The sequence below is a fragment of the Undibacterium sp. TJN25 genome (assembly GCF_049339885.1).
GTDB lineage: Bacteria > Pseudomonadota > Gammaproteobacteria > Burkholderiales > Burkholderiaceae_D > Undibacterium.
In genome coordinates, this window is sequence record NZ_JBMPPM010000004.1 from 402,641 (window position 1) to 460,311 (window position 57,671).

At 56.8% G+C, this 57,671-nt stretch carries 51 protein-coding genes (2 of these 51 running past the window's edge); 14 read left to right on the plus strand and 37 right to left on the minus strand.

What is annotated here, in order from left to right:
• The 4 genes from ACO0LO_RS11985 to ACO0LO_RS12000 form a co-directional block, all read right to left on the minus strand.
• Positions 1 to 1,056: the 5' portion of a sensor histidine kinase gene (locus tag ACO0LO_RS11985; RefSeq protein ID WP_422964457.1), read on the minus strand. 771 nt of this gene lie to the left of the window's left edge; the window shows 1,056 of its 1,827 coding nt (coding positions 1–1,056); its start codon is at positions 1,054 to 1,056; the stop codon falls past the left edge of the window.
• 160 nt (positions 1,057 to 1,216) lie between these two features.
• A complete protein-coding gene (locus tag ACO0LO_RS11990) occupies positions 1,217 to 2,014 on the minus strand; it encodes an ABC transporter ATP-binding protein (RefSeq protein WP_422964458.1) in 798 nt (265 codons plus the stop codon).
• A gap of 1 nt (position 2,015) precedes the next feature.
• Positions 2,016 to 2,837, minus strand: coding sequence for an ABC transporter permease (locus tag ACO0LO_RS11995; protein WP_422964459.1), 822 nt, complete (start codon positions 2,835 to 2,837; stop codon positions 2,016 to 2,018).
• Positions 2,838 to 2,847: 10 nt separating this feature from the next.
• The gene (locus tag ACO0LO_RS12000) at positions 2,848 to 3,828 is read right to left on the minus strand and encodes an ABC transporter substrate-binding protein (RefSeq protein WP_422964460.1); all 981 of its coding nucleotides are present in this window, start codon (positions 3,826 to 3,828) and stop codon (positions 2,848 to 2,850) included.
• A 346-nt stretch (positions 3,829 to 4,174) separates the two neighbouring features.
• On the opposite strand from ACO0LO_RS12000, the gene ffh reads away from it, so the two are divergent.
• Both ffh and ACO0LO_RS12010 read left to right on the plus strand, forming a co-directional pair.
• Positions 4,175 to 5,560, plus strand: a complete 1,386-nt coding sequence (gene ffh / locus ACO0LO_RS12005; protein WP_422964461.1) for a signal recognition particle protein — start codon at positions 4,175 to 4,177, stop codon at positions 5,558 to 5,560.
• A 256-nt stretch (positions 5,561 to 5,816) separates the two neighbouring features.
• Positions 5,817 to 6,212 (plus strand): SWIB/MDM2 domain-containing protein, encoded by a 396-nt coding sequence (locus ACO0LO_RS12010; RefSeq protein WP_188567068.1) that lies wholly within the window; start codon positions 5,817 to 5,819, stop codon positions 6,210 to 6,212.
• Positions 6,213 to 6,363: 151 nt separating this feature from the next.
• On the opposite strand, the gene ACO0LO_RS12015 is transcribed toward ACO0LO_RS12010, so the two are convergent.
• Both ACO0LO_RS12015 and ACO0LO_RS12020 read right to left on the minus strand, forming a co-directional pair.
• A complete protein-coding gene (locus ACO0LO_RS12015; RefSeq protein ID WP_422964462.1) occupies positions 6,364 to 6,978 on the minus strand; it encodes a lytic transglycosylase domain-containing protein in 615 nt (204 codons plus the stop codon).
• A gap of 29 nt (positions 6,979 to 7,007) precedes the next feature.
• Entirely contained in the window at positions 7,008 to 8,744 is a 1,737-nt protein-coding gene (locus tag ACO0LO_RS12020; protein WP_422964463.1) for a proline--tRNA ligase, read from the minus strand.
• A 218-nt stretch (positions 8,745 to 8,962) separates the two neighbouring features.
• Between ACO0LO_RS12020 and ACO0LO_RS12025 the strand changes: the two genes are divergently transcribed.
• Both ACO0LO_RS12025 and ACO0LO_RS12030 read left to right on the plus strand, forming a co-directional pair.
• The gene (locus tag ACO0LO_RS12025; protein ID WP_422964464.1) at positions 8,963 to 9,586 is read left to right on the plus strand and encodes an RNA pyrophosphohydrolase; all 624 of its coding nucleotides are present in this window, start codon (positions 8,963 to 8,965) and stop codon (positions 9,584 to 9,586) included.
• 3 nt (positions 9,587 to 9,589) lie between these two features.
• Entirely contained in the window at positions 9,590 to 10,117 is a 528-nt protein-coding gene (locus ACO0LO_RS12030; RefSeq protein WP_422964465.1) for a CNP1-like family protein, read from the plus strand.
• Positions 10,118 to 10,274: 157 nt separating this feature from the next.
• On the opposite strand, the gene proB is transcribed toward ACO0LO_RS12030, so the two are convergent.
• The 4 genes from proB to rplU form a co-directional block, all read right to left on the minus strand.
• A complete protein-coding gene (proB, locus tag ACO0LO_RS12035) occupies positions 10,275 to 11,393 on the minus strand; it encodes a glutamate 5-kinase (RefSeq protein ID WP_422964466.1) in 1,119 nt (372 codons plus the stop codon).
• A 291-nt stretch (positions 11,394 to 11,684) separates the two neighbouring features.
• A complete protein-coding gene (gene cgtA / locus ACO0LO_RS12040; RefSeq protein ID WP_422964467.1) occupies positions 11,685 to 12,794 on the minus strand; it encodes an Obg family GTPase CgtA in 1,110 nt (369 codons plus the stop codon).
• Between the two features lie 222 nt (positions 12,795 to 13,016).
• Positions 13,017 to 13,274, minus strand: coding sequence for a 50S ribosomal protein L27 (rpmA, locus tag ACO0LO_RS12045; protein ID WP_422964468.1), 258 nt, complete (start codon positions 13,272 to 13,274; stop codon positions 13,017 to 13,019).
• A 48-nt stretch (positions 13,275 to 13,322) separates the two neighbouring features.
• The gene (gene rplU / locus ACO0LO_RS12050) at positions 13,323 to 13,634 is read right to left on the minus strand and encodes a 50S ribosomal protein L21 (RefSeq protein ID WP_188567062.1); all 312 of its coding nucleotides are present in this window, start codon (positions 13,632 to 13,634) and stop codon (positions 13,323 to 13,325) included.
• A 281-nt stretch (positions 13,635 to 13,915) separates the two neighbouring features.
• Between rplU and ispB the strand changes: the two genes are divergently transcribed.
• The 8 genes from ispB to yacG all read left to right on the plus strand — a co-directional run bounded on the left by ispB (position 13,916) and on the right by yacG (position 22,272).
• Positions 13,916 to 14,899, plus strand: a complete 984-nt coding sequence (ispB, locus tag ACO0LO_RS12055) for an octaprenyl diphosphate synthase (RefSeq protein WP_422964469.1) — start codon at positions 13,916 to 13,918, stop codon at positions 14,897 to 14,899.
• Positions 14,900 to 15,005: 106 nt separating this feature from the next.
• Positions 15,006 to 16,292: an HlyC/CorC family transporter gene (locus ACO0LO_RS12060; RefSeq protein WP_422964470.1), complete on the plus strand. Its 1,287-nt coding sequence runs from the start codon at positions 15,006 to 15,008 to the stop codon at positions 16,290 to 16,292.
• A gap of 272 nt (positions 16,293 to 16,564) precedes the next feature.
• Positions 16,565 to 18,295 (plus strand): type IV-A pilus assembly ATPase PilB, encoded by a 1,731-nt coding sequence (gene pilB / locus ACO0LO_RS12065; RefSeq protein WP_422964471.1) that lies wholly within the window; start codon positions 16,565 to 16,567, stop codon positions 18,293 to 18,295.
• Positions 18,296 to 18,313: 18 nt separating this feature from the next.
• Entirely contained in the window at positions 18,314 to 19,546 is a 1,233-nt protein-coding gene (locus ACO0LO_RS12070) for a type II secretion system F family protein (RefSeq protein ID WP_422964472.1), read from the plus strand.
• Positions 19,546 to 20,412 (plus strand): prepilin peptidase, encoded by an 867-nt coding sequence (locus ACO0LO_RS12075; protein WP_422964473.1) that lies wholly within the window; start codon positions 19,546 to 19,548, stop codon positions 20,410 to 20,412. The genes ACO0LO_RS12070 and ACO0LO_RS12075 overlap by 1 nt, the downstream gene beginning before the upstream one ends.
• Positions 20,413 to 20,416: 4 nt before the next feature.
• Entirely contained in the window at positions 20,417 to 21,058 is a 642-nt protein-coding gene (coaE, locus tag ACO0LO_RS12080; RefSeq protein WP_422964474.1) for a dephospho-CoA kinase, read from the plus strand.
• 238 nt (positions 21,059 to 21,296) lie between these two features.
• A complete protein-coding gene (gene zapD / locus ACO0LO_RS12085) occupies positions 21,297 to 22,070 on the plus strand; it encodes a cell division protein ZapD (protein WP_422964475.1) in 774 nt (257 codons plus the stop codon).
• A 25-nt stretch (positions 22,071 to 22,095) separates the two neighbouring features.
• Positions 22,096 to 22,272, plus strand: a complete 177-nt coding sequence (gene yacG, locus ACO0LO_RS12090; RefSeq protein WP_422964476.1) for a DNA gyrase inhibitor YacG — start codon at positions 22,096 to 22,098, stop codon at positions 22,270 to 22,272.
• Positions 22,273 to 22,318: 46 nt separating this feature from the next.
• Here yacG and ACO0LO_RS12095 read toward each other — a convergent pair whose 3' ends face one another.
• The 9 genes from ACO0LO_RS12095 to ACO0LO_RS12135 all read right to left on the minus strand — a co-directional run bounded on the left by ACO0LO_RS12095 (position 22,319) and on the right by ACO0LO_RS12135 (position 32,562).
• Positions 22,319 to 23,881 carry a sigma 54-interacting transcriptional regulator gene (locus tag ACO0LO_RS12095; protein WP_422964477.1) on the minus strand — a complete coding sequence of 521 codons (1,563 nt, stop codon included), beginning with the start codon at positions 23,879 to 23,881 and terminating at the stop codon, positions 22,319 to 22,321.
• A 64-nt stretch (positions 23,882 to 23,945) separates the two neighbouring features.
• Positions 23,946 to 24,536, minus strand: coding sequence for a hypothetical protein (locus ACO0LO_RS12100; protein ID WP_422964478.1), 591 nt, complete (start codon positions 24,534 to 24,536; stop codon positions 23,946 to 23,948).
• Complete coding sequence (locus ACO0LO_RS12105) at positions 24,533 to 25,828, minus strand: D-amino acid dehydrogenase (protein ID WP_422964479.1); 1,296 nt, start codon at positions 25,826 to 25,828, stop codon at positions 24,533 to 24,535. The genes ACO0LO_RS12100 and ACO0LO_RS12105 overlap by 4 nt, the downstream gene beginning before the upstream one ends.
• A 32-nt stretch (positions 25,829 to 25,860) precedes the next feature.
• On the minus strand, positions 25,861 to 27,003 hold the full coding sequence (alr, locus tag ACO0LO_RS12110) for an alanine racemase (protein ID WP_422964480.1): 1,143 nt from the start codon (positions 27,001 to 27,003) through the stop codon (positions 25,861 to 25,863).
• A gap of 408 nt (positions 27,004 to 27,411) precedes the next feature.
• A complete protein-coding gene (locus ACO0LO_RS12115) occupies positions 27,412 to 27,822 on the minus strand; it encodes an NUDIX domain-containing protein (RefSeq protein WP_422964481.1) in 411 nt (136 codons plus the stop codon).
• Positions 27,823 to 27,876: 54 nt separating this feature from the next.
• Positions 27,877 to 28,746: an ATP-binding protein gene (locus ACO0LO_RS12120; RefSeq protein WP_422964482.1), complete on the minus strand. Its 870-nt coding sequence runs from the start codon at positions 28,744 to 28,746 to the stop codon at positions 27,877 to 27,879.
• A gap of 37 nt (positions 28,747 to 28,783) precedes the next feature.
• Positions 28,784 to 30,022: a bifunctional glutamate N-acetyltransferase/amino-acid acetyltransferase ArgJ gene (gene argJ, locus ACO0LO_RS12125; RefSeq protein WP_422964483.1), complete on the minus strand. Its 1,239-nt coding sequence runs from the start codon at positions 30,020 to 30,022 to the stop codon at positions 28,784 to 28,786.
• Positions 30,023 to 30,156: 134 nt separating this feature from the next.
• Positions 30,157 to 31,308 (minus strand): acyl-CoA dehydrogenase family protein, encoded by a 1,152-nt coding sequence (locus tag ACO0LO_RS12130; RefSeq protein ID WP_422964484.1) that lies wholly within the window; start codon positions 31,306 to 31,308, stop codon positions 30,157 to 30,159.
• A gap of 57 nt (positions 31,309 to 31,365) precedes the next feature.
• Positions 31,366 to 32,562, minus strand: a complete 1,197-nt coding sequence (locus tag ACO0LO_RS12135; protein ID WP_422964485.1) for an acyl-CoA dehydrogenase family protein — start codon at positions 32,560 to 32,562, stop codon at positions 31,366 to 31,368.
• Between the two features lie 213 nt (positions 32,563 to 32,775).
• Between ACO0LO_RS12135 and ACO0LO_RS12140 the strand changes: the two genes are divergently transcribed.
• Entirely contained in the window at positions 32,776 to 33,591 is an 816-nt protein-coding gene (locus ACO0LO_RS12140; protein ID WP_422964486.1) for an IclR family transcriptional regulator, read from the plus strand.
• Positions 33,592 to 33,618: 27 nt separating this feature from the next.
• On the opposite strand, the gene ACO0LO_RS12145 is transcribed toward ACO0LO_RS12140, so the two are convergent.
• The 5 genes from ACO0LO_RS12145 to ACO0LO_RS12165 all read right to left on the minus strand — a co-directional run bounded on the left by ACO0LO_RS12145 (position 33,619) and on the right by ACO0LO_RS12165 (position 42,244).
• Complete coding sequence (locus ACO0LO_RS12145; protein WP_422964487.1) at positions 33,619 to 35,217, minus strand: CHASE domain-containing protein; 1,599 nt, start codon at positions 35,215 to 35,217, stop codon at positions 33,619 to 33,621.
• Complete coding sequence (locus tag ACO0LO_RS12150; RefSeq protein WP_422964705.1) at positions 35,214 to 36,002, minus strand: substrate-binding periplasmic protein; 789 nt, start codon at positions 36,000 to 36,002, stop codon at positions 35,214 to 35,216. The genes ACO0LO_RS12145 and ACO0LO_RS12150 overlap by 4 nt, the downstream gene beginning before the upstream one ends.
• A gap of 243 nt (positions 36,003 to 36,245) precedes the next feature.
• Positions 36,246 to 37,961, minus strand: coding sequence for a YbaL family putative K(+) efflux transporter (ybaL, locus tag ACO0LO_RS12155; protein WP_422964488.1), 1,716 nt, complete (start codon positions 37,959 to 37,961; stop codon positions 36,246 to 36,248).
• Positions 37,962 to 38,275: 314 nt separating this feature from the next.
• Positions 38,276 to 41,041, minus strand: coding sequence for a preprotein translocase subunit SecA (secA, locus tag ACO0LO_RS12160; RefSeq protein ID WP_422964489.1), 2,766 nt, complete (start codon positions 41,039 to 41,041; stop codon positions 38,276 to 38,278).
• Between the two features lie 249 nt (positions 41,042 to 41,290).
• Positions 41,291 to 42,244 (minus strand): M23 family metallopeptidase, encoded by a 954-nt coding sequence (locus tag ACO0LO_RS12165; RefSeq protein WP_422964490.1) that lies wholly within the window; start codon positions 42,242 to 42,244, stop codon positions 41,291 to 41,293.
• Between the two features lie 64 nt (positions 42,245 to 42,308).
• Here ACO0LO_RS12165 and ACO0LO_RS12170 point away from each other — a divergent pair, with 64 nt between their 5' ends.
• Positions 42,309 to 42,809: a DciA family protein gene (locus ACO0LO_RS12170; RefSeq protein ID WP_422964491.1), complete on the plus strand. Its 501-nt coding sequence runs from the start codon at positions 42,309 to 42,311 to the stop codon at positions 42,807 to 42,809.
• Between the two features lie 22 nt (positions 42,810 to 42,831).
• Here ACO0LO_RS12170 and lpxC read toward each other — a convergent pair whose 3' ends face one another.
• The 13 genes from lpxC to ACO0LO_RS12235 form a co-directional block, all read right to left on the minus strand.
• Positions 42,832 to 43,767, minus strand: coding sequence for a UDP-3-O-acyl-N-acetylglucosamine deacetylase (lpxC, locus tag ACO0LO_RS12175; protein ID WP_422964492.1), 936 nt, complete (start codon positions 43,765 to 43,767; stop codon positions 42,832 to 42,834).
• 131 nt (positions 43,768 to 43,898) lie between these two features.
• The gene (locus ACO0LO_RS12180; protein ID WP_422964493.1) at positions 43,899 to 44,405 is read right to left on the minus strand and encodes a peroxiredoxin; all 507 of its coding nucleotides are present in this window, start codon (positions 44,403 to 44,405) and stop codon (positions 43,899 to 43,901) included.
• Between the two features lie 287 nt (positions 44,406 to 44,692).
• A complete protein-coding gene (gene ftsZ / locus ACO0LO_RS12185) occupies positions 44,693 to 45,886 on the minus strand; it encodes a cell division protein FtsZ (protein ID WP_422964706.1) in 1,194 nt (397 codons plus the stop codon).
• A gap of 122 nt (positions 45,887 to 46,008) precedes the next feature.
• Positions 46,009 to 47,241 (minus strand): cell division protein FtsA, encoded by a 1,233-nt coding sequence (gene ftsA, locus ACO0LO_RS12190; RefSeq protein WP_188567039.1) that lies wholly within the window; start codon positions 47,239 to 47,241, stop codon positions 46,009 to 46,011.
• A 42-nt stretch (positions 47,242 to 47,283) separates the two neighbouring features.
• Positions 47,284 to 48,081 (minus strand): cell division protein FtsQ/DivIB, encoded by a 798-nt coding sequence (locus ACO0LO_RS12195; protein ID WP_422964494.1) that lies wholly within the window; start codon positions 48,079 to 48,081, stop codon positions 47,284 to 47,286.
• A gap of 1 nt (position 48,082) precedes the next feature.
• Positions 48,083 to 49,057, minus strand: coding sequence for a D-alanine--D-alanine ligase (locus ACO0LO_RS12200; protein WP_422964495.1), 975 nt, complete (start codon positions 49,055 to 49,057; stop codon positions 48,083 to 48,085).
• A 3-nt stretch (positions 49,058 to 49,060) separates the two neighbouring features.
• Entirely contained in the window at positions 49,061 to 50,467 is a 1,407-nt protein-coding gene (gene murC, locus ACO0LO_RS12205; RefSeq protein ID WP_422964496.1) for a UDP-N-acetylmuramate--L-alanine ligase, read from the minus strand.
• Complete coding sequence (gene murG, locus ACO0LO_RS12210; RefSeq protein ID WP_422964497.1) at positions 50,464 to 51,567, minus strand: undecaprenyldiphospho-muramoylpentapeptide beta-N-acetylglucosaminyltransferase; 1,104 nt, start codon at positions 51,565 to 51,567, stop codon at positions 50,464 to 50,466. The genes murC and murG overlap by 4 nt, the downstream gene beginning before the upstream one ends.
• Entirely contained in the window at positions 51,564 to 52,784 is a 1,221-nt protein-coding gene (ftsW, locus tag ACO0LO_RS12215) for a putative lipid II flippase FtsW (RefSeq protein ID WP_422964498.1), read from the minus strand. Before ftsW ends, murG begins: the two co-directional genes overlap by 4 nt.
• A complete protein-coding gene (murD, locus tag ACO0LO_RS12220; RefSeq protein WP_422964499.1) occupies positions 52,784 to 54,649 on the minus strand; it encodes a UDP-N-acetylmuramoyl-L-alanine--D-glutamate ligase in 1,866 nt (621 codons plus the stop codon). The genes ftsW and murD overlap by 1 nt, the downstream gene beginning before the upstream one ends.
• A gap of 81 nt (positions 54,650 to 54,730) precedes the next feature.
• Entirely contained in the window at positions 54,731 to 55,900 is a 1,170-nt protein-coding gene (gene mraY / locus ACO0LO_RS12225) for a phospho-N-acetylmuramoyl-pentapeptide-transferase (protein WP_422964500.1), read from the minus strand.
• Position 55,901: 1 nt separating this feature from the next.
• The gene (locus ACO0LO_RS12230; RefSeq protein ID WP_422964501.1) at positions 55,902 to 57,296 is read right to left on the minus strand and encodes a UDP-N-acetylmuramoyl-tripeptide--D-alanyl-D-alanine ligase; all 1,395 of its coding nucleotides are present in this window, start codon (positions 57,294 to 57,296) and stop codon (positions 55,902 to 55,904) included.
• On the minus strand, positions 57,296 to 57,671 hold the 3' portion of the coding sequence (locus tag ACO0LO_RS12235) for a UDP-N-acetylmuramoyl-L-alanyl-D-glutamate--2,6-diaminopimelate ligase (RefSeq protein WP_422964502.1). It continues 1,151 nt past the right edge of the window; the window shows 376 of its 1,527 coding nt (coding positions 1,152–1,527); its start codon lies beyond the right edge, outside the window; it ends in the stop codon at positions 57,296 to 57,298. The genes ACO0LO_RS12230 and ACO0LO_RS12235 overlap by 1 nt, the downstream gene beginning before the upstream one ends.

Sequence of the window (57,671 nt, forward strand, 5' to 3'; positions counted from 1 at the left end):
TTTATGCTCCAGTTGCTGATTGGCGGACGTCAGCTGGTCGGTGCGCTCCGCTATCTTGTAATCCAGGTCCTGCGCCGCCTGCTTCAATGCCCTCTGCGCCGCGATGCCCTCTTCCAAGCGCCGCCGGCGCTGGTCGTAAGCCCCGAGGAAAGCGGCCAGCACGATCAGCACCAGGATACAAAGCACGGAGGCCTGCATACCGGCGCGAATTGCCTTGGCTTCCACCGGAAACAGCATCAGTTGCCAGCCCAGCCTCCCGATCGGACGTGCGACGTATTCGCCGAAACCCTCGCGCTGCGGCTTGGGCAGGTCCAGGATGGGCATGATGCGGCTACCGGCATATTGCAGCGTATCGGCAATATCCTGCTGCACCGCTGCATCCAGCGCGTGCAGGCTGTGGTATTGCCAGGCTTCGCGGTTGCTGAGAAAAACAACGCCCTGGCTATCCGTCAGTGCAATGGCCTCCTCACTGCTGCGCCATGCCTGCTCGAATTCATTCAGGCTGATCTTGACGGCAATCACGCCTATCGGCGCCGTGGAACCGCGCTCAGCGCCAGGGGGATAAACCGGTTGCGCAATAAAATATCCGGGAATGCTGGTGGTATTGCCTACCGCATAGAATCGCCCCGCATTGCCCTTGATGGCATCGTAGAAATACGGCCGAAACTTGAAATTCTGTCCCATGAAAGTTTGCGGCGCATCCCAGTTGCTGGCGGCAATGGTGAGGCCGTTGCGGTCCATCAGGTAGATGGCGGCAACCTTGGCATGCTGCTGTATGTCTTTCAGCGTGGTGTTCAGCGTACGGGCCAGGCCGGCATCGGCAGGAGAAGCGAGCAATTGCGAGGTCAGCGGCAGGTAGGCGACCGAATAAGGCAGCGTCTCGTATTTTTCCAGCGTGGAGCCGAGATCGAGGGCGATGATCTGCAATTGCCGCTCGGCAGCGTAGCGATAGTCGTCGCGCGCTTTCCTGGACGCGACCAGATAGGCGGCGAATACCAGCGCCACCGCCATTGCGGCCATCCCTGCCAGCAGGGCTATGCGCCTGGATGAGGCCATAGACTGATTTTCCTTGCTGCGCCAGCCCCACGCGCAACAATAGGATATTGACGTGGGGACTACGCTAAATAATTCACTACCTGTTGCAACAGCATGTCAAAAACAGCCGGCGGCCGGATGGCGGACTACCTCTCTCTATTAGAGGGATAGTCCACCATGATCAGTCTACCGCTGCCAGCTTCAATTCATCATGATGGTGGCGCTGCTGCTCCTCCATCACCAGCTGGCCCAGTTCCCGTTTCAGCGCATTGAACTCGGCAGCAGAAGGGTCGCGCAGGCGAGGCAAGTCAACCGTAATATCGCGCTTGACGGTACCAGGGCGGTAAGTCATCACGATGATGCGGTCCGCCAGGTAGATCGCCTCCTCTATGCTGTGGGTCACGAAGATGATGGTCTTTTTCAGTTCGGCCCAGATGCGCAGCAGCTCATCCTGGAGGTTACGGCGGGTCAGCGCATCCAGCGCACCGAAAGGCTCGTCCATCAGCATGATAGGAGAATCCAGCGCCAGCACGCGTGCAATGGCAACCCGCTGGCGCATGCCGCCGGACAGGTCTTTGGGGAAACGCGCCCGGAAATCGCTGAGGCCCAGCATACCCAATAGCGATGAGACCTTCTGTTGTATCTCGGCCTTGCCGCTACCCTTGATTTCCAGGCCGAAGGCAACGTTCTGCTCTACCGTCATCCACGGGAACAGTGCATATTCCTGAAACACCATGCCGCGGTCCGGCCCCGGAGCCGTGACCTCTTTGCCATCGGTCACAATGGAACCGGACGAAGGTAGCGAGAACCCCGCCACTGCATTCAGCAGCGTGGATTTACCGCAGCCGGAAGGCCCGAGCAGGCAGACAAACTGCCCCTGCGGGATTTCCAGGTTGATATCTTTCAGTGCGACCACTTCCTTGTCGGCAGTCTGGAATACCTTGTTGACAGCGTTCACGCTGATCTGCGTACTGTTCATATTAACTCTCCAGGCCGCGATGCCAGCGCAGCAGGTAGTTGTTGAGCTTGTTCATGCCGACATCCAGCGCCAGGCCGATAAAACCGATCGTAAACATGCCGGCCATGACCTTGTCGGTCCATGAATACTCGCGGGCTTCATTAATGCGGAAGCCAAGGCCGTTCGGCACGGCAATCAGTTCCGACACGATAACGATCATGAAGGCAGAGCCTATCGCAATCCTGATCCCTGCCAATATATACGGCGTTGCCGCCGGCAGCATCACCCGCAGCAACAGCGTCCCACGGCTGGCGCCCAGGTTTTGCGCGGCGCGCAGGTAAATACTGTCAACTTGACGCACACCGGTAATGGTATTGATCAGGATAGGGAAAAAAGCGGCAATTGAAATCATGAAGGTGGCTGGCGGATTGCCCAGGCCGAACCACAGCATTGCCAGCGGCGTGTAAGCGCTGGGCGGAATAGGCCGTAGTACCTGTATCAGCAGATACATGTGAGAATACACGCGCTTGCTGGCGCCCATGACCACACCCAGCGGCAACGCCAGGCCACCGCCGATCAGGAAGCCTGTCACTACCCGGTACATGCTGCCGGCAGCGTCGTGCAGCAGTTCGCCGGACAACGCCCACACCAGCCATGAACCGGCTTCGGCGGTATACGGTTCCGGCGGCAACAGGTATTCCACCCAGCGGTGCGCTACTGCAAACGGCGAAGGCAGCTTTAGCGGGCTGACGAAACCGGCAGAACATACGGCCTGCCATATCGCAATAACGACTACCGGCACGATCAGGCCGGCGATGATGCCGCGCCAATTGAATTTTGCCATTAACAGCCCCTTACCTGACGCCGGCGCTCTTCTTGGCGGCATCCAGCAGATCGGTTTTTACCCAATCCTTGGCGACCGGCGGTTTGGCCATCTTGCCGATGCCGTATTTGGCCATCACGTCGGTTGTGATCTGGATATGCTCGGGAGTGATATCGTAGGAATAAGGGGAGTTGGCGATGGCATCATTGAAGTCTTCCTTGGATATCTGGCCCTTGAAGACAGTCTCACGTACGTATTTTTCCGCCAGGCCTTTGTTGTCGATGAACAGCTTGGTCGAATCGACGAAGCAGCGCATGAATTTTTCCGCCAGAGGACGGCGCTCCGCATAGAATTTTTCCGTCATTACCAGCGTACGCACAGGCTCGCCGATAGGTGTATCGTAAGGCTTGATAACTTCGACGCCGAAGCCCTTGTTGATGGCCTGCGAAGATTGCGGCTCGGACTGCATGATTGCATCCAGGTCCTTGCCCAGCAGGGCCTGATTCAGGTCGGCAAAAGCCAGGTACACGATCAGCACATCCTTGCCCGGCTTGTCCGATGCAGTCAGGCCATTCTGCGCCAGTTCTGACGTCAGCAGCACGTCCTGGATCACGCCGCGGGTTACACCCACCTTCTTGCCTTTCAGGTCCTTGACGCTTTTGATGCCCGCGTCGGCACGCGCTACCAGGCGCACGCCGCCTTTGGCAAAGCCACCGACCACGTAAATAGGTGCGCCATTGGCGCGTGCTGTGATGGCGCCTTCGGAAGACGCCGCACCGACGTCGAGTTCACCGGCCAGGATAGCCTGCATGATGTCCGGGCCTTTGGCAAAAACGTGCTCTTCTATCTTGATGCCGCATTTGGGAGCGATTTCCTTGATATAGGATACCGCGCCATAGTGCGCAAATTTGAGGTTGCCGAGGCGGACGGTTTCCTGCGCCAGCGCGGAACCGGTACTGAGTGCAGCAACGGCGGACAGCAAAAAGCTCACTGCAAATGTCTTTTTCAACATGAAGGTCTCCATTATGTAATTGTTTGTGCAAGCGATATAGCATGCTTTATGCCAACATCAATTATCCCGAATCTTTTGCCAAGTGCTTGATTTTGATCGATTATTCTGATCACGAGAATTTCGGCAATTCTGAAAAACCAGAATGACAAAAAAATATTCCGGTTTTCCGCATCATAGCGTATTTACATTGAAATTTGCCTTCGATAAAGCAGCCGGGAAATACCGGCGGGGATTTCTATTTTTCAGACGTGCGGCGTCATCGGGTAAAATGGAGGGCTGATTTCTGTGCGTTGTCTGATATATGCGCGCACCTACGCTACATTGACTTATTTTCAAGAAATACACCATGCTCGATAATCTGACCCAACGCCTTGCCAAAGTCGTTAAAACCATGCGCGGAGAGGCTCGCCTGACCGAGTCCAACACCGCGGAGATGCTGCGCGAAGTACGCATGGCCTTGCTGGAAGCCGACGTGGCGCTGCCTGCCGTCAGGGAACTGATTGCCCGCGTCAAGGAAAAGGCCATGGGCGAAGAAGTCATTTCTTCACTGACCCCCGGCCAGGCGCTGGTGGGTGTGGTGCAAAGAGAGCTGGCCAGTATCATGGGCGCCGATCTCGGCGAAGAAGCCTATCAACTGAGCTTTGCGACCCAGCCACCGGCAATTATCCTGATGGCTGGCCTGCAGGGTGCGGGTAAAACCACGACCGTCGGCAAACTGGCTAAATACCTGCGAGAACAGAAAAAGAAAAAAGTGCTGACCGTTTCTGCCGACGTCTACCGTCCGGCGGCGATCGGCCAGTTGCAGACCGTCACGGAACAGGTCGGCGCCGATTTCTTCCCTTCGCTGCCGACCGACAAACCTGTGGATATCGCGCTGGCCGCTCTGGATTACGCGAAGAAGCATTATCATGACGTGCTGATCATCGATACCGCCGGCCGCCTGGGCATCGACGAGGCGATGATGCAGGAGATTGCCGCGCTGCACGCCGCCGTCAAGCCTATCGAGACCCTGTTTGTAGTCGATGCGATGCTGGGGCAGGATGCGGTCAATACTGCCAAAGCCTTTAACGACGCACTGCCGCTGACCGGCATCGTGCTGACCAAGCTGGACGGCGATTCGCGTGGCGGTGCCGCATTGTCGGTGCGCCATATCACCGGCAAGCCGATCAAATTCGCCGGTGTTGCAGAAAAACTGGATGGACTGGAAGCGTTCGATCCTACCCGCATGGCCAACCGTATCCTGGGCATGGGCGATATCCTGGCACTGGTGGAATCGGCGCAAAAAGGCATGGATGTGGCCGCGGCACAGGATCTGGCACAAAAGCTGAAGGTCGGCGGAAAATTCGATATGAACGATTTCAAGCTGCAGCTGACGCAGATGAAAAAGATGGGTGGCCTGTCTAACCTGATGGACAAACTGCCGGCACAATTGCAGCAGGCAGCCAATGGCGCCAATATGGACCAGGCCGAAAAACAGGTGCGCCGCATGGAAGGCATGATCAACTCGATGACGCCGCTGGAAAGGGCCAAGCCGGAACTGATCAAGGCATCCCGCAAGCGCCGCATTGCCACCGGCGCCGGCGTGCAGATTCAGGAAGTGAACCGGATGCTGGCGCAATTCGAGCAGATGCAGTCGATGATGAAGAAGCTCAAAGGCGGCGGCATGATGAAGATGTTGCGCGGCATGAAAGGCATGATGCCAGGCGCGGAATCCGGCCCCGGCAGGCGCTAGGCCCGCAGGTAAACTGCATTGTTGAGATGCGGCACCTGATGAGGTGCCGTTTTCTTTTTTAGATCTTTCCCTCTGAAATCGCCTGAAAACAGCTTTCCCGGCTGTTTTTGGGCTCGCCGCCCTTGCTGGCTGCTGTATAGGATACATTTTCCGTAAAAAGCCGCAAAAAACACTTGCGTCACCAGAAAAACCCCACCACTATTAGCGATGCGTGAAATGACGCATTTTCCACGATATTTGTGAAGGAGGCTTAAAGATGGCAACAGCACCAAAACCACCAGAGGCAAAAAAGCCCGCTGCTAAGAAACCGGCAGCCAAAGCAGCCCCGGCCAAAGCAGCAGCTCCTAAAAAAGCCGCAGCAAAACCAGCAGCTAAAGCAGCCGCAAAACCGGCAGCAGCCCGCAAGCCAAACGCAGCGTTCATGAAGCCGATGACGATTTCCCCTACCCTGGCAGCTGTGATCGGTGCAACACCTATTCCGCGTACAGAAGTCACTAAAAAAGTATGGGAATACATCAAGAAGCACAAGCTGCAAGATGAAGCGAACAAACGCAACATCAACGCTGACGACAAGTTGAAAGCTGTTTTCGACGGCAAAAAACAAGTCTCGATGTTTGAAATGACCAAGCTGATTTCCGGCCACCTGTCCTAAGCAGCAGCCGCAGTTTCGTTGGGAGACTTATTGGGACTTTCAATCCCAATCCCAAACAAAAAAGCCCGCATCGCGCGGGCTTTTTTGTCGTCGTTTTTTAAGTCCGGCATCAATCCTTACGGCCAGGTACTCCCCCTCCACGCCATATTGACTATGCCTTGTACTCCCAGCGCTTCCACGCCGCGAGCACCGCATTCGGATAGTCCGGTTGGCCCCGGCTGCCGTTATACCTGCCCAGCGCCAGATACAGGCTGCCGCCTTCCATATCGATATACATCCGCAGGATGGCGCAGCCGTAGCGTAGATTGGTCTGCATCTGGAACAGCTTCTTGGCATCGTTGTCGCCGATCACGCGCGACCAGAACGGCATCACCTGCATATAGCCGCGAGCCCCCACCACCGATGTTGCATACTTGCGGAATGCAGATTCGACCTGTATCAGCCCCAGCACCAATGCCGGCTCCAGCCCTGCCCTTGTAGACTCATACCAGACAGTCTCCAGGAACTCCAGGCGCGTCTGGTTATCCGGCAGGCGCTTTTTCAGGCGGCCGGACATCTCCCCCAGCCAGCGCAGGTACTTGATTCTTTCGTCGATATTGGGGAAGCTGGCGCGCGGCGGACGTGCATCGCTGATGGCCTTGGCCAGTGCAATGCGCACGGCATCCGCCATCGCCTCTTCCTTCTGGTTGCCGGCGATGGCAGGACTACCGGCAGCTCCCGCCAACATGACGAGACCTGCCAGCAGCCAAACCTGGCTGCGACGCATCAAGGGCTTGCTAAAAAAGAGCAACAATACTACTTCCCTTGCAATTTCTGCAGGATGAAGGCCTGCATCTCCTGCAGCGGCACATTGCTGGCGGCAGCATCGCGGCGGCCCAGGTATTCCAGCTGGCCTTCCTTCAGCCCGCGGTCGCCGATGACAATGCGGTGCGGCACGCCAATCAACTCCCAATCGGCAAACATTGCACCTGGGCGTTCGCCACGATCGTCCAGGATCACGTCGACACCAGCCGCCAGCAACGATGCGTACAGCTTTTCGGTTTCAGCCTTGACCGCTTCGCTGCGGTCCATGCCCATAGGACAAATCACCACTTCGAAAGGTGCGATCGCTGCAGGCCAGATAATGCCCTTGTCGTCGTAATTCTGTTCGATCGCCGCACCCAGGATGCGCGTCACGCCTATGCCGTAGCAGCCCATCTGCAACAGTTGCGGTTTGCCGTTTTCATCCAGAAAGCTCGCTTTCATATCTTCCGAGTAGCGTGTGCCGAGCTGGAATACATGACCCACTTCGATGCCGCGCTGTATCGCCAGCACGCCTTTGCCATCCGGCGAAGGATCGCCGTTGACGACATTACGCAGGTCGGCAACGAGCGGTTCTGGAATATCGCGGCCCCAGTTAGCGCCGGTGAAATGGAAATCCGCTTCGTTGGCGCCGCAGACGAAATCGCTCATCAACGCCACCGTGCGATCGGCCACGACCTTCACCGGCAGCTTGGTATTGATGGGGCCGAGGTAACCGGGAGGTGTACCAAAGCTTTCGATAATTTCTTCTTCGGTGGAGAAACGGTAGTTGGCCAGGCCAGGCACTTTGGCTGCCTTGATTTCGTTGAGCTCGTGATCTCCGCGCAGCAGCAGCAGCCAGACCTGTTTGCTGATTTTTTCTTTCTCTTCAGTTTCCACCGTCAGCACGATCGACTTGACGGTCTGCTGCAGAGGCAGGCCCAGCAATTCGGCCACGTCTTCACATTTAGCCTTGCCGGGGGTCGCTGTTTTTTGCAGCGCAGCCTGCGCCGGTGCCCGCGCATCGGCGAGCGGCATCGCTTCGGCCGCTTCCATATTGGCTGCGTAGTCCGAAGTGGGGCAATAGACCAACGCATCTTCGCCGGTATCTGCAATGACGTGGAATTCGTGCGAGCCGGAACCGCCGATGGCGCCATTGTCGGCTGCCACGGCACGGAACTCCAGACCGAAGCGGCTGAAAATGCGGAAATAGGCGTCATACATGACCTGGTAGGAATTCTTCAGGCCTGCTACATCGCGGTCGAATGAATACGCATCCTTCATCGTGAATTCGCGGCCGCGCATCAGTCCGAAACGCGGACGGCGCTCATCCCGGAACTTGGTCTGGATGTGATAAAAATTGATAGGCAGCTGGCGGTAGGACTTGATCTCATGCCGCGCCACGTCGGTGATCGCTTCTTCCGACGTAGGCTGGATGATGAAGTCGCGGCCATGCCTGTCCTTGACGCGCATCAGTTCTGCGCCATACTTTTGCCAGCGGCCGGTTTCCTGCCATAGCTCTGCGGGCTGTACTACCGGCATCAGCATTTCTATCGCGCCGGCACGATTCATTTCTTCACGGACAATGTTTTCCACCTTGCGGATGACGCGCAAACCCATGGGCATATAGTTGTAGATGCCGGAGCCGAGGCGCTTGATCATGCCGGCGCGCATCATCAGCTTGTGGCTGACGATTTCTGCATCGGCAGGTGCTTCTTTTAAAGTAGAAATAAAAAATCGTGTAGCGCGCATGACAATGATTCTTTTCAAAAATTGAGGGTTATAATCAATCCAATTTTAAAGGATTAGCTGGCTAATGCGCCCACTCTTTGCATATTTGATGACGGAAACTGCGTTTTATCTATGGAATAACGTGCCGAGCAAACGAAAAGCACCGGATTTCCAAACGTAGCGTCACCCTCACATCCTCAGGGAAGGCCGTTTAGCCACAGAAAGTTTTGAGGTTGAACATGCTAGATCGTGAAGGCTTTCGGCCTAACGTAGGCATTATATTGCTTAACGCCAACAATGAGGTCTGGTGGGGTAAGCGCGTGCGCGAGCACTCCTGGCAATTCCCCCAGGGTGGCATCAAATACGGCGAATCGCCCGAGCAGGCCATGTACCGCGAACTGGAAGAAGAAACCGGTTTGCGGCCTGAGCACGTCAAGGTCATCGGTCGCACCCGCGACTGGCTGCGCTATGAGGTGCCGGACCATTTTATCAAGCGCGAAATCCGCGGCCACTACCGTGGTCAGAAGCAGATCTGGTTCCTGCTGCGCATGGTGGGCCGCGATTGCGATGTCAACCTGCGCGCCAGCAACCATCCGGAGTTCGATGCATGGCGCTGGCATGAGTACTGGGTGCCGCTGGACGTTGTCATCGAATTCAAACGCGGCGTCTACCAATTGGCCTTGCAGGAATTGTCACGTTTCCTGAACCGTTCGGATCACGGCAGCGCTTCGCGCCAGACCAGCCGCTACCTGCGGCAACAACATCAGGCAAACCCCTGCGACGACAGCAAGCCGTCGCAGCAATTGCCCACCGTGCCGGCTGCGCAAGCGGCGGGTGCTATTGATACAGAAAAAACCAAGTAACCTATGCTGAGAAAATCCCTATATCTGTCCGCCCTGGTGGCGGCTGCCTGCCTGAGCTTTCAGTTGCCCGCATCCGCCCAGCAATCGCCGGAAGACGACGAAGAGATGGAAAAAGACTGGAAAGAAGTCGCCGCACAATTGCCGGAAGCACCGAAAGCGGAGAACCTGATCAGCTTTTACGACAGTGGCACGCAAGCCTTTTCGATTGATGCAAAATCGCTGACCATCGTGAGCGACGGCACCATACGCTATACGCTGGTTGCCGTCAGCCGCGGCGGAGCTAAAAACATCAGCTACGAAGCGATACGCTGCGAATCGTTTGAAAAAAAACTGTATGCATTTGGACGCCCGGATGGCAGCTGGTCACGCTCCAGGCGCAATGAATGGACACAGATTTCCAATCTGGGCGCCAACAAGCAGCACTCTTTCCTGGCGGTCGATTATTTCTGCGAAGGTCCTACTGTAGCGGGAAAAGCCAGGGATATTCTGGACAGGATCAAGAAAAACCAGACGGTAATCAAGCAGTATTAATAGACAGCTTTTCCATCTAAAAAAACACAAGCCTCCCTAGTGGAGGCTTGTGTTTTTAAAAGCTGTTGCAAAATTTGGGCTGGCTAGGCACAACGGTGACAATGCGCGTAGCACGGTCAGGATAAGCAACAACGCCAGCGTCGTTTTTAGCGGCTTCTTACAGCAGCACCAGGTTATCCCGGTGTATGAGTTCCGGCTCTTCGACAAAACCCAGGATCGCCTCGATTTCAGAAGAAGGATGGCGCTTGATGCGGCGTGCTTCCACACCCGCATAATTACTCAGGCCGCGAGCAATGGCTAGCCCTGCCTCGTTATAGCAGGTCACCATTTCGCCGCGCCCGAACTCGCCGCGCACCTCCAGCACGCCGATGGGCAGTAACGATTTTCCCTCCGCTGTCAGCTTCTGCACTGCCCCCGCATCCAGCACCAGCTGCCCCGCCGTTTGCAGATGATCGACCATCCATTGCTTGCGCGCCGCTAATGGCGCCATTTGCGAAATCAGCTGCGTGCCTATCGCCTCTCCATGCGCCAGCCTTACCAATACGTCTTCCTCACGCCCCCAGGCAATCACGGTATGCGTACCGGACTTGGCGGCGCGCTTGGCCGCCAATATTTTAGTGAGCATGCCGCCGCTGCCGAGACTGGAACCGGCGCCGCCGGCCATCGCCTCCAGCGCGGGATCGCCCGCGTTGGCTTCATGCACAAATTCCGCATCCGGCTGCTTGCGCGGATCGGCGGTATACAGGCCTTTCTGGTCCGTCAGGATGATCAGCGCATCGCCTTCGATCAGGTTCGCAACCAGCGCTCCCAGCGTATCGTTGTCGCCGAATTTGATTTCGTCGGTCACAACGGTATCGTTCTCGTTAATGATGGGGACGATGCCGAAGCGCAGCAAAGTGAACAGGGTGGAGCGCGCGTTCAGGTAGCGTTCACGATGCGCCAGATCGGCATGGGTCAGCAAAATCTGCGCTGTTCCCAGTCCATGTGCACGGAAGCTTGTTTCGTAAATTTGCGCCAGTCCCATCTGGCCGACTGCGGCGCACGCCTGCAGTTCATGGATGCCGGTGGGCCGCTTGTCGAAACCCAGTCTCTGCCGCCCTTCGGCAATCGCGCCCGAGCTGACCAGCACCACTTCCTTGCCGAGCGCGCGCAACTGGGCTATCTGCGCAGCCCATTTTTGTATTGCGGCCTGGTCCAGACCCTTGCCGTCGTTGGTGACCAGCGAAGAACCTACCTTGATAATCAGCCTTTTGGCCTGTTGAATTACAGAATGCATAGGAGAAAAAATACCTGCTGACAAGACTGCATGTTGAAGATGCCGGAAGATAACCCGGCTGCCTGTAACTTGTATGTACTTCTGCCCATACTATCTGCGCTGACGCCAAATTAAACACGGTTAGGCAAATACAGGAAAGGGCTGCTTGCAATGCTGGCATACGGATAGCATGCGGGCTAGTGCCGGGTCGCCAGGGTAAGGCGGCCGCGATGGGGTAGAACCCTGCGGCAGGCAATATTTTATCGAGCGGGTTCGTCAATAGGACATTGCAGCCGCAGTTGGCTAACTAAATCAGTCTACAATTTTAAAGCGGGGGTCATCCGGATCAATGGACAATATACCTTGCGCTTCCTGCACCATCTGGGTTTCTTCCGAACGCTGCTCCTGCTGGCGTTTGTCGGCAAGATAGGAATAGATTTCAGTCACAAGATCGTCACAGCCTTCACGGTTTAGCGCGGAGATTTCAAATACCGGGCCTTTCCAGCCGAAACGTTTGACAAAGTCTTTTACCTTCTTCTTACGGTCATCTTCCGTCAGTACGTCAAGCTTGTTCAGCACCAGCCAGCGCGGCTTTTCATACAGGGATTCATCGTATTTACGCAGTTCCTTGATCAGTGCCTTGGCTTCCTTGACTGGATCAACGGCATCGTCGAACGGCGCCATATCCACAATATGCAGCAGCAAACCGGTACGCTGCAGGTGGCGCAGGAACTGTATGCCCAGGCCGGCGCCTTCAGCTGCGCCTTCGATCAGGCCGGGGATATCGGCGATGACGAAGCTTTTCTCGTGGCTGACGCGTACCATCCCGAGGTTGGGATGCAGCGTCGTGAACGGATAGTCCGCAATTTTAGGGCGGGCATTCGATACCGCTGTAATAAATGTCGATTTCCCGGCATTCGGCAAACCGAGCAGGCCTACATCCGCCAATACCTTCAATTCCAGCTTCAGCTCGCGTCGCTCGCCTTCCTTGCCGTCGCTGCGCTGGCGCGGCGCACGGTTGGTGGAGGATTTGAAATGGATATTGCCCCAGCCGCCTTCGCCACCCTTGACCAGCACCACTTCCTGGCCGTGCTCGGTCAGGTCGGCAATGACTTCCTCGGTATTGCGGTCGGCGATCAGCGTGCCTACCGGCATACGCAGGAAAATGTCGTCTGCACCTTTGCCGTAGCAGTCGGAACCACGGCCGTTTTCGCCGTTTTTTGCTTTATGCAGCTTGGAAAAACGGTAATCCACCAGTGTATTGATGTTACGGTCGGCCACGGCAATAATGCTGCCACCCTTGCCGCCGTCGCCGCCGTCGGGTCCGCCAAACGGCCTGAATTTTTCACGGCAGAAGGAGGCGATACCATTACCGCCATCGCCTGCAATCACTTCTATCCGTGCTTCGTCGATAAATTTCATTTCTGTCACCTAAAAAGAGCTTAGAACTCGTTTCATGAATGACACCAGCGAAAATGCTGCCATTTATGAAATAAGTTCCACTAAATCCCGTAACAGCTACTACAGCCGGCACGACGGATTTATAAAGATTCTCTTGAAACTAAAAAGGCTCCACCAATGGCAGAGCCTCTATTGAACAAGGCTTACGCCTTATCTTGTAAAGCTTTCTGTATCAGCGCTTGATTAAGCCGCTTCTACAATCGCGTACTGGTGCTGGGAAGCGCCTTTGATTGCGAATTTGACTTTACCGTCGATCAGTGCGAACAAAGTGTGGTCTTTGCCCATGCCGACATTTTCACCAGCGTGTACACGTGTGCCGCGTTGACGAATGATGATGCCGCCTGCATTGATTGTCTGGCCGCCGTAAACTTTAACGCCGAGTCGTTTTGACTCTGAGTCACGGCCGTTGCGCGTGGTGCCGCCGCCTTTTTTGTGTGCCATTTAAGAACTCCTTGGTATCTACTATTCAGACTTTAACAATCACCCGGCTTAGCCGTTGATCGAAACGATTTGTATTTCAGTGTAATTTTGGCGATGGCCTTGGCGCTTCTGGTAATGCTTACGACGACGCATCTTGAAAATTCTAACTTTGTCGTGACGACCTTGTGACAATACCGTAGCCTGCACCGTAGCACCGGAGACCAAAGGAGCACCAAACTTAATGGTGTCACCAGCGCCCAAAGCGAGCACTTGATCAATGGTGATTTCGGAGCCAATGTCTGCAGGTATCTGTTCTATTTTAAGTTTTTCACCAGCGACAACTTTATATTGTTTGCCACCGGTTTTTATGACCGCGTACATGTGAAACCTCATCAAATTATAAAAAAAGGATTTTTTCCTGACGTGAAAAGCCTTATTAAATCGGGAAAACCTCCAATTATACATAGACTTAGCCCAGAGGTCAAAAACTATCTGTAAATTTGGATTTGCTTTCTGTAATTTAGTCAAGATTTGTTTTTTGCCATGCACTTCGCTGCACCGGGCTCCCCCGGGAGCGCACGCCATCGTCACGGGCATCGTATAATCTCGCTATTCTTCTCGATTCGTCTATCGATATTAGGCATTTTTTAGCAGGTACCACTTTGTCTGCCACAACAACAACCCAGAACCTTATTTCCGACACGATCGCCACCGATATGGCTGCGGTCAACCAGGTTATCAGAACGAAACTGCACTCTGAAGTACCGCTGGTCAACCAGATCGCTGAATATATCATCAGTGCGGGCGGCAAGCGCATCCGGCCGGTACTGGTCCTGCTGGTGGCCAATGCGTATCAATACCAGGGCACGCATCACCATGAGCTGGCGGCCATCGTTGAGTTCATCCATACCGCAACACTGCTGCATGATGATGTTGTTGATGAATCATCCATGCGCCGCGGCCGCAAGACCGCCAATGCAATGTTCGGCAATGCCGCGTCAGTGCTGGTGGGAGACTTCCTGTACTCGCGCGCGTTCCAGATGATGGTTTCCATCAATAATATGCAAGTCATGCAGATATTGGCCGACGCAACCAATGTGATCGCCGAGGGCGAGGTGCTGCAATTGCTGAATATGCACAACCCGGATGTGACCGAAGAACGATACCTGCAAGTAATACGCTCCAAGACAGCCAAGCTGTTTGAAGCCGCGGCACAGGTCGGGGCACTGATTGCCGGCGCTACTCCGGCCCAGATAGAAGACGCTGCCGAATATGGCCGCTCTCTGGGCACCGCTTTCCAGCTGATTGACGATGTACTGGACTATTCGGGCAACGCGATCGATATCGGCAAAAATGTCGGGGACGACTTGCGGGAAGGCAAACCGACGCTGCCGCTGATCTACCTGATGAAGAATGGAACTCCCGCGCAGCGGGAATTGGTTCGCACCTGCATAGAACAGGGAGATGAAAGCCAGTTCAATGCCATTCTGGCCGCCATTACCCAATCCGGCGCACTGGATTACACGAAAGAGGAAGCCCACAAGGCAGCCGCTCGAGCGGCTGCGGCGGCGTCTTCGCTAAAGGACAGCCCCTATAAAGAAGCCCTGCTGGCACTGAGCAATTTTGCAGTGGACCGCAACCATTGAACTGCATCTTTTCTGCGTGAAAACACGTTCAAGTCTTGTTTCATCCGCAACCGGCCTGCTGGTCCGGTTGCGCCTATTCCCTTAACATCATTGCATCAAACTTAACGTGAACAGTGTTCCTTTATGGGTGCAACTCCTTAGCCTTGCCGGGCTCATCTTGTTATCCGCCTTCTTTTCGATGACGGAAACCGCGCTGATGGCGGCCAACCGGCACCGGTTGCGCCACCTCGCCAAGCGCGGCAACAAACTGGCAGCAACCACATTGTGGCTGCTGGAGAGGGTTAACAAGCTGCTGTCGGTGGTGCTGATTGCGAACACGGTCATCAACGCACTGGTCACGGCGCTGGTTACTTCCATTGCGATCTCTGCTTTCGGCAATAACGACAGGGTGGTGACCATCGCAACCGCCATCGTCGCTTTCCTGCTGATCGTTTTTGCGGAAATCGCTCCCAAGGTGATTGGCGCCACCTATCCCGAGCGGATCTCGCTGCCCGCCAGCCTGGTGCTGAAACCGCTGATGGCGATAGGGCAGCCGGTCATCTGGTTCGTCAACCTGTTTGTCAATCTGCTGCTGGGTTTGTTGCGCATCAACACTGGTGCTGCAGCGCGCGAGCACCGCTTGTCACCGGAAGAACTACGCTCCATCGTGCTGGAAGGCGGCAATTTCATTCCGCAGAAGCATAAAAGTATCTTGTTGAACCTGTTTGACCTGGAAAGTATTTCTGTCAATGACGTGATGACGCCACGCTCCCAGGTGGAAGCACTCAACCTCGCCACGCCGGTGGAAGATATCCGGCAGCAACTGGCCACCTGTTATCACAACAAATTGCCCGTTTACGAAGGTGAAATCAACAAGATCATCGGCATATTGCATGTGCGTAAAGCCATTGCACTGCTGAACAGGGGCGACGATCTTGCGACCGGCCATTTCCGCGAGATCCTCAGCGATCCTTATTTCATTCCCGAGGATACCGACGTATTTACCCAGTTGCAGTATTTCCAGGAAAATCGTGAAAAGCTCGGCATCATTGTCGACGAATACGGCGAGGTGCAAGGTCTGGTGACCTTGGAAGACATCATAGAAGAAATGATAGGCGAGTTCACTACGTCCATGCCAGGCAATGCCGGCATTGATCACTTCAAATGGAACGAACAGGGAGAGTGCATGCTGGAAGGCGCGACGACCTTGCGGGACATCAACAAACGCCTGAAACTGGATTTTCCGCTGGACGGGCCGAAAACCCTGAACGGCTTGCTGCTGGAAATTTTGCAGGATATACCGGAAGCCAATATCAGCCTCAAGATTCATGATTGCATCGTCGAGGTAGTACAAGTGCAACATCAGGCAATCAAGATGGTAAAACTGATAAAAGTCACACTCAAATCCGGCTAATCCGCAACATCACAACCGCTTGGCATGGCGGAATATCGCTATGGCGGCACGGCAATTACCCTAAACACAAGAACAGTCTTATACTAGGCGGCGATACTTCCCATAGGGGAGAATCCATCGTCAATATACGGCTACATCAATAATGCGCGCTTTTTGCCCATTTTGGTTTCTATGTTGCAACATCTTGTATCAAACATCTTGTATCACGTAAATGTTTTTTGCATTATCCTAGAGCAACTCTTTGTTTAGTCAAACTTTACACCAAAGATCCTATGGCTGCAGTTTCCCCTACCCTGACATTACAAACCGGCAGCTCAGGACTTGCCCGCGCGCTGGCGCAGGCAAATCTCCTCGGCATGCCGCAGATTGACAACGTCAGCAAGAAAGCCCAAGCCGACAAACTGCCTTTCATTGATGTGCTGCTGCAAAGCGGTCTGATCAATGCACGCGACCTGGCCGCATTCTGCTCTGAAGCCTTCGGCTATCCGCTGGTGGACTTGTCCGTCATCAATGAAAGCCTGTTGCCGGAAAAAATCGTCGACAGCAAACTGATGCAAACCCAGCGCATCGTTGCGCTGGCCAAACGCGGCAACAAGATTTCCGTCGCAGTATCGGACCCTACCAATACCGCAGCAATCGACCAAATCAAGTTCCAGACCGGCCTAAGCATAGAATTGGTCGTCGTACAGCACGACGTACTGGTCAAGACGCTGGAGAGGCTGCTCAAAACATCCGAGCAAAGCCTGAATGAACTGGCCGGCGACGATATGGAAATCGACTTCAATGAAGAAGAAGTCGTGTCCTCTGCCGCAGCCGACGCGGCCGCCATGGAGGTGGACGATGCGCCTATCGTCAAGTTCCTGCAAAAAATGCTGCTGGATGCGATCAATATGGGCGCATCCGATTTGCATTTCGAGCCTTTTGAAAAATTTTACCGGATACGCTTCCGTGTGGATGGCGAACTGAAGGAAATCGCCCAGCCGCCAATGGCCATCAAAGAAAAGCTGGCATCGCGGATCAAGGTCATTTCCAAGCTGGACATCTCCGAAAAACGCGTCCCCCAGGATGGCCGCATGAAGCTGGTGCTGTCGGCATCGCGCTCCATCGATTTCCGGGTCAGCACCTTGCCTACGCTGTTCGGCGAGAAGATCGTAATGCGTATTCTGGATGGTTCGCAGGCGCAGATGGGTATCGATGCGCTGGGTTATGACCCGGACCAGAAAGAAATCCTGATGAATGCGATCACCCGGCCATACGGCATGGTGCTGGTCACCGGGCCTACCGGCTCGGGTAAAACCGTATCGCTGTACACCTGCCTGAACGTCATCAACAAGCCGGGCATCAATATTTCCACCGCCGAAGACCCGGCCGAGATCAATTTGCCTGGCGTCAACCAGGTTAACGTCAATGACCGGGCCGGGCTGACTTTTGCCGTGGCGCTGAAATCCTTCCTGCGCCAGGATCCCGACGTCATCATGGTCGGTGAGATCCGTGACCTGGAAACCGCCGACATTGCGATCAAGGCGGCGCAAACCGGGCATATGGTGTTCTCGACGCTGCATACCAACGACGCGCCGTCGACACTGACCCGGTTAATGAACATGGGGGTGGCTCCGTTTAATATTGCCTCGTCGGTCATCCTGATCACGGCACAAAGGCTGACGCGCCGCCTGTGTACCTGCAAAAAACCGGCGGACATACTGGACGAAGTTCTGTTGGCGGCAGGATTCAAGGAAGAAGAGCTGGACGGCACTTGGAAACCCTATCAGCCTGTGGGCTGCGATCGGTGCGGCGGCGGCGGGTACAAAGGCAGGGTGGGCATTTACCAGATCATGCCGATTACAGAATCGATAGAAAGAATCATCCTGGCGCATGGCAGCGCGCTGGAAATCGAGAAACAGGCTCAAAGCGAGGGCGTCAGAACACTGCGCGAATCCGGTCTGCAAAAAGTGAAGCAAGGCCTGACCAGCCTGGAAGAAGTTCTCGGATGTACCAACGAATGATAAGACTGGAGCAGGTGCATGGCAACGCAAGCAAATAGGCCGGCGAAAACAAGCCAGATAAAAGAATTCCTGTATGCCTGGGAAGGCAAGGACAAGTATGGCAAGACCGTGCGCGGAGAAATCCGTGCCGGCGGCGAGGCCATCGTCAATGCCACGCTCCGACGCCAGGGCGTGCTGGTCACCAAACTGAAAAAGAAATCCTACAGTTCAGGCAAAAAAGTAACTGAAAAAGACATCACGCTGTTCACCCGGCAACTGGCAACGATGATGAAAGCCGGCGTGCCCTTGCTGCAATCCTTTGACATCGTTGCCAAAGGCAATGCCAATCCTTCCGTGTCCAAACTGTTGCAGGACATTCGCGGGGATGTGGAAACCGGTACCAGCCTGAATCAAGCATTCCGCAAATTCCCTTTGTATTTCGATCCTCTATTCTGCAATCTCGTCGGTGCAGGCGAACAGGCAGGTATTCTGGAAGACTTGCTGACGCGGCTGGCGATTTACAAGGAAAAGACGCTGGCAATCAAGAAAAAGATCAAATCCGCGCTGACCTATCCGATCGCGATTCTGAGCGTTGCCTTCATCGTGACGGCCGTTATCATGATCTGGGTGGTACCGGCTTTCAAGGAGGTATTCAAAAGCTTCGGCGCCGATCTGCCGGCGCCTACCCTGTTTGTGATGGCGATCTCCGACTTTTTTGTGAAATACTGGTATCTGATTTTCGGTGGAATTTTTGGTGGGGTATATTTCTTCATGCAGTCTTGGAGGCGCTCCCTGAAAATGCAGCAGACGATGGACAGGCTGTTGCTGCAGATACCTATATTTGGCGAGGTCATACGTAAAGCAACCATAGCACGCTGGACGCGGACGCTCGCAACGATGTTCGCAGCAGGCGTACCTTTGGTAGAATCGCTGGATTCCGTAGGCGGTGCAGCGGGCAATGCAGTCTATCTGGATGCCACCGTCAAGATACAGACCGAGGTCAGCACCGGCACCAGTCTGACGGTATCAATGCAAAACGCGAATGTATTCCCCAATATGGTCACGCAGATGGTTGCCATCGGCGAGGAATCAGGTTCTCTGGATGCAATGCTGGGCAAGGTAGCTGATTTCTACGAAGAAGAAGTGGACGAAGCGGTCGCCAATCTGTCCAGCCTCATGGAGCCGCTCATCATGGTGATTCTGGGTGTGATCATCGGTGGCCTGGTAGTCGCGATGTACCTGCCTATCTTCAAGCTGGGATCCGTGGTCTGATGATGGAATTGATTTTGTTCACTGCGCCAGGGACTACCCTGAGCGCAGCGATCGCAGGCTTGTTCGGCCTGCTGATAGGCAGCTTCCTCAATGTCGTGATTCATCGTGTGCCGAAAATGATGCAGCGTGAATCGGACAATTATGTCGCGATGGAAAACGGGCTGGAGCCTCCGCATGCCGACCGCTACAATCTGGTTGTCCCGCGCTCCGCCTGCCCGCATTGCGGGCACCAGATCACCGCGCTGGAAAATATCCCGGTATTAAGCTACCTGGCAATACGCGGCAAGTGCATCGGCTGCAAGGCGCCTATTTCCGCGCGCTACCCGCTGGTGGAATTGCTGACGGGCTGCCTGTCCGCCGGGCTGGTCTGGCACTTCGGCAGCGGCTGGATGGGTCTGGCCAGCTTGGTCTTTGTCTATCTATTGATCGCGATGACCTTCATCGACGCCGACACCCAGTTGCTGCCGGACGATCTCACCTATCCCCTGCTATGGTGCGGACTGCTGGCCAACGTCGCCGGCGTCTTCGTGCCGCTACAGGACGCCGTTATCGGCGCGGCTACGGGCTATCTGGTATTGTGGTCGATATACTGGCTGTTCAAGCTGACAACCGGTAAGGAAGGCATGGGCTACGGCGACTTCAAGCTGTTGGCAGCGCTGGGCGCATGGATGGGCTGGAATATGTTGCCGATTATTATCCTGCTGTCTTCCATTGTCGGCGCCATCGTCGGACTGGGCTTGATCATGCTGACGAAAAGGGGACGGGACAACCCCATCCCTTTCGGGCCTTATCTGGCAGCAGCGGGCCTGATTGCACTGGTATGGGGAAAAACCCTGACGCAGAATTACATCGGCATATCTTTTTAAGAGTATGGGTAAGGCAACCGCATTTTCGCTGGGCTTGACGGGCGGCATAGGCAGCGGCAAAACCACGGTTGCCAATATGTTCGCCGACCTGGGTGCCAGCCTTGTCGACACTGACCTGATCGCCCACCAGCTCAGTAGCCCGGGCGGTATCGCCGTTCCTGAGATCAGCCGCCAGTTCGGCCCGGAATTCATCCTGCCTGATGGCGCAATGGACCGTAGTAAAATGCGTGAACGCGTATTTAATCATCCCGTGGAAAAAGCAAAGCTGGAAGCCATCCTGCACCCGCTGATACGCAGCGAAACCGAAAAAGCCGGTGCCGAGGCTACCGGCCCCTATACCATTTTTGTCGTCCCCTTACTGGTGGAGTCAGGCTCCTGGAAAACCCGCGTCAGCCGGGTACTGGTAGTCGATTGCTCGGAGCAGACTCAGATACGGCGCGTCATGGCCAGGAGCGGCCTGACTGAGCCGCAAGTGCAGGCCATTATGAATGCGCAGGCCAATCGCGAAAAACGGCTGCAGGCAGCCGATGACGTTGTCAGCAACGAGGGTGATATCATGCAAATCACCACCCAGGTCCGCCTGCTGCACGCCAAATATATCGATTTGGCAGAATCAGCTAAAACAAATCTCATACAACGTTTGTAATTTTTGTCAGCTTGGTTCAGAATCACGTGAAACGTGGTTGGCACATATTTACAGAGATCAGGGTTAGTCGGCATATAAATTGGGAGATACGCTCAAACCGGAATCCGGTTTGACGGGCTGATGAAAACAACGCTGCAACAAGTTGTGACTATTCGTTTGCCTGTACCAGCAAACCATTCCGCCTCTGTAAACCCGGTGACTGGCCCTGCAATGTCGTAGCCACTGCGCACCCAATTATATGCATATAAACCCTACATCGATTGTCTATGAATATCCGTTCAATGAACGCATACGCACCCTGCTGCGGCTAGAGGATCTGTACGAGAAATTCAGTTTTTTTCTGCACCAGCCCGACCCTTTGCAACATCACGTCGCACTGTCCACCATCTTTGAAATGCTGGAAGTCGCCGGACGCGCCGACCTGAAATCCGATTTGCTGCAAGAACTTGAACGCCAGAAACATACGTTGATCAGCTTCCGCTCCAATCCCAATGTGCAGGCAGACATGCTGGACCGCATCCTGGAAGATGTAGACAGGGCCAGCAGCGCATTGATGGCGTCGCAAGGCAAAACCGGCCAGAACGTACGCGACAACGAGTGGCTGATGAGCATACGCGGCCGCACCATTATCCCTGGTGGCGCCTGCGAGTTTGACTTGCCCAGCTACTACGCGTGGCAAAAAAATACTCCCGAAAAACGTTTCGCCGATATCTCGGCCTGGTTTGCGCCGATTGCACCATTATTTGATGCAATCAATATCGTGCTTCGGCTATTGCGGGAGTCGGGCGTGACGACCAAGGTCATTGCGCAAGCCGGCAGCTATCAACAAATGCTGCAAGGCAAGATTTATCAGTTGCTGCGCGTGAATGTCGTGCAGGAAATGGGCGCAATCCCTGAGATTTCCGCCAACAAATATATGTTGTGGATACGTTTTATGTCCCAAGATGGGGACATGAAACCCAAGGCATTTGAAAGCGATATACCGTTTGACCTGACCTTGTGCAATTTTTAAAGATCAGCTTGTTTAGGAATTTGTAATGGCTACTGTAGTTGACTGCCCCACTTGCGGCGGCAAAGTGATCTGGAACGAGACGAGCAAATACCGTCCCTTCTGTTCCGAGCGCTGCAAACAAATCGACCTTGGCGCATGGGCAGAAGAAAAATACACAATCCCTGCCGTCAACCTGCCCGAAGATCCAGATCTCAAGGAATAAGTCGCGCCTCTGGTAAAAACGCCAAGCGGCTCAACTATCCCTGTTGCTAGCGCTTGGTTTGCGGGATACCGTGCTTGCGTAATTTGGCTGCGATCATCGAGTGTGAGGTATCCAGCCTCGCCGCCAGCTTGCGGCTGGAGGGGTATTGCGGATACAGCTTCTCCAGCAATGAGCGCTCAAACGCATCTACCGAAATTTCCCAGCTTTCTGCCGCGTGGATATTCACTTCGTCAGCACTGATGCTGTCTTCTGCCCAGTCCAGGTCTGCAGCATCCAGCACCTTCTCATCCGACATCGTGATCGCGCGGAACACCACGTTCTGCAGCTGGCGCACATTGCCCGGCCAACGGTTCGACACCAGCGCGGCGCATGCGGACGAATTCAGCCTGCAGATAGGCTTCTGCGCCTGCGTGCAGGCGCGCTCTATGAAATGCCGTGCCAATAGCAGAACATCGTCGGGACGCTCCCTGAGCGCCGGCATTTCCAGGTGCAGCACATTCAGCCGGTAAAACAGATCTTCGCGGAACTGCCCTTCCTGTACCATTTTTCGCAGATTGCGATGGGTAGCGCTGATGATGCGCACATTGACCTTAACTTCCTTATCGCCCCCTATGCGGCGGAATTTTCCATCATTCAGGAAGCGCAGCAGCTTGGCCTGCAGATACAGCGACATCTCGCCTATTTCATCGAGAAACACCGTGCCGCCATCGGCCATTTCTATCAGGCCGGGCTTGCCGCCGCGCTGGGCGCCGGTAAACGCGCCGGCCATATAGCCGAACAATTCGCTCTCCGCCAGGCTCTCCGGCAACGCTGCACAGTTCAGTTCCAGGAAAGGCGCATTGCTGCGCGTGCTGACGCCATGGCAAGCCTGCGCCAGCAATTCCTTGCCGGTGCCGGTTTCGCCGGTGATCAACAGGGGTGCATCCACGGCCGCTACGCGGGCCGCTCGGATTTTCAGCGAATGTATCTGTTCCGATTCGCCGATGATGAAATGAAAACCGCTGCCTTCTGAATGCTGCAGTGCATGCAGGCGCCCGCCTATGCGGCGCGGCGCGTGCAGGGTCAGCACCGCACCCACGGCCTGCCCCGGTTTGGGCAAACCTGCACTAAAAGGTTCAGACACTGGGGTAACGTCCATCAGGAAAGGCTCGCCGCTCAGCAGCACTTCGCGCGAAGGCACCTTGAATGCACTGGAAATCAATTCTTCCAACACGGCAGAGTCATCCACGAGGTCGCTTAGATTTTTCTGGCATAGCACAGCTTCACTCATGCCAGTCGCAGTTGCCGCAGCCGCATTGGCAATGACGATCTTGCCGATTGCATCAATCGCGAGCACGGGATCTTCCATCACCGCCATCATCGTATCCAGGTTCAGGCGGCGGCGTATGCCGGGCAGGATGTCGACCACCTCAATATTGCCTATGCCGCGCACGCTGGCGCAGTCCTGCTGCAGTGAAGGCAGCATGAACTCCAGCAGTTCAGGGCTATCGATATAAATATTCGGTGGGTCAACCTCGACGGCAACGACATTCAGCCCACGGCGCGCCAGTACCGCCAGGATTTCATGGGCAATGCCGACACGGTCTTTGAACTGGATATTGATGCGCATGGATTTCTACACTGTGGGATGGAGGCTCCGCCGTGGAAAAGCGGGTGGGCAAGCCTCCATCATATCAGTATGGCTCGGGAATATAGCCGCGCGGACGTGCGTTGTAGGAACGGAAGCTGGTCGTGGACGCCAGGCCACGCAAGCGCCCCAAGTCGAATTGCTCCAGCTGTTGCAGCACCGCGCGGTTCACCGTCATCTTGACCTGCATCATCAGCAGATCCACGCTTTGCTGGCTGGAGCTGCGCGACTTGGGCTTGACCGCATCATCAATGTCTCCCTCAGCCTCCGCCTTGGCGTCTGCTTTTTCAACTGCTTTTTGCGCTGCCTTGGCAATGGCCTTTTCCTCTGCCAGAGAAAAACAGCGATAGACATCGGCCAGCGTTATCACGCCGTTGCAGCCGCGGCAATGCCAGGCATCCTTTTCCTTGGCGTCGCGCGAGACCAGGCCTTCCTTGCTCAGCGTGGACAGGATGGACCGCACAAGGCGCGGCGTGCGGCCGGTGGTCTGCGCCAGCGCCGCCGCAGTTGCCGTACGCGGCATCACCATGACGATCTGCGCCAGCAATTCTATCGCCGTATAAAACCGCATGTTCAAGCTGGGGTCGGCAAAGATTTCGGTACAGGAAATCAGCTGTTCGCGTTCTAACTGGTTCATGACTGCAGCTCCCCGGACACGATGATAGGACGATTGGCGCTGCCATAACGATCCATGAATAAACCTTGCGTCGCGATTTCCGGGCGTTTACCCGAAACCACGTCGGCGATCATGCGGCCGGAGCCGGCAGCCATCGTCCAGCCCAGGGTGCCATGGCCGGTATTCAGGAACAGGTTGCGGTAAGGCGTAGGGCCCACTACCGGTGTGCCGTCCGGCGTCATCGGCCGCAGGCCGCACCAGAATTCCGCTTTTGCCACGTCGCCACCGCCCGGGAACAGGTCGGTTACAGAATGCTCAAGCGTATCGCGTCTGTCCTTGCGCAATTCCAGGTTGTAACCGGCGATTTCCGCTGTGCCACCAACGCGGATGCGGTCGCCCAGGCGAGTAATGGCGACCTTGAAGGTTTCGTCCATCACCGTCGATTCGGGAGCACGCTGCGCGTCGGTAATCGGCACCGTGATCGAGTATCCCTTGATAGGATAGACCGGGATTTTGATGCCCAGTTCGCGCAGCAGAATAGGCGAGTAACTGCCCAGCGCCAGCACATAACGGTCGGCCGTCATGTCGCCAGCGGAAGTCTGCACGCCGGTAATACGGTCGCCTTCTTTCAAAATGCGCTTGATACTGACACCGTACTGGAATTTAACGCCCAGCTCTTCTGCCAGCCTGGAAAGGTTTTGGGTAAACTTGAAGCAGTCGCCCGTCTCATCACCGGGCAGGCGCAACGCGCCTACAAATTTCTGCTGCACGTTCGCCAGCGCAGGCTCTATCGCCAGGCAGCCTGCCTTGTCCAGCACTTCATACGGCACGTCGTAGCGCTTCAGGATGTCAATATCAGTTGCCGAACCATCCAGTTGCTGCTGGTTGCGGAACAGCTGCATGGTGCCCTGCGTACGCTCGTCGTAATGGATGCCGGTGTCAGCGCGCAGTTGCTGCAGGCAATCGCGGCTGTATTCGGCCAGCCTCAGCATGCGGCCCTTGTTGATTTCATAGCGCGCGGTCGTGCAGTTCATCAGCATCTGCGTGACCCAGCGCCACATATGCGGATCCAGGCTGGGGCGTATCGCCAGAGGGCTGTGCTTCATCAGCAGCCACTTGACGGCCTTCAGCGGCACGCCGGGGCCGGCCCAAGGCGCCGAGTATCCCGGCGATACTTCGCCTGCATTGCCATAGCTGGTTTCCAGACCGGCTGCGGCCTGCCGCTCTACCACGGTCACCTCGTGTCCCGCCTTGGCCAGATAATAAGCCGACGCGGTACCGATGACGCCCGCTCCTAAAATCAATACCTTCATTCGTACTCCCCCGAAAGCCTGGTCTCGCTGAATTAACTTGTATGACTGATGGTCTGTTGTTGATCAGCGGATGTATCCATGTAATGGCGCTGATAACGCAATCCCAGGCTGGTTAAAATTTCGTAGCCTATGGTGCCTGCACGTTCCGCTACCTGGTCGGCTGTATTTTTTGTAGAAATCAGATCGACCAGTGCTCCCGGATAAAGGAGTTCCAGTGCAACATCGCTTACGTCTAGTGTAATGGTGTCCATGGAGACATTGCCCACCATGGGTGCAGGCTTGTCTCCTATATAGACGATGCCTCGGTTGCTGAGGCTGCGCAGCCAGCCATCTGCATAGCCGACTGCGACAGTCGCGATACGGCGAACCTGCGAGCTGCGATAGGTAAGGCTATAGCCTACTCCCGTGCCGGAGGCAATTTCGCGTGTCTGTATGATCTTTCCCTGCAGGTGGACTACCGGCTGCAAGGGATTAGCCTGCCCGGCAACCGGCGTCAGCCCATACAGCGCCGCACCGGGCCGCGCCAGGTCGAAATGGAAATCGGGGCCGAGGAAGATACCGGAAGAATTTGCCAGCGTCGCGCGGCAATTGGGCAACTGCGCTCTGAGTGCCTGGAAAGCCTGCAGTTGCTGGCGGTTCATCGGGCTTTGCTGATCTTCGGCACAGGCCAGGTGACTCATCAGGTATTGCAGGTCGATGCCGTCAATGAATTCAGGGTCTGCCAGCCAGGCTTGCACCTCCTGCGCCGACATGCCCATACGCGACATGCCGGTGTCCAATTGAATAATCGCCGGCAAGGCGGTTTGCCTTTGCTGGGCCAGTTCGCGCCAGGCCGCTATCTGCTGGCAGCTGTTCAACACGGGAATGCAGCGGTGCTCGATAAATTCGGCTTCATAGCCGACCGGCGAACCATGCATGACATAAATACTGGCCTGCTCAGGCAGATACGGGCGCAGTGTGATTGCCTCATCAAGATGGGCAACGAAGAAATGGCGGCAGCCTTCGGTGAACAGTGCTTCAGAGATGCGGATCGCGCCCAGCCCATAAGCGTCTGCCTTGACCGCCGCGCCGCACTGCGCTGAACCGAGCCGGCTGCGCAGCAAGCGATAGTTACTGCGCACCGCACCCAAATCTATCGTCAGTATGGCTCCCGCCCGTCCTGCTGCTTGCTGCATCAAACTCTCTCCGTTTTGAAACATGCTGCTTTTAAGCTTTTTATAAGTTATGCCGACGCATCTTTTTGGCCGCGTATTCCCGTCAACATGGGTTTTGTTATAGCAAAGCCCGTGCCACAAAATTTTATTGATAAAATTCAAGTGCTTAAGAAATTTTCATCGGAATAATGGAAATTTAACTGTACACATTTCAATACAGTGATTTTTTGCTTTGCAGTAAAGTGACAGTATAGCTTCTATGGTGTAGTCAAATTCAAACACTGTATCAATTTAAATACAGTGTAATGAAAACGATACATTGCCAAAAATTGATTTACCACTTGCACTTGCTCAAGCGAAAATAGCCCGGCAGTGAGGATACCAATTGAAAAGAATATGCACCACCGCGGGCTAGCGCATGTATAAAACTCAGGAAGAAAAATTCTTCTGAGCGCGGAAATCGTCCAGCCATTCCAGCAAAGGAATAGTGGCAGGCAATAATGGGGTCAGAGCCACATTACCCTGCCAGGCAAACGCCTGCCCTTCCAGGCTTTGAGGTTCGCCCTGCCATTCGCGGCTGATATAAAAATGCAGGTGGACGTGGGCGTGTGGATAAACGTGTTCTATGCAGCACCAGGGCTCCGCCGACAATACGGTGATGCCAAGCTCCTCCAGGAATTCCCGCTTCAGCGCATCGAGGACGCTTTCATTCAGCTCAACTTTCCCACCGGGAAATTCCCAATAGCCTTCATACGGTTTGCCGGCAGGGCGCTGGCCTAACAATACGTCGCCATCCGGCTTCAGCAAGATGCCTACCGCAACATCAACAGGTTTGGACATGGAAATCTATTAAGAGAGTGATACCAGCCGCAGGCGTGCGGCCGGCGGATACATTCAGGCTTCGGCCAGCTTGCCGGCGTGATCCTTGGCAAATTGCCAGGCAACCCGCCCTGAGCGTGAACCTCGCTGCAATGCCCAGCGTAACGCGTCACCGCGCGCAGCCTCGATCTGGGCAGCATCGCACCCCATCGTCTGCAGCCAGTGCGCGACGATATCGAGGTAGTCGTCTTGCTTGAACGGATAAAACGACACCCACAGGCCGAAGCGTTCGGACAACGAAATTTTTTCTTCCACCGTCTCGCCCGGATGCAGGTCACCATCGTCGCCGTGCTTATAGCTGGCATTGTCGGACATTTTTTCCGGCAACAGATGGCGCCTGTTGGACGTCGCATAGATCAGCACGTTGTCGGATTGCGCGGCGACACTGCCGTCCAGCGCCACTTTCAACGCCTTGTAGCCAGCCTCGCCTTCCTCAAAAGACAGGTCGTCGCAAAAGATGATGAAACGTTCGGGCCGGTCTGCGACCAGATCGACGATATCCGGCAAATCGGCCAGATCACCCTTGTCGACTTCAATGAGCCTCAGTCCCTGGTCCGCAAAGCGATTCAGGCAGGCTTTGATCAGAGACGATTTTCCCGTGCCGCGCGCGCCGGTCAGCAAGACGTTGTTGGCCGGCTTGCCATGAACAAACTGTAAGGTGTTCTGTTCTATCTGCTTTTTTTGCGTCGATATATTATGCAGGTCGTCCAGCGCAATGCCGGACGCATGCCTGACTGCCTGCAAATAACCCTGTCCACCGCGTTTGCGCCAGCGGAAGGCGCTGGCCGCCTGCCAATCAGGGGTGCGGTGCGCGGCAGGCAATATGGCTTCAAGGCGCGTCAGCAGCGATTCCGCGCGGGATAAAAACTGGTCTAGTTGCGTCATAGTGCCAACACCGGCTTGAACAACAAAGTCGCCGCCATCAGGAACGATAGTCAGCGTTGATGGATACATACTCATGCGACAGATCGCAGGTCCAGACGGTGGCTTCTGCGTTGCCGCGTGCCAGTTTCACGCGTATCGTGATCTCGCTCTGCTTCATCACGCGTTGGCCGTCTTCCTCGCGGTAGTCGGGATTGCGGCCGCCGTTTTTCGCCACCCACACGTCGTCCAGATACAGATTGAGCCGGCTGACATCCAGGTCGTTCACGCCGGCATAGCCTATTGCAGCCAGGATGCGGCCCAGATTGGGATCGGAGGCGAAGAAGGCAGTTTTTACCAGTGGGGAATGCGCGATCGAGTAAGCAATTTTACGGCACTCTTCCGCATCCAGCCCTTCTTCCACCGTAATGGTCATGAATTTGGTGGCACCCTCGCCGTCACGAATGATCATTTGCGCCAGCTTTTGCGACAGTGCAATCACGGCGTCCGCCAATGCCCTGTATTCCGGACTGTCCACTTCATTGACTTCCAGGCCGGACGCGCCGGTGGCGATCAGCATGAACGAATCATTGGTGGACGTATCGCCGTCTATCGTGATGCAATTGAAGGATTTATCGGCCGCCTGCTTGACCAGGTGATCCAGCACCGGCTGAGCAACCTTCGCATCCATGGCCAGATAGCCCAACATGGTTGCCATGTTCGGCTTGATCATGCCGGCACCCTTGCTGATGCCCGTCATCGTCACTGTGACGCCGTTGATGACCACCGTAGCCGAAGCCGCCTTGGGCTGGGTGTCGGTCGTCATGATAGTTTCTGCCGCCAGATACCAGTTATCTTCCTTGAGGTTGGCAATCGCCTTGGGCAGACCGGCGGCAAGTCGGTCGACCGGCAAGGGTTCCAGGATCACACCGGTGGAAAACGGCAATATCTGCGACGCGTCGCAACCCAGCAGATCGGCCAGGGCGACACAGGTTTCGTTGGCGGCAACCAGTCCGGCATCGCCGGTTCCGGCGTTAGCATTCCCCGTATTCACTACCAGCGCCCGTATCGGCGAACTGGAAATACGCAGGGCTTCCAGATGAGCCTTGCACACCTGCACCGGCGCAGCACAAAAGCGGTTAGTCGTAAACACGCCTGACACGGTTGCGGTGGGCGCCAGCGCCATGACCAGCACGTCCTTGCGGTTAGGCTTCTTGATGCCGGCCTCGGCAAAGCCGAGCTGTATGCCGGCAACAGGTTTCAAATCGGAAGCGACGGGAAGTGGGGAATTGACGGCCATGATAATCCTAGCAATGAAATCAAGCCGTTATTGTAGGGCATTTTGCTGCTTTTCGAGAGGTGTGCTAAGCAGCCCTCCCACAAAAAGAATCCGCCGCCGGTAAAGCCGTAAATCCAGCTTTGCCGGCGGAAAGACTAGGCAAGCTGGGCGGCGTATTTCTCCAGATGATGGTCGGCGCTACCGAACTGCAGCTCTATCGCCATCAGCCGCTTGAAGAAATGGCTGACATCCAGTTCATCGGTCACACCCATGCCTCCATGCAGCTGCACGGCCTGCTGGCCGACAAAACGGCAGGCCTGGCCTATCACCACTTTGGCGGCGGACATCGCCGCGCTTCGCAATGCCGCATCTTCATCCTCGCAGCGTACCGCCGCCAGGTAGGCCATGGAGCGGGCCTGTTCGATATGCAGCACCATGTCCGCCATCCTGTGTTGCAAGGCCTGGAACTTGGCAATAGGAGAACCGAACTGTTTGCGGTCCTTGGCATATTGTATGGTTGCCGCCAGCAGCTTATCCAAAGCACCCACGGCCTCGGCGCAGATTGCCGCCAGGCCGGCATCCAGCACCAGGCCCAGCGCCTTTTCCGCACCGTCGGCTACATCAACTGCACTGCGCTCGCCCAGCATTGCCGCCGCAGGAACAAACACCTGGTCCAGCCATAGCTCGCAGGCAGGGATGCCGTCCACCGTTGTGTAAGGCAACCGGCGCAGGCCAGGTGTATCGCGCGGCACGGCAAATACGGCCAGCGGCCCCTGCTGTCCTGCAGCGGCCAGCCTTGTCGTCACCAGCAGCAGGTCAGCGGAGGTGCCGTGCGGCAGCACGCTTTTATGGCCGGTGAGCACATAGCCTTCCCCCAACGGCCAGGCCCGGGTTTCGATCGCGCTCCAGTCGTAGCGGGTCGCCGGCTCGTCATGTGCGAGTACCGCGATCTGTTCGCCGGCGGCCAGTGCAGGCAACAAGGCGGCGCATTGCTGCGCAGTGCCTAGCGCGCTCACCGCGCGGCTAGCCAGCACCGCGCTGGACAGATAGGGCTCCAGCACCAGTCCGGCTCCCAGCGCGGACATCACGAGCATGGTTTCCAGCGGGCCTCCGCCCAGGCCGCCATGCTCCTCGGGCACATTGATCGCCAAAAGGCCGAGGTCGGCGAAACCTTGCCAGATTTCACGGCTGAAACCATCAGGCTGGCGCCGGACACCCTGGCGCTTCTCAAAACCATATTCCTTCGCAATAAACCGCTGCGTTGTATCCAGCAGCATCTGCTGCTCTTCACTAAAACTGAAATCCATATCTTCTCCTGAACGGCTTCGCGCCTGGGTTCGCCTGCTGACCGCTTAAAGCTCAGCTTAAAGGCCAAGTATCATCTGCGCGATGATGTTCTTTTGTATTTCGTTGGAACCGCCGTAAATCGACAATTTGCGCATGTTCAGATAATTCGCCGCCAGCGGCGTCGCATAGAAAGGTCCCGCCGCATCGCCCTGATAGCCGGCAGCCATCGCATCGCGCCGCAGCGGCAGCGCATAGCTGCCAACAGCCTGAGTCAGCAGCTCGGTGATTGCCTGCTGTATTTCCGTGCCCTTGATTTTCAGGATCGATGCTTCCGGCCCCGGTGTGCGGCGCTGCTCTTCCGCAGACAGCACGCGCAGATTGGTGATTTCCAACGCCACGAGATCGATTTCCACCTGCGCGATCCGTGCAGAAAACAAGGGGTCCTTGATCAGCGGTTTGCCGTTCTTGATTTCCAGCGACGCAATGCGCTTGAGACGCGCCAGTTCGCGCTTGGCGATGCCTATGCCGGCAATGTTCGTGCGCTCATGGCCCAGCAGAAATTTGGCGTAGGTCCAGCCCTGGTTTTCCTGCCCCACCAGGTTTTCTGCGGGCACGCGCACATTCTCCAGCCAAACCTCGTTGACTTCGTGCGCGCCGTCCATCGTGATGATGGGCCGTACCGTGACTCCCGGCGATTTCATGTCGATGAGCAAAAAGGAAATGCCGCGCTGCGGCTTCACCTCGGTGTCGGTGCGCACCAGGCAAAAAATCCAGTCGGCATACTGCGCTTGCGTCGTCCAGGTTTTCTGCCCGTTGACGACATAACTGCCTCCATCGCGGACCGCACTGGTTTTCACCGATGCCAGATCCGAGCCGGAGCCCGGCTCGGAATAACCCTGGCACCACCATTCCTGGCCGGACAGGATGTTCGGCAAGAAGCGCTGCTGCTGCGCCGGAGAGCCGAACGCCATGATCACCGGGGCGACCATCTTCACGCCGAACGGGATGATGCGCGGCGCACCGGCTGCAGCACATTCTTCTTCGAATATATATTTTTTCACCGCCGACCAGCCGGTACCGCCGAATTCCGCCGCCCACGAAGATCCGCCCCAGCCTTGCGCATGCAAGGCCGCCTGCCAGCGCACATAATCATCGCGCTCCAGGATCAGGCCGTTGACGACCTTGTACTGAATATCGGCGGGCAATGCGCGCGCCACGAAGTCCCGCACCTGCTGCCGGAACGCATTGTCTTCTGCTGTGAAATTAAGATTCATACACCCTCGTCTCTGGCGCCGCACATCCGCTCCCGAATGCACAACCGTCTTGTTTTTCTTCGAATTTTTGAAAATTCTGCAATGCAGAATTTGATTCCAAAAATATAGATAAACTTTATGTGCTCTGCTAAGCTATGTCAAGCTTGGGAGAGCAGCCTTTCATTCATTGCTGAAAGCCTCCACCCCTGATCCACCATCAACCAAACAGACATTATGGACGACAACACACAAGCTCTCCCTGCGCCGCGCAACCCCAATGCCAAGGAAGACCGGCATTTCGTCACCGCGCTGGCGCGCGGCCTGGATATCCTGGCCTGTTTCCGCTCCGGCGACCGGCTGCTGGGCAATCAGGAACTGGCTGAACGCAGCAAACTCCCTAAATCCACAGTATCAAGGCTGACGTATACGTTGACCAAGCTGGGCTATCTGGACTATGTAGACCACCGTGCCAAGTACCGGCTGGGATCGGCGTCGCTCGCGCTCGGCAGTGCGATGCTGGCGCGGATGGACGTACGCCAGCTCGCGCGCCCGCTGATGCAGGAGCTGGCCGATTTTTCGCAGGGCATGGTATCGCTGGGCATGCATGACAGGCTGAGCATGATCTATGTGGAAAACTGTCGCAGCCAGACGGCGCTGACGCTGAGCCTGGACGTAGGCTCGCGTATTCCGGTCGCCACTACGGCGATGGGGCGCGCCTACCTGGCGGAGCTGGACGCGCCGGAACGCGAGCAATTGCTGGACAAGATACGGCTGGCCGATGAGGCAGCATGGGAGCAGGCGCAGCAGGGAATCCAGCAGTCGCTGCAGGAATACCAGGATCTGGCATGCTGCACTTCATTCGGCAGCTGGCAGAAAGACGTCAACGCCATCGCCGTCGCCTTCAAACCGGGCAAGGGCATGGCGCCGGTGTCCATCAACTGCGGCGGCCCCGCCTTCAAGCTGGCGCCGGAATTCCTACTCAATGAAGTCAGGCCGCGCCTGCTGGAACTGGTGCAAAGGATGCGGCATTCTCTGGGCACGCACAGCTGAAGGCGCTATAGATCACAGCGAGCGCCGTCAAGGATGGCGATATAGCTGGACCATATTACGACCCAACTCCTTGGCGCGGTACATCGCGTTATCGGCGTTCCTGGACAGCTCCACCTCATCGGCGCCATGTTCGGGATACAGCACCACACCGGTGCTGGACGACACTTCCAGCACATGTCCACCGGCAATCTCGAACGGCTGGTTCAGCGAGTGACGGATTTTTTCCGCCACTCGCAAAGCATCCTCTTCATGTTCAATCACAGGCAGCAAGACAACGAATTCATCGCCGCCTATGCGGGCAACGGTGTCTGACTCGCGCACGCAATCCTGCATCCTGCCGGCCACAGCACGCAGCAGCATATCGCCGACATGATGCCCAAGGCTGTCATTGACCGGTTTGAAATTATCCAGGTCCAGATACATCAATGCCAGCCGGCCCTTGTCGCGACGGGCCTGCAATATCGCATGATGCAGGCGGTCCTTGAACATCGCGCGGTTGGGCAGGCCAGTCAGGTCATCGTATTGCGCCAGGTAGCGAAAACGCGCTTCACTGGCGCGCAGCTCCTTCGTCATGTCGCGCGCCAGCGCCAGTGCACGCTCACGACCGGTCGCCAATTGCCATGTCAGCAGCCCCAGCAACAGGCTCAATACGAGCCCGGTCACCGCGATCAGTCCCGATTTGTCTTTGCCGACATGCTCTTCGTAGCCCGGTAATGTACTGATGATGATAGTCCACGTATGGCCGCCGTTGGAAACGTATTCAGTCGCCGTGATCTTTTCGGCATCCTTGCTTTGCCCCGGCTGTGTGCGTGTGCGTGCGACAGAATCGTACATCAGCGTATCTGCCGTCGTTTCCACGCCGTCGTAAATCCGGATATCGGTTGCGGGCTGGTTCTCGCCATACAGGCCGGCCATCAGGTCGCCCATGCGGAAAGGCGCAAATATCCAGCCGCGGATGTTGGTCAGCCTGGCCACGGGCGTGTCGTTGACCGCGCCGCTTTTGTAGATGGGGAGATACATCAGGAATTCCGCCTCGCCGGCGCTGCCGGTGCCGCCTGCGACCGGCGCCAGCATCAGCTTCGAAGAAACGGCGACATTGCCCGAATCGCGCGCGCGATCCATTGCCACGCGCTGGCTGGGGTCCGAGTACAGGTCCAGCCCGAGCGCTGCCAGGTTCCGTCCAGTAAAAGGCTCCAGCTGCAAGACCGGCACGTACATCGCATGCAGGCCTTGCGCGCGGATGTCATAACCGGCAAACCCGGCCTCCCGCATCTTCAGCACATGGTCTTCTCTTTGCGATGCCGGCACGGTCGCCGCCATGCCGATACCTTCCATGCCGGCATAGTCGGCGCCCAATTGCAGCGCGCTCACATAAGCGGCAAAGCTTTCGCGCCTTACTTCGCCGGACACCGAATACAGCCCTTGCGCGCCGTGCAATACCTGCTCATAGGCGGCCATCCTTTGCTCAATGCGGCTGCTGACGTCGCGGATATTGAAGTCGAGCGACACATGCAGGTCTAGCGCGGCATTATTTTTTTCATGCCGCCACGCCAGGAAGCTGACGCCCAGCGATATGCACAGGACCAGCAGCACCAACCGGTGCCTGCGTAAACGAGTAAACATCATGCCTGGAAATTTACCATGGAACGGGCCAGTGCGGGATCGAAGTATTTTTCAAAAATCCGCAATACCGTGCCGTCTGCCTGCATCTGCCGCACCAGCGCCTTCCATTTTTTGCGCTCTTGCGGCGGCAGCGATTTGTTGGACATGATCAGCCCATGCGGTATCGCCGGATCCCGGGTCTCGATAATGGCAGTGACATCGCGAATCGATTTATTCGACACCTGCGAATAGTCGAACGGCTCGATGATCATGCCCTGGATGCGGTTTGCAGCCAAGATTTTATACAGCGGATCCAGGCTCGCCGCATACGTGACACGCTGCTGCCTGTTCAGTGCATCCACCAGGCGGTTAGCATTTTTACTATAGCGAAAAGCACGGATCACGCCCAGCCGCAGCGTGCCGTCGGATTCGAAATCCGGCAATTGCAGGATCCCGGCATCCTTGCGCACCAGCAGATAATATTTATTGGAAAAGTACCACGCAAAGCTGGCAAATTTGTCACGCTCTTCGTTGGTGATGCCTGACAGGCTGAAGTCCAGCGCGCCGGATTCTATCAGCTGCCAGATTCGCGCGCGCGGCAGCAAGCTGGTATTGATACGGCATCCGCTGCGGCGGGCCAGCTCATCCGCAAAATCCTTGTCTATGCCGGCGCCGGTTGCTGCCGAATACAGCAAGCCGTGGTCGTGCAAACCCAGCGTCAGCGTGCGCGAGCAGTCCGGGCCGCCGGCCTTCGCTGCCGGGATTGCCGCTGCCGTTGCAGCCTGCGCCCCGGCAAGCTGGCCAGCCATCGACAGTGAAACCATGAGGATGGCGAAGAGGCGGATCGGCTTAAGCATGCTTCTTGAAATCAGTCGGTACAGTACAATAAAACAAAGAGAATCGGGTAAGTCTTAGTCCTACATTCTGCCACAGCCGCACGGCAGGACACGGACATATTTACTACGTCGATACGAAAAAAAAACAGGAAATTTCTCACCCGCAGTTTCCCTGGCGATGCACCTGGCTGCCCTTCACCGCTTCCTGCCGGTGCTCTAGTGAGTGGCCTGCTTCGTGACGGTTTTTGCTGATTTTCTTGACAAGATATAGCTCGTCATATTCAGCGCCAGTTCCGTTTTTCCGACAAATACCTTGCCCGCCCGCTCTTTTTGAAGCAGGGCGGCTTCTTCTTCGCTGGCCGTCCTGACCACGGTTTCAATCGCCGGGTTCAGCGTCAGCGCAGTCTCTATCATCTGGCGTGCATGAAAACTGTCAGGCAGGCTGATCACCAGCATGCCTGCCCTTGCCACATGGGCCTGGATCAGCACTGCGGGTTCCGACGCATCGCCGGCAACGGCGTGCAGTCCCTGTTTGCGCAACTGCTCCACCAGTTCCCGGTTTTGCTCGGCAACGACGACCGTCTGTCCGTCCGCGCGCAAGGCCTCGACGATATGCCGGCCTACCCGGCCATAACCGACCACAATCACATGGCCTGCCAGATGTTCGGAAGCGACTGTCGCCGGCAGCTCGGCAAGCGGATCATCCCTATGCTCCAGCTCCCGCGCGAACTGGGAGCGCGACCGCAGCCAGATCTGCAGCGGTTGTATCAGTTTGAACACCATGGAGTTGAGCGCAATGGAAATAATGGCGCCGGCCAGTATCAGGTTTTGCCCCTGCACCGGTAGCACACCCAGCGAAACGCCGAGGCCGGCCAGGATGAATGAAAATTCGCCTATCTGGGCCAGGCTCGCGGATACCGTCAATGCCGTATTCAACGGATACCGGAACAGCATGACGAGAATAAAAGCGGCCAGCGATTTGCCGAAAACGATGATCGCCACGACCGCCAATACCTGCAAAGGCTGCTGTATCAGCACCATCGGATCGAACAGCATGCCAACCGACACAAAAAACAGCACTGAGAACGCATCCTGCAAGGGCAGCGAATCCTCTGCCGCCCGCAGGCTCAACTCGGATTCACGCAGCACCATGCCGGCAAAAAAAGCACCGAGCGCGAAAGATACGCCGAACAGTGATGCCGATGCGCTGGCAATGCCAACCGCTGCCGCGATCACGCACAAAGTGAACAATTCACGCGAGCCGGTGCGCGCCACATGCCACAGTATCCACGGAAACAGCTTGCGGCCCACCACCAGCATGAAACCGATAAACAGTGCGACCTGTCCCAGAGTTTTGGCGAGCGTCATCCAGATGCCCGGCCCCTCGGCGCCGGCAGGCGCACCGCTACTCATGGCAGCCAGCGGCGGCAGCAAGACCAGCACCAGCACCATGACCAGGTCTTCCACCACCAGCCACCCGACGGCGATGCGGCCATTGACCGAATCGAGCACGCCCTGGCTCTCCAGCGCCTTCAGCAACACCACCGTACTGGCAACAGACAGGGCCAGCCCGAACACGATGCCGGCGCCCAGGTTCCAGCCCCACAGGCTGGCAACGCCCGCCCCCATCGCGGTTGCCACCACGATCTGCACAATCGCGCCGGGCAGCGCAATCCGCTTCACCGACAGCAAATCTTCCAGGGAAAAATGCAGGCCGACGCCAAACATCAGCAGCATCACGCCGATTTCGGCAAGTTGCCCGGCTAGCGCCACATCGGCGACATAACCCGGTGTGGCCGGCCCTATCAGGATGCCGGCGACCAGATAGCCCACCAGCGCAGGCAACTTCATCCTTACAGCAATAAAGCCCAGTATCAGGGCGAAACCGAATGCGGCGGCAATGGTGGTGATCAGCGAGATATTATGATGCATAGGCGTATCGCAACTCCTTCCGTGATGGCGTGCAGCCTGCAAGGCTGCACGGGTGGGATGAGCGTCTTGCCAAAGACATTAGCCTGAACAAGACGATGAAACCGGGCATCGAAACACGGCAACGAAAACAACGAAGAGAGATGGGGTCGGCACGGCCGGCGACATGCCGGAAGACGCTTCTGCAGCTACGCCGCGCACTCACCTGCGTTGCATTATAAAGCAAGCCCGAAGCGGACTTCCGGTTTGGCAACGGCGCGACCGAAATGGAAAAGGGGCAGCCAGGCTGCCCCTCATATCAGCAAAGCATTCGCTTATCAGGCCAGCTTGCCATGGCATTGCTTGTATTTCTTGCCGCTGCCGCAAGGGCAAGGATCGTTGCGGCCTATTTTCAAGCCCTGGTTCAACACCGGTTCGAAAGAAGGATTTTCCGCCACGGCAGTCGGCGCCAGCATTTCTTCCGGCGTTGCATCTGCATCGAAATCGGCGTGCTGGTAATGCACGTTTTCCAGCGCTGGCTGGGCAAACTGCTCTTCCACCGCTTCGATTTCTTCCCGCGACTGTATGCGTACCGTGACAACGGTGCGTACTACCTCGCTCTTGATCAGGTCCAGCATCTGGCCGAACAGTTCAAATGCCTCGCGCTTGTATTCCTGCTTGGGATTCTTCTGCGCATAGCCGCGCAGGTGGATACCCTGGCGCAGATGATCCAGCGCCGCCAGATGTTCGCGCCAGTGGTTATCGATATTCTGCAGCATTACACTACGCTCGAAGCCGCCGAAAGCATCCTTGCCTACCAGCGCAATTTTCGCCTCGTAGGCTTCGTCGGCGGCCTTTTGCACGCGTTCCAGAATGTCGTCATCGTTCAGGTTCTGCTCGTCTTTCAGCATTGCCTGCAGCGGCACGGCCAGTGCCCATTCATTGGCCAGCGTCGCTTCCAGCGCCGGGATATCCCACTGTTCTTCCACCGATTCTTCCGGCACGTAAGTGCGGACGATATCCTGGAACATGCCGCTGCGCAAAGACGACATCAACTCGGAGATGTCCTGCGCCTCCAGCAATTCATTACGCTGCTGGTAAATGACTTTACGCTGATCGTTGGCAACGTCGTCGTATTCCAGCAATTGCTTGCGGATATCGAAGTTGCGCGCCTCGACCTTGCGTTGCGCAGATTCGATGGAGCGCGATACGATGCCCGCTTCAATAGGTTCGCCCTCAGGCATTTTCAGCCTATCCATGATTGCGCGCACACGATCGCCGGCAAAGATGCGCAGCAAGGTATCGTCCAGCGACAGGTAGAAGCGCGAGGAACCGGGATCGCCCTGGCGGCCGGAACGGCCACGCAACTGGTTATCCACACGGCGGGATTCATGACGCTCGGTGCCGATGATGTGCAGGCCGCCGACATTGACTACATGCTCATGCAGCGATTGCCATTCATCGCTCAAGATTTTTGCCCTTTGCTGCTTGTCTGCATCCGACAGGCTGTCGTCGGCTTCGATCAGCTGCACCTGCTTGGCGACATTACCGCCCAGTACGATATCGGTACCCCGGCCCGCCATGTTGGTGGCGATCGTGATGCCTTTAGGTCGTCCTGCCTGCGCAATGATTTCCGCTTCGCGCGCATGCTGCTTCGCATTCAGCACGTTGTGCGGCAAATTGGCCTTCGCCAGGATGCCGGACAGCAGTTCCGAGTTTTCAATCGATGTCGTACCCACCAGTACCGGCTGGCCGCGCTCATAGCAATCCTGGATGTCTTTCAGCATCGCACCGTATTTTTCCTCGGCGGATTTGTAGACCTGATCCTGGCGGTCCTTGCGCTGCGACGGACGGTTCGGCGGAATGACCACGGTTTCGAGTCCGTAGATTTCCTGGAATTCGTAGGCTTCGGTATCGGCCGTGCCTGTCATGCCCGACAGGCGGGTGTACATGCGGAAGTAGTTCTGGAACGTAATCGATGCCAGCGTCTGGTTCTCGTTCTGGATCTTGACGCCTTCCTTCGCTTCCACTGCCTGGTGCAAGCCGTCAGACCAGCGGCGGCCTGTCATCAGGCGGCCGGTGAATTCATCGACGATGATGACTTCATTGTTCTGCACCACGTAATGCTGGTCCTTGAAGTACAGCGCATGCGCGCGCAATGCGGCATATAGATGGTGGATCAGCGTGATATTGGCCGCATCGTACAGCGACGCACCTTCCGGCAGCAGGCCCATCTTGGTCAGGATGCGTTCGGCATTGTCATGGCCTGCTTCGGTCAGCAATACCTGATGGGATTTTTCATCCTTGGTATAGTCACCCGGCACTTCGATCTTGCCTTTGCCGTCCGGCGTCTCTTCGCCGATCTGCAAGGTCAGCAGCTTCGGCACTTCATTGATCTTGTAGTACAGGTCGGTATGGTTCTCCGCCTGGCCGGAAATGATCAGCGGCGTACGCGCTTCATCGATCAGGATGGAATCGACTTCATCGACCACCGCGAAATTCAATATGCGCTGCACGCGGTCCTTGGCTTCGTACACCATGTTGTCGCGCAGGTAGTCGAAACCGAATTCGTTATTGGTGCCGTAGGTAATGTCGGATGCATAAGCGATCTGCTTGGCATCATGGTCCAGCTGCGACAGGTTGATACCGGTGCTCAGGCCCAGCCAGCCATACAGAATGCCCATCCACTCGGCATCCCGCTGTGCCAGGTAATCATTGACCGTCACCACATGCACGCCCTTGCCGGCCAATGCATTCAGGTAGATAGGCAGCGTCGCCATCAGGGTTTTACCCTCGCCAGTGCCCATCTCGGCAATTTTGCCGTAATGCAGCACCATACCGCCTATCATCTGCACGTCGAAATGGCGCATCTTCAGTATGCGTTTGCTGGCCTCGCGGCATACGGCAAAGGCTTCCGGCAGGATGCTGTCCAGTTCCTCGCCTTTGGCGATGCGTTCCTTGAACTCGGGCGTTTTCGCCTGCAATTGCTCATCCGACAAAGCTTCAAGCTGCGGTTCCAGCGCATTGATCTCACGCACTGTTTTTTGGTATTGCTTCAAGAGCCGCTGGTTGCGGCTACCGAATATCTTGGTCAGAAATGACATGCTATGAATGAACTGTGGATTAAGTAAGTACTTGAAAACGCTGCAAGAATCAGTTCAATCGAGTGGGATGGACTTTCTCAGGCAGCAACAAAAAGCGAATGCGGGCTAACTGGCGATTTTACCATGCAGTGCCGGAAACATCAGCAGATACACGGTTTTCGCTACAATTTCACTATCACGACGTGCTGCATGCAACCTCAGGCACGTCGATACCAGAGGCAATTGGTGCTGAAGGCGGCAAAATCAAGCTTATTTTTTGCTCAACTCGGCCAGCGTGGCCTGGCTGGCGCCTGCCTGCAGGAATTTATTCGGGTTTTGCGGCACCCCCTTCAGGTGCACTTCAAAGTGCAAGTGCGAGCCGGTGGAGCGCCCGGTGGAACCGATGTCGGCCACATGCTGGCCGCGCTTGACGATGTCGCCCACCTTCACATAGATACGCGAGGTATGCGCGTAGCGGGTCATGATGTCGCCACCATGGTCGATTTCCAGCATATTGCCGAACTGCGGGTGGAATTCCGCCGCAATCACCACGCCGCCGGCTGCTGCAACGATGGGGGTGCCGGTCGGCGCCGGAAAGTCTATACCCTCATGAAAGGCGCTGCGCCCTGTGAACGGATCCAGCCGCCAGCCGAAGCTGGAGGCACTGTATGTCACATTGACAGGCTGTATCGTCGGCAGCATCTTGGCCTGCACCTTGAGGCCCATCAGCTTGGTTTCCACCACGTTCATGAAGTCGGAGCGGTGTTCCACGTCCTTTTCCATGCCGTCCAGCAGCTGCTGGAATTCCGACATATTCAATTCCTTGGCCGGGCCGCGGCTGGACATTTCCATACCGCCCCTGGCAGGTGCTTCCTTGAAGTTGAATTCCTCGGGCTTGACGCCGGCCAGTCCCTGCACCCGTTCTCCGAGCGCGTCAAGGCGCATCAACTGCGCCTGCATTTCGCCGACCTTGATGGCGAGCGCTGCCAGGTTCTCTTTCAGGTATTTATCCTTGACGCTAGGGTCGCTGACGGTAGCTACAGGCACGAATTCGCGTAGCAGCGGCACATCGCCGCTGGCGAGACGCAAGGTCAGCGCGGCCATCATGGCCGAGCACAGCATGATCAGGAAAAAGAAGGCGAATACGGAAAACAGAACGTGCTTGGTGGTCAGCGTGACCGATTTGGCCTGGGTAAACCGCGAATGCATCAAAATTATTTGCATCTGTTCACTCCGGCATCAGCACCTGGCGCAATCAAGCCCGGACACTTGTGGTAAGGTTCCATCCATGCAGCCATCGTCACCTCCTCCATATCGAATCAACATCAAGCGCACGCGAAAACTCGCGACCACCAGCGGCGCCGCCGATTTTTTGCGTGCCAATGACAAAATCGCGCCCCTGTTGCCCACTATCCGGCGCAACGCTTCTCTACAAAAAGATTGCGGGGCGATACTGCCCGCGATGTTTGATGCTTGCGATGTTTTGCAATTAGCAGAAGGACAACTCACGTTATCCACACCCAATGCCGCACTTGCCAGCAAGCTGAAACAGCAATTACCGAAATTACAAGATGCTTTGCAGCAGCGGGGATGGCAGATTAACGCAATCCGAATTAAAGTACAAGTCAGAAGAATGGTGGAGAGGGCAACGCCCGCCAAGCAGGCGCTGTTATCGAATCAGGCGCTGAAGGCCTTTGACACTCTGGGAACAACGTTGGAAGACACCCCGCAAAATGCGGCGCTGCGCTCGGCGCTGCAAAATCTGGTGCAACGTCACCGTCAGAAATAAGCGCTGCCGATTACCGCAGATTTCAGGTCAGCGCCCATTCACGGTGCTCCTGCTGTGCATAGGATTCGGGCGCATCGGCCAGTTTGTCGAAACTGACAACCTCATACGCATCCGGCTGCGCCAGCAAGGCCCGTAATAGCTGATTATTGAGGCCATGCCCCGATTTATGCGCGGTATAACTTGCCAGCAAGGGGTGGCCGATCAGGTACAGGTCGCCGATGGCATCCAGTATTTTATGGCGTACGAACTCGTCATCAAAGCGCAGTCCGTCCGCATTCAGGATGCGGTATTCATCCATGACGATCGCGTTTTCCATTGAACCGCCACGCGCCAGGCCTATGCCGCGCAACATTTCCACATCCTGCATGAAGCCGAAAGTACGCGCCCTGGCAACGTCCTTGACGTAGGACACCTTGGCAAAATCGACTTCCGCGGTCTGCGTAGTACCATCAACAGCCGGGTGGTTGAACTCAATGAAGAAATGCAGCTTGAAGCCGTCGAAGGGTTCCAGACGGGCCCATTTTTCCGATTTTCCCGAGCCTTCGCGGATTTCCACAGGCTTCAGCACGCGAATGAATTTCTTGGCAACGTCCTGCTCCTGCATGCCGGCCTGCTGTAGCAGATAGACAAATGAAGAGGCGGAGCCATCCATGATGGGAATCTCTTCTGCACTGACATCCACGTACAGATTGTCGATGCCAAGACCCGCGCACGCAGACAACAGATGCTCCACGGTAGAGACCTTGGCGCCTTCATTGACCAGTGTGGACGCCATGCGCGTGTCGCCGACATTGGTCGCAAACGCTGGAAAAACCACGGGAGGATCAAGGTCGATGCGACTAAAGACAATGCCGGTATCGGGCGCGGCAGGACGCAGGATCAGATCGACCTTGGTGCCGGAATGCACGCCGACGCCTATGGTTTTGACAAGTTTTTTGATTGTTCTCTGTTTTAGCATCCGACTATTATATAGACTTGCCCGGTTCCAGACGCAGCGCCATCCGCTGCGTAGCCAATTCACAACGCCCTACCTAACGGAAAACGGCGCCCGAGGCGCCGTTCCGACAAAAGCAACGCTGCTTACAATACTCAGGCCAGTTGGGCCAGCAGGGTTTCTGCATTGGACACTTCAAACTTGCCCGCTGCTTCAATGTTCAGTTGCTTGACCGCGCCATCGACGACCAGCATAGAATAACGCTGCGAACGCGTACCCATGTTGAATTTGCTGAAGTCGGCATCCAGGCCCAGCGCCTTGCTGAAATCGGCATTGCCGTCGGCCATCATGCGCACGATGCCAATGGATTTCTGTTCACGGCCCCAGGCGCCCATGACGAACGCGTCATTGACCGAGATGCACCAGATCTCATCCACGCCCTTGGCTTTCAGCTGCTCGGCATGCTGTACGTAGCCAGGCACGTGCTTGGCGGAGCAAGTCGGTGTAAATGCGCCGGGCAAACCGAAAATCGCAATCGTCTTACCCTTGACCAGATCCGATACCTTGAAAGTATTCGGTCCCAGGGAACAGCCTTCAGTCTCTACTTCAATAAACTCCGCCAGCGTGCCCTCAGGCAATTTATCACCGATTTGAATAGTCATGTTTGACTCCTTTTTAGTTGGAAAAAGCACTGGCAATCCGGAAAAGCCAAACGGCAAACCCCGAAAAAAATGCGCGGGCTAAGTGCTGGACGCAAGTATGCCCTAGTCTGGAATTTTGTGCAGAAAGCAAAACGCCGGCAATGAGAGCCGGCGTTTATGCTTGATCCACGATTTTTTATGAATCCCGGATGACTAAGTGTAGCGAGCGGCTACAGGTTGAGTTGAGAAGCGCAGCTGTGCTATAGCACAGCGAGCATCGCAAACTCAAGATGTAGTCACGCAGTAGCTTAGTCAGCTTGTTTGCGGAGGAAGGCGGGTATGTCGTAAGTCTCCATACCGTTCTTCTCCAGCGCCCGCACCGTATCCGACGCCGATTCGCGGCGCCATACCGCCGGCTTGCTCAAACCTTCGAGCCCGGTGGTGGCAGAACCTGAAGTCATCGTGCCCGATGCCATCATCGGCGTGCCCATGATAGGTTCATTATGGGTACCGGTACGCAGCACAGGGGTTTGCACCAGCTGGATGTTTTTCTTGCCGCGGCCCAGGCCGGTGGCAACCACGGTCACGCGGATATCGTCGCCCATCGTGTCGTCGTAGGCGATACCTTGCGCAATGGAAGCATCCGGTGCGGCGAAGGCGCGCACTGCCGCCATCACTTCCTTGATTTCCTTACCTTTGAGGCTGCGGCTCGCAGTGACATTGACCAGCACGCCGCGCGCACCGGACAGGTCGATGCCGTCAAGCAGCGGCGAAGCAACTGCCTGCTCTGCGGCAATACGCGCACGGTCCACGCCGGAAGCTGTGGCCGTACCCATCATGGCCTTGCCCTGCTCGCCCATGATGGTTTTCACGTCATTGAAGTCGACGTTGATATGGCCCGGCACGTTGATGATTTCAGCGATACCAGCCACTGCATTGTTCAGCACGTCATCGGCGTGCTGCAGCCATTCGATCATGCTGTCGTCTTCGTAGATCTCTTCCAGTTTTTCATTGAGGATGATGATCAGCGAGTCGACGTGCTGGGACAAGGCATCCAGGCCTTCGTCAGCGATGTCCATGCACTTCTTGCCCTCGTAGGAGAAAGGCTTGGATACGACGGCGACAGTCAGCGCGCCGAGTTCCTTGGCGATCTGCGCAACGACAGGCGCCGCGCCGGTACCGGTGCCGCCGCCCATGCCTGCAGCGATAAACACCATGTGCGCGCCGCGCAGTGCATCTTCGATGCGTGAGCGGGATTCTTCCGCCAGCTTGCGGCCCACTTCCGGCTGCATGCCTGCGCCCAGGCCGGTCTCGCCGATCTGGATCACGTTATGCGCCTTGGACTGCGTCAGCGCCTGCGCATCGGTGTTGGCGGCAATGAATTCCACGCCGCACACGCCTTTGTTGATCATGTGCTGCACCGCGTTACCACCTGCGCCACCGACGCCGACGACCTTGATCACCGTACCTTGTGTGGCGTTATCGACCATATCGAACTCCATCATGACTTCCTCCAAGTTGGCAGTTTTTAGTCGATAGGCATCACGGTAGTGACGACTAGCGACTAAATACTGCATATCACAACATTATAAAATGATTATGCAAAACTTAAGACCAATTACAACTAAAAATTACCTAAAAACCACTCTTTCATGCGCTGCCAGACTGCTTTGGCAGAGCCCTCCTGCCGCGTGACGATATGGCCACGTATGTACTGCTTCTTCGCCTCCAACAACAAACCCAGTACTGTCGCGTAGCGCGGGCTGCGCACCACGTCCGCCAGTTGCCCCGCATACGCAGGTATGCCCAGCCGCGTCGGCTTCAGGAAGATGTCTTCCGCCATCTCCACCATGCCGGGCATGATGGAAGATCCGCCGGTCAGCACGATGCCGCTGGACAGCACATCTTCATAACCCGACTCGCGCACCACCTGATGCACCAGCGCAAACAGCTCCTCCACACGCGGTTCTATCACTGCGGCCAGCGCCTGGCGCGACAGCGAACGCGGGCCGCGGTCGCCCAGGCCCGGCACTTCCAGCGTATCGGACGGGTCGGCCAGCACCTGCTTGGCAACGCCAAAACGCAGCTTGATTTCCTCTGCTTCTGAAGTCGGCGTGCGTAAGGCCATCGCAATATCATTGGTAATCTGGTCGCCGGCGATAGGGATCACCGCCGTATGGCGGATCGCGCCTTCGCTGAATACGGCGACGTCAGTCGTGCCGCCACCGATGTCGATCAGCACCACGCCCAGCTCCTTTTCATCCTTGGTCAGCACTGCCTCTGCCGATGCCATAGGCTGCAGTATCAGGTCCGACACTTCCAGGCCGCAGCGGCGCACGCATTTGACGATGTTCTGCACCGCCGATACCGCGCCGGTGACGATATGCACCTTCACTTCCAGACGGATGCCGCTCATGCCTATTGGTTCGCGCACATCGTCCTGGTTGTCGACGATGAACTCCTGCGGCACCGTATGCAACAATTGCTGGTCGGTCGGGATATTCACTGCCTTCGCCGTCTCGATCACGCGCGACACGTCCGCGGCCATCACTTCCTTGTCCTTGATCGCTACCATGCCGCTGGAGTTGAAGCTGCGGATATGGCTGCCGGCAATGCCGGTATAGACATGCCTGATCTTGCAATCCGCCATCAGCTCGGCTTCTTCCAGTGCGCGCTGTATGGATTCGACGGTCGCCTCGATGTTGACCACGACGCCTTTTTTCAGGCCCTTGGACTCGTGCTGGCCGAGGCCTATCACCTCGTGCCGGCCATCAGGCATGACCTCGGCCACCACCGCCACAATTTTGGAGGTGCCGATATCGAGACCAACGATCAGATTTTTTGCATCTTTTGTCATGTCATCCCACTTGCTTCAATAATTGACGAAGGCCCTTGCCGCTTACAGGGTGTTATCCTGCATCGCGACGCTGGGTTTTCGCTTGCCTTTTAACCCTAGGTTGCTGTGACTGGATTTCAGTGCCAGCCCATTCGGGTAACGCATGTCTACACTTTCTATACTTTCCTGCAGGCTTGCGACCAACTGCGGATACACGGTCAGCAAGCGGTCCACCCTTTCTTTCAGCGTCGTGCTGGTCTGCTCGCGCCCCAGTTCCACGCGCATGCCGTTATTCAGTTTCAGGCTCCACGCATACCGGTTCGAATACTGCAAGGACTCCGGCGCCAGGCTGATTTTTGAAAACCAGGCCTTCAGGTCCGCATAACGCGCCAGTACTTCCTTCTCACTGCCGTCCGGCCCATCAAACTCCACCAGGTCGGCATCTTCTTCCGCCTCTGCCAGGTTGGCGGTAAAGACATCGCCCTTCACCGACAGCAGCCTTCCCTGTTCGCCCCAGGTGCCAAGCGCCGTATGCTCTTCCAGCGTAACGATCAGCTTGTTCGGCCATTCCCTCTGCACCGACGCCTTGCGCACCCAGGGCACTGCTTCAAACGCCCCGCGCACTGCATCCAGGTTGGTCGTAAAAAAATTACCCTTAATACGCGGCAATGCGCCGTCGCGTATCGTCAATGCATTCACATGCCTCAGTTCCTGCTGCTCTGCCGACTCTATCTGTATCACCTTCAGCGTAAACATCGGCCGCTGCACCACCCACCACACGCCGGACGCCAGCAACAGCAGCAGCAATACGGCAAACAGCGTATTGGCGACCATATTCAGCAGCTTGACGTCTTGCCACATGCTAGGACTTGCTTCCCTTGCTCATTTTCAGGCGCGCCGTTTTCAGTATCTCCAGGCACAGGTCTTCATAGCTCATGCCGGTCGCGCGCGCCGCCATAGGCACCAGCGAATGCCCCGTCATCCCCGGCGAGGTATTGATCTCGATCAGGAAGGGCTTGCTGTCCGTCGCCCGCAAAAGTACGTCCACACGCGCCCAGCCTTCGCAATTCAGCGCGCGGTAAGCTTCCAGCGACATCTGCTGTATCTCGGCAGTCAGCGCAGCATCCATCGGCGCCGGACACAGGTATTTGGTGTCGTCTGTAAAATATTTGTTCTGATAATCGTAGTTGCCCTCAGGCGCGACGATCTCAATAATCGGCAAGGCACGCGCCTGTGCGTCTGTGCCCAGGATCGTTACCGTCAGTTCACGCCCCTGGATGAATTCTTCCGCCAGCACTTCGTCGTCAAACTGCGCGGCCAGCGCATAAGCTTGCTGCATGTCGGAATACCCGTTGACCTTGGTAATGCCTATCGTCGACCCTTCATGCGGCGGTTTCACAATCAGAGGCAGCCCCAGATCATCGGGCACGAGGCGCAACTCGGTTTCTGGCGTCAGCACCGCATATTTGGGCGTCACCAGGCCGTGCGACATCCAGATCTTTTTGGTAAAAATCTTGTCCATCGCGATCGCCGATGCCATCACGCCGCTGCCGGTGTAAGGGATGCCCAGTTGTTCCAGCGCACCCTGCAAGCTGCCGTCCTCGCCAAAGCGGCCGTGCAGCGCAATGAATACACGGTCGAATTTTTCAGCCGCCAGATCGGCAAAACCACGCTCCGCGGGATCAAATGCATGCGCATCAACACCTTTGCTCCTCAGCGCATTCAATACGCCAGTGCCGGACATGATGGAGATTTCACGCTCGGCGGAACGTCCGCCGAACAGCACACCCACCCTGCCCAGGGCCGCCGCTTCATTTTGTAAGGTCTGCTCGCTCATGATCTATTTCTCTGTCGTTTGTGCCAGCTTGCCCGGAATGGCGCTGATGGAGCCTGCGCCCATCACGATCACCACATCGCCGTCTGTCAAGACATGCAGCAAGCTGTCCGGCATATCCTTGATGTCTTCCACAAATACCGGTTCGATTTTTCCCATTACCCGTACCGCCCGTGCCAACGCCCTGCCATCGGCCGCCACGATGGGCGCCTCGCCAGCGGCATACACCTCGGCCAGCACCACCGCATCCGCAGTCGAGATCACCTTGACGAAATCCTCAAACAGATCGCGTGTCCGGGTGAAACGGTGCGGCTGGAAGGCCAGCACCAGCCTGCGGCCTGGATAGGCGCCGCGCGCCGCGGCCAGCGTTGCGGCCATTTCTACCGGATGGTGGCCGTAATCATCCACCAGCGCAAACGTGCCACCGGCAGTACCGTTTTCTCCCGGCAGCGCAATTTCACCATAGCGGGTGAAGCGCCGGCCCACGCCGTTGAATTCCGACAAAGCGATCTGGGTATCCTTGTCCGCCACGCCGACTTCACGCGCAATCGCAATCGCAGCGCAAGCATTCTGCACATTGTGCATGCCCGGCTGGTTCAGGCTGACCGGCATGTCCGCATAGCCATCCTGCACCACGGTAAAATGCATCTTGCCGCCAGCCGCTTCCGCGTTCACCGCGCGGATATCTGCGTCTTCATGGAAACCGTAGGTGACGATAGGTTTGGAGACGAAGGGCATAATCTCGCGCACGTTCGCATCATCCAGGCACAATACCGCTACACCGTAAAACGGCAGCCGCTGCGTGAATTCGATGAACGCCTGCTTCAGCTTCGCAAAATCGTGACCATAGGTTTCCATGTGGTCGGCATCGATATTGGTGATCACCTCGATCACCGGCAGCAGGTTCAGGAAAGACGCGTCGGATTCGTCCGCTTCGGCGACGATAAAGTCGCCGCTGCCCAGCTTGGCATTGGCGCCGGCGCTATTGAGGCGGCCACCTATGACAAAGGTAGGGTCCAGGCCGCCCTGCGCCAATACGCTGGCGACCAGGCTGGTAGTCGTCGTCTTGCCGTGCGTGCCGGCAATCGCGATGCCGCTTTTCAGCCGCATCAGTTCGGCCAGCATCATTGCGCGCGGCACGATAGGGATATGGCGCGCGCGTCCGGCCACGACTTCCGGATTATCCGACTTCACTGCGGTGGACGTGACAATAGCATCCGCACCTTCTATGTTTTCAGCAACATGTCCCAGCATGACTTTGGCGCCCAGCGTAGCCAGCCGCTGCGAGGCGGAATTGGAGCCGAGGTCGGATCCTGAGATCGTATAGCCCAGGTTCAACAATACCTCGGCTATGCCGCTCATGCCCGAGCCGCCTATGCCGACAAAATGGATATGTTTGACTTTATGTTTCATGCTAATTGTTCCAACACCTGTGCAATTGTTTCATTGGCTTGCCGCTGGCCCAGGCCGTAAGCCGTCTGCGCCATCGTCAAGCATTGTTCTCTCGTCATTTCCTGCAATTGCCGGGCCAGACTTGCTGCATTCAATTCCTGCTGCGGCAGGTGCACCGCCGCTTTTTGCTGCGCCATCCATTGCGCATTGTCGCGCTGGTGCGAAGTGCTTGAAGCCACGAACGGCACCAGTATGCTAGCCACGCCCGCTGCGGTCAGCTCCGACACCGTGATCGCGCCTGCACGGCAGATTACCAGGTCGGCTTCCGCGTAGCGGCGCGGCATATCATCAATAAAATCCAGCACTTCCGCCAGCACCCCTGCCGCCGCATAAGCCTGGCTCAATGCGGCGATATGCTGCTTGCCGGACTGGTGCGTCACTATCGGACGACGATCCGCGGGAATCAGCGCCAGCGCCGCCGGCACGCTATCGTTCAATACTTTGGCGCCCAGGCTGCCGCCGACCACCAGAATTCTCAACGCGCCATCCCTGCTGCCATAACGCCGTTCAGGCGCCGGCAGATAACAGATTTCCTGACGCACCGGGTTACCGGTCAGCTTCGTCTTCCGGTCTGCATGCACCGTTCTGGACGGCAAGCCGAACAGCAGCTTGCTGGCGATCGGCCGCAAGGCCTTGTTCGACAGCAGCAGGCCAGCATCGGCATTCATCAGCACCACCGGCTTGCCGCGTAATGCTGCCATCAGGCCGCCTGGTACAGTGACGTAGCCGCCCATGCCCAGCACCACATCCGGCTTGCGCCTGGAGAGAATGCCCCAGCAAGAGAAAAAGCTCGCCAGCAATTTAAAGCCGCCGCTCACCGTATGCATCAGCCCCTTGCCGCGCATGCCGGAGAATTCAATGACATCCATCGCCACACCGTGCTTAGGTACAATCTGTCCTTCCATGCCTTTGCTGGTTCCCAGCCAGGATACCTGCCAGCCGCGCGCTTTCATGGTCTCGGCTATTGCCAGCCCTGGGAAGATATGCCCACCCGTGCCTGCCGCCATGATCAGCAGTTTTTTACCCGTTGCAGCCGGCCGCAGGATCTGGGAAGCGCTCATGCCCGGCCTCCGCGCATCAGCTGACGGTTTTCATAATCGATGCGCAGCAGGATCGCCAGACCGACGCAGTTGATCATGATCCCGGAACCGCCGTAGCTCATCAACGGCAAGGTCAGGCCCTTGGTTGGCAACAATCCCAGATTTACACCCATGTTGATAAAAGCTTGCACACCTATCCAGATGCCGATTCCTTTTGCCGTCAAACCGGCAAAGGTCAGGTCCAGCGCAATCGCTTGCCTGCCGATTTCAAATGCGCGCTTCACCAGCCAGTAAAACAGCAGCACCACGACGAGCACACCGGAAAAACCCAACTCCTCGCCGATGACGGCCAGCAAAAAATCGGTATGCGCTTCCGGCAGGTAATGCAGCTTTTCCACGCTGGCGCCGAGGCCGACGCCGAATAGCTCACCACGGCCAAAAGCGATCAGCGAATGCGATAGCTGATAAGCCTTGCCCAGCGCGTTTTCTTCCACCCACGGATTCAGGTAGGCAAAAATCCTTTCGCGCCGCCATGGAGACAGCAGGATCACCATACTGAAAATACCCACCAGTGTGGCCGCGATACCGCCAAACCAGACTCCGTTGATGCCGCCCAGGAACAGGATGCCCATGGCAATGCAGACAATTACGCCAAAGGCGCCAAGGTCGGGTTCCAGCAGCAGCAGCAAACCCACAACGCCAACGGCCAACGCCATCGGCAGGAAACCCTTGGTCAGCTTGTGCATGTACTCCTGCTTGCGCACGGTGTAATCCGCCGCATACAGCACCACGAACAGCTTCATCAATTCGGAAGGCTGCAGGTTGAACACCTTGAACGACAGCCAGCGTTTGGCGCCATTCACGCCTTTGCCCAGTCCCGGAACAAGTACCGCCACCAGCAATATCAGAGTGATGACAAACAGGTAAGGCGCGACCTTTTGCCAGGTCTCGATTTTCACCCTGAAGACAAACAGGCCCGCCAACAGCGACACTGCGATAAACATTGCCTGCCGCACCAGGAAATGCGTGTTCTTGTAATTGGCGTACTTCGGAGAATCCGGCAGTGATATCGACGCCGAGTACACCATCACCATGCCGAACAGCATCAGGATCAGCGTGACCCAGATCAGCGGCTGATCGTATTCCATCATCCGCGAACGCTTGGCCAGATGTGACGCAGCGACAGGCTCTGCCGAAAACGGCAGCCATTTGCTGAGTGACATCAACGCCTGTTTCATCAGAGCACCTCGCCTTTGGACAAGCCTGTTTCTCTCACTGCATCCACAAACACCTGTGCCCGGTGCGCATAATTGCGGAACATGTCAAAGCTGGCGCAAGCCGGCGACAGCAAGACGATATCGCCTTCATGTGCCTGTTCAGACGCTGCCTGCACGGCCTGCTCCAGCGTAGAAAAATCTGTCATTTCCACCGCAGCATCCTGTATTGCCGCGCGTATTTCGCCGGCGGCTTTGCCTATCAGCAGCACCGCCTTGGCATGCCGCATCACCGGTTCCGCCAAGGGCGAAAAATCCTGGCCCTTGCCTTCGCCACCGACAATCAGGATCACGCGCTTGTCAAAGCCCCCGGCCGATTCCTGGCCTATGCCTTTCAGCGCGGCCACCGTCGCGCCCACGTTGGTGCCCTTGCTGTCGTCGATGTAGTCGACGCCGGCAATCGTCGCGATCAGCTCCACCCGGTGCGGCTCGCCATGATATTCGCGCAAGCCGTGCAGCAGAGGTGCGAACGACAGCCCGATGGCGCGGCATAACGCCAGCGCCGCCAGCGCATTGGCCGCATTGTGCTGGCCGCGTATCTTCAGCGCATCCATCGGCATCAGCCGGCTGATTGCAACCGGTACCTCTTCGATGTCTTTTTTCTTGCGGCGTCCGGTGGGCTGTCCTTCTTCGCCTGCGGCGGCTGACGCCAGCCACACCATGCCATGCTCATTTATCAGGCCCATGTCGCCGGCCTGTTCCGGCTCGCCGACGCCGAAGCTGACCATATTTGCCATCGGCCTGGCCAACGCCATCACCAGCGCATCGTCACGGTTCAGCACCTGCACTGTGCGCTCGCCAAAAATGCGTGCCTTGTCTGCGCTATATGCAGCAAGGTCGCCATGCCAGTCCAGATGATCTTGCGTGATATTCAAGACGGTGGCCACATCGGCCTGCAGGCTGAAGCTGGTGTGCAGCTGGAAGCTGGACAATTCCAGCACCCAGACTTGCGGCAAAGTACTTGGCGGTTGCGGCGCCTCTGGTGCTGGAGGTGTGGCAGGCGCTGGAAGTACGGACTTGGCACTAGGTACCGCAGCAATCGCATCAGCGGTTTCATCGCCGCCGTCCGGTTCCTCTTCAGCCTCGCCCTCTTCTGCATCCTCAGGTTTTTCTTCCTGCGTTGCTCTTGACTCTGCTTTTAACTCCGCTTGTGACTCTGTTCCTTGCTCGGCTTCCTGCACTACGTCTGCCAGTGCTTCGGCAGCATCTTTTCCAGTAACAGACGTTGCAAAGGGCGCCTGAGGTGCATCTGCCTTCACATCAGAAGCAATAGCCGCGGCCTCTGCAGCAGCTTCCGCCAGCCACACCTGACGCTGCGCGTCATCGCGGTCCAGTTCTTCACGCAGCACATCCAGCACTGCCGGGCTGATATTGCCGGCCACCCGTGTCCGCAATCCGGCACGCTGGCACAGCAGGCCCACCAGACTGGTGACAGTCGTCTTGCCGTTGGTGCCGGTAATCGCAATCACTTTGGGGGTGTAGGCGCGCTGTTGCTTCAAGCCGGCAAGTGCCTGCGCAAACAACTCGATCTCGCCCCACACCGGAATATCCCTTTGACGTGCTTCCGGCAGCAGCGCCGCCAGCTCGCGCAAAGGCGACAAGCCTGGACTGACGGCAATTGCGTCGATCCCTTCCAGCAGATCAGCATTGAATACGCCCGCGACAAACTGCAGGTCCGACGCCAGCGCCTGCAGGGCGCCCAGCCGGTCCGGCGCTTCGCGCGTATCGGCCACACGCAGGCGCGCGCCACAGCGCAGCAGCCACTGCGCCATCGCGAGTCCAGACTCTCCCAGACCGAGCACCAATACGTGTTTTCCTGCAAAATCCATCAATATTCCCGATTTTTCATTACTGCCAATTACTGCCAATTATTGCTAACTACCGTTACCGTCGATTCATCCAGCCTGCTTCTATCGCAGCTTCAGCGACGACAGGCCTACCAGCACCAGCATCATCGTGATAATCCAAAAACGTACGACCACCTGGGTTTCCTTCCAGCCCTTCTGTTCGAAGTGATGGTGTAGCGGCGCCATCAGGAACAGCCTGCGTCCGGTGCCGGTTTTTTTCTTCGTGTATTTGAAGTAGCTGACCTGCAGCATCACCGATAATGTCTCTGCCACAAAGATGCCACCCATGATGAACAGCACGATTTCCTGCCGGACGATGACGGCGATGGTGCCCAGCGCGCCGCCCAGCGCCAGCGCGCCGACGTCGCCCATGAACACCTGCGCCGGATGCGCGTTGAACCACAGGAAAGCCAGGCCCGCGCCCGCCATCGCGCCGCAAAAAATCAGCAACTCGCCGGCGCCGGGGATATGCGTCAGCAGCAGGTATTTTGAGTATCCAACGTGGCCGGTCAGATAGGCAAACAGGCCAAGCGCAGAACCCACCATAATGGTAGGCATGATCGCCAGACCGTCCAGGCCGTCGGTAAAATTGACGGCATTGCTGGTGCCGACGATGACGCAATATGTCAGGAAGATGAAGCCCCACACGCCCAGCGGATAACTGACGGTTTTAAAGAAGGGCACGATAAGATCGGCTTTTGGCGGCAGATCCAGGTTGAAGCCGGACTGTATCCACGCAAAGAACAGATGCAATACCTCGGTATTATTCGAACCCGACACCGAAAACGCCAGGTACAGCGCCGCGATCAGGCCAATCAGCGATTGCCAGAAATACTTTTCTTTCGACGACATGCCCTTGGGATCGCGATACACGACCTTGCGGTAATCGTCCACCCAGCCGACGGCGCCGAAACCAAGCGTGACAATCATGACGACCCAGACGAAGCGGTTGCTCAGGTCCGCCCACAGCAATGTGGACACGCCGATGGAAATCAGGATCAGCACGCCGCCCATGGTAGGCGTGCCGGATTTGATCAGATGGGTCTGCGGACCATCGGTACGCACTGCCTGGCCGACCTTCATGCGGGTCAGCATGCGGATCACCGCAGGGCCGGCAAAAATGCCGATGGAGATTGCCGTCATCGCGGCAAACACCGCGCGGAACGTGATGAAGCCGAATACCCTCAGCAGGCCGAGATCTTGTTTGAAAAATTGTGCTAGCCAAAGCAACATGTTAATGACTTCCTGTAGTGTGTTGCGCCGTATGTTGCGTATGCCGAGTCAGATGCTGGATCACTCTTTCCATCTTCATGAAACGCGATCCCTTTACCAATACCGTGCTGCCGGCGGCCATGCTGCCGTCCAGTGCAGCCAGCAATGGCTGGATATCGTCAAAATTCCGTGCGGCGGGACCGAATGAGGCAGCAGTGTGCTGCGCCAGCACACCCAGCGTGAGCACTTGCCCTATGCCGCGCTGGCGCGCATAGGCGCCTATCTCTTCATGGAAGGCCGCGCCGTCCGCGCCCACTTCCCCCATGTCGCCCAATACCAGGATGCCGTCGGCGCCGGCCTGCGCCAGCACGTCGATCGCAGCGCGAACCGAGTCCGGGTTGGCGTTGTAAGTATCGTCGATGACCGTAGCGCCGTTATCCGCCTGCTTTTTCTGCAAACGTCCGCTGACGGGACTGAAAGCTTCCAGCCCGCGCGCGATGACGTCATTGGCAACGCCGATGGCGGAGCAGCAAGCAGCCGCCGCCAGCGCATTGCGCACATTGTGGACGCCAGCTGCCACCAGTTTTACGGTAAATTCCTGCCCGCCTATCTTCATCAGCAGATCGCTGCCGAACTGGTTTGGCGTATAGCTGCAGCTGACATCGGCATCGCCGGACAAGCCGAAGGTGACGATGCGGCGCTGCCCGCTTTCCTCTGCGTAGGAGTGCCAAAGAGCGGAATAGGTGTCATCAGCCGGAAAGACAGCGACGCCGTCTGCCGGCAGTTGCCGTATCACAGTACCGTTTTCTTCGGCGACGGCCTGTACCGTGTGCAGGAACTCCTGATGCTCACGCTGGGCATTGTTGACCAGGCCAACCGTGGGCTCCGCGATGGATGCCAGCAGGGTGATCTCGCCCGGATGGTTCATGCCCAGCTCTATCACTGCCGCCTTGTGTTCTGCCTGCAAACGCAAGACTGTCATCGGCACGCCGATTTCGTTGTTCAGGTTGCCGCTGGTCGCCAGGCTAAGGTCCGCGCCGGCATGGGACGCGAGGATGGAGGCAATCATCTCCTTGACCGTGGTCTTGCCGTTGCTGCCGGTCACGCCGATGACAGGCAAAGCGAACTGGCGGCGCCAATACCTGGCGATCTCTGCCAGCGCCGTCTTGGTGTCGGGCACGACCAATGCCGGAATTCCCAGGCCGGCAGGCGCATATTCCACTACCACCGCAGCTGCGCCCTGAGCCGCGACTTGCGGCAGGAAATCATGCGCGTCGAATTTTTCGCCGCGCAGTGCGACAAACAGATCGCCTTTTCCGGCTTTACGGCTATCCGTGCTGATGCCGCTGATCTGCGCGTCGGCACTGGCAGTGGCGCCGTTCACAGCTGCTTGTAGTTGAAAGAGTGAGGCGCGCATCAGTGGGGCCTCTTCATATTGATGCTGGTCGCCACGGTCGCCAGAGCCAATGATGCATGCTCTTCATCGGAGAACGGCCATTTCCTGCCATTGATATCCTGATAGGTTTCGTGGCCCTTGCCGGCCAGCAGCACCACGTCGTGGTCCCCCGCGTGCTTGATCGCATACAGGATGGCGCTGGCCCTGTCTTCTATCACATGCGCAGGCTTGCTCATGCCGGCAACGATGTTGGCAATGATGTCGGCAGGTTTCTCGGTGCGCGGGTTGTCACTGGTCACGACAACGTGGTCGGCCTGTTCGGCGATCTTGCCCATTTGTGGACGCTTGCCAGGATCGCGGTCGCCGCCGCAGCCGAATACGCACCACAATTCCCCA

Coding starts and splice junctions, on each gene's coding strand:
- ACO0LO_RS11990 (WP_422964458.1), bottom strand. CDS start 2,014: ATGAACAGTACGCAGATCAGCGTGAACGCTGTCAACAAGGTATTCCAG.
- ACO0LO_RS11995 (WP_422964459.1), bottom strand. CDS start 2,837: ATGGCAAAATTCAATTGGCGCGGCATCATCGCCGGCCTGATCGTGCCG.
- ACO0LO_RS12000 (WP_422964460.1), bottom strand. CDS start 3,828: ATGTTGAAAAAGACATTTGCAGTGAGCTTTTTGCTGTCCGCCGTTGCT.
- ffh (WP_422964461.1), top strand. CDS start 4,175: ATGCTCGATAATCTGACCCAACGCCTTGCCAAAGTCGTTAAAACCATG.
- ACO0LO_RS12010 (WP_188567068.1), top strand. CDS start 5,817: ATGGCAACAGCACCAAAACCACCAGAGGCAAAAAAGCCCGCTGCTAAG.
- ACO0LO_RS12015 (WP_422964462.1), bottom strand. CDS start 6,978: ATGCGTCGCAGCCAGGTTTGGCTGCTGGCAGGTCTCGTCATGTTGGCG.
- ACO0LO_RS12020 (WP_422964463.1), bottom strand. CDS start 8,744: ATGCGCGCTACACGATTTTTTATTTCTACTTTAAAAGAAGCACCTGCC.
- ACO0LO_RS12025 (WP_422964464.1), top strand. CDS start 8,963: ATGCTAGATCGTGAAGGCTTTCGGCCTAACGTAGGCATTATATTGCTT.
- ACO0LO_RS12030 (WP_422964465.1), top strand. CDS start 9,590: ATGCTGAGAAAATCCCTATATCTGTCCGCCCTGGTGGCGGCTGCCTGC.
- proB (WP_422964466.1), bottom strand. CDS start 11,393: ATGCATTCTGTAATTCAACAGGCCAAAAGGCTGATTATCAAGGTAGGT.
- cgtA (WP_422964467.1), bottom strand. CDS start 12,794: ATGAAATTTATCGACGAAGCACGGATAGAAGTGATTGCAGGCGATGGC.
- rpmA (WP_422964468.1), bottom strand. CDS start 13,274: ATGGCACACAAAAAAGGCGGCGGCACCACGCGCAACGGCCGTGACTCA.
- rplU (WP_188567062.1), bottom strand. CDS start 13,634: ATGTACGCGGTCATAAAAACCGGTGGCAAACAATATAAAGTTGTCGCT.
- pilB (WP_422964471.1), top strand. CDS start 16,565: ATGGCTGCAGTTTCCCCTACCCTGACATTACAAACCGGCAGCTCAGGA.
- ACO0LO_RS12070 (WP_422964472.1), top strand. CDS start 18,314: ATGGCAACGCAAGCAAATAGGCCGGCGAAAACAAGCCAGATAAAAGAA.
- ACO0LO_RS12075 (WP_422964473.1), top strand. CDS start 19,546: ATGATGGAATTGATTTTGTTCACTGCGCCAGGGACTACCCTGAGCGCA.
- coaE (WP_422964474.1), top strand. CDS start 20,417: ATGGGTAAGGCAACCGCATTTTCGCTGGGCTTGACGGGCGGCATAGGC.
- zapD (WP_422964475.1), top strand. CDS start 21,297: ATGCATATAAACCCTACATCGATTGTCTATGAATATCCGTTCAATGAA.
- yacG (WP_422964476.1), top strand. CDS start 22,096: ATGGCTACTGTAGTTGACTGCCCCACTTGCGGCGGCAAAGTGATCTGG.
- ACO0LO_RS12095 (WP_422964477.1), bottom strand. CDS start 23,881: ATGCGCATCAATATCCAGTTCAAAGACCGTGTCGGCATTGCCCATGAA.
- ACO0LO_RS12100 (WP_422964478.1), bottom strand. CDS start 24,536: ATGAACCAGTTAGAACGCGAACAGCTGATTTCCTGTACCGAAATCTTT.
- ACO0LO_RS12105 (WP_422964479.1), bottom strand. CDS start 25,828: ATGAAGGTATTGATTTTAGGAGCGGGCGTCATCGGTACCGCGTCGGCT.
- alr (WP_422964480.1), bottom strand. CDS start 27,003: ATGCAGCAAGCAGCAGGACGGGCGGGAGCCATACTGACGATAGATTTG.
- ACO0LO_RS12115 (WP_422964481.1), bottom strand. CDS start 27,822: ATGTCCAAACCTGTTGATGTTGCGGTAGGCATCTTGCTGAAGCCGGAT.
- ACO0LO_RS12120 (WP_422964482.1), bottom strand. CDS start 28,746: ATGACGCAACTAGACCAGTTTTTATCCCGCGCGGAATCGCTGCTGACG.
- argJ (WP_422964483.1), bottom strand. CDS start 30,022: ATGGCCGTCAATTCCCCACTTCCCGTCGCTTCCGATTTGAAACCTGTT.
- ACO0LO_RS12130 (WP_422964484.1), bottom strand. CDS start 31,308: ATGGATTTCAGTTTTAGTGAAGAGCAGCAGATGCTGCTGGATACAACG.
- ACO0LO_RS12135 (WP_422964485.1), bottom strand. CDS start 32,562: ATGAATCTTAATTTCACAGCAGAAGACAATGCGTTCCGGCAGCAGGTG.
- ACO0LO_RS12140 (WP_422964486.1), top strand. CDS start 32,776: ATGGACGACAACACACAAGCTCTCCCTGCGCCGCGCAACCCCAATGCC.
- ACO0LO_RS12145 (WP_422964487.1), bottom strand. CDS start 35,217: ATGATGTTTACTCGTTTACGCAGGCACCGGTTGGTGCTGCTGGTCCTG.
- ACO0LO_RS12150 (WP_422964705.1), bottom strand. CDS start 36,002: ATGGCTGGCCAGCTTGCCGGGGCGCAGGCTGCAACGGCAGCGGCAATC.
- ybaL (WP_422964488.1), bottom strand. CDS start 37,961: ATGCATCATAATATCTCGCTGATCACCACCATTGCCGCCGCATTCGGT.
- secA (WP_422964489.1), bottom strand. CDS start 41,041: ATGTCATTTCTGACCAAGATATTCGGTAGCCGCAACCAGCGGCTCTTG.
- ACO0LO_RS12165 (WP_422964490.1), bottom strand. CDS start 42,244: ATGCAAATAATTTTGATGCATTCGCGGTTTACCCAGGCCAAATCGGTC.
- ACO0LO_RS12170 (WP_422964491.1), top strand. CDS start 42,309: ATGCAGCCATCGTCACCTCCTCCATATCGAATCAACATCAAGCGCACG.
- lpxC (WP_422964492.1), bottom strand. CDS start 43,767: ATGCTAAAACAGAGAACAATCAAAAAACTTGTCAAAACCATAGGCGTC.
- ACO0LO_RS12180 (WP_422964493.1), bottom strand. CDS start 44,405: ATGACTATTCAAATCGGTGATAAATTGCCTGAGGGCACGCTGGCGGAG.
- ftsZ (WP_422964706.1), bottom strand. CDS start 45,886: ATGGAGTTCGATATGGTCGATAACGCCACACAAGGTACGGTGATCAAG.
- ftsA (WP_188567039.1), bottom strand. CDS start 47,241: ATGACAAAAGATGCAAAAAATCTGATCGTTGGTCTCGATATCGGCACC.
- ACO0LO_RS12195 (WP_422964494.1), bottom strand. CDS start 48,081: ATGTGGCAAGACGTCAAGCTGCTGAATATGGTCGCCAATACGCTGTTT.
- ACO0LO_RS12200 (WP_422964495.1), bottom strand. CDS start 49,057: ATGAGCGAGCAGACCTTACAAAATGAAGCGGCGGCCCTGGGCAGGGTG.
- murC (WP_422964496.1), bottom strand. CDS start 50,467: ATGAAACATAAAGTCAAACATATCCATTTTGTCGGCATAGGCGGCTCG.
- murG (WP_422964497.1), bottom strand. CDS start 51,567: ATGAGCGCTTCCCAGATCCTGCGGCCGGCTGCAACGGGTAAAAAACTG.
- ftsW (WP_422964498.1), bottom strand. CDS start 52,784: ATGAAACAGGCGTTGATGTCACTCAGCAAATGGCTGCCGTTTTCGGCA.
- murD (WP_422964499.1), bottom strand. CDS start 54,649: ATGGATTTTGCAGGAAAACACGTATTGGTGCTCGGTCTGGGAGAGTCT.
- mraY (WP_422964500.1), bottom strand. CDS start 55,900: ATGTTGCTTTGGCTAGCACAATTTTTCAAACAAGATCTCGGCCTGCTG.
- ACO0LO_RS12230 (WP_422964501.1), bottom strand. CDS start 57,296: ATGCGCGCCTCACTCTTTCAACTACAAGCAGCTGTGAACGGCGCCACT.